This window comes from Arthrobacter sp. TmtSoilC48 (assembly GCF_059739425.1).
In genome coordinates this window covers 1-54,752 of the sequence record NZ_AP046049.1, presented here as the reverse complement: position 1 = coordinate 54,752, position 54,752 = coordinate 1, and the positions used below count along the sequence as shown (strand labels likewise).

Here is a 54,752-nt window from a genome sequence, read left to right as displayed (position 1 = left end):
TTGAGGAGTTCCGGTTCAAACAAGTCCGGAGCGAAGCGGTCAGGATTGAATTTTGCCTCGAACAATTCAAGCAGGGCATGCGTGGCCAGGGCGTTCCCGCGGAGTGTGTCAGCGATGAAGCCATAGGAGTTGGTGCTCCCGAGTTGGCGGAGGTACTTGGCATACGCGCGCAGGATGGCAACCCGCCGCCAGTCGATACCCTCCTTGATGACCAACGCGTCCAAAGCGTCTGACTCGGCGTCACCGCGCATTGCGGCACAGAACGCACCGGCCAGCAGATCGCCCGTACCCACAGGGTCAAGCCCGCGCGGATACTTCAGGCCGAGGTCGTAAAGGAAGAACTGCCGCCCGTCGGCACGATGAACGTCGAAAGGCCGCTGGTCCAGGACCTTCAAGCCCAGGTTATGGAAGAAAGGAAGGATCTCGGTCAGGCTCTGCGGGCGCGTTAAGTAGAGCCGGATCCGGGCATCCTCACTGAGGACTGCCGTGCCAGGACGTTGGTAAACGGTGAGGAGGGGATCTGCTTCGTCCACAGAACCCGGCTCTGCCGGAAAACTTTCGAACCTGGCAATGTCCTCAACTGCGTCCTCCACCTCATAATCGGCCTTGTAGCTGGCCGGAAACGCGGCTGCCCACTGCCTGGACAACCTGGCCGCCTCTTCCCGCGGATACCTCGTTTGGAGGGCCTCGTCCAGGCCTTGCGGCCAGGACCTCGTAGCGGCGATGATCCTCTGCTCGAGGGCTGCCGCGTCCACCACCGCAGGAGCGCCGCCGTGCGATGAGTCGTGCCGTGAGGGGTCCTGTGGCAAAAGGATCCGGAAGAACACGCGAGCCATGGCGGATTCGCCCAACCGAAGCTCGAACTCTATGGCATCCGAGCCAAATGCCTCGCGCAACTCGCGCTCGATGTTGAGCCTGACGGCCGTGCTGTACCTGTACCTGGGGAGGAAAACCAGTGCTGTCATGAACCGGCCGAAGGAGTCCGGACGAAGAAAGAGCCGGGTGCTATGGCGTTCCTGGAGCCGGAGGATCTCGCGCGCACGGATGGCCAGCTGCCCGGCATCAACATGGAACAGTTCGTCCCGCGGATACGCCTCCAACACCGCAAGGAGCTCCTTGGCGTGATGTGACGACGCCGGGTAGCCGAAGGCCCGCAGCACTTCCTGCACTGTGTCCCGGATGACCGGGATCTGCTGGGCCGGGCGGGCCGTTGAGCTAGGGGAGAAGAGGCCAACAAAAGTACACGCGCTGGTGTTGGTGCCGTTCCCGTCCGCTGTGGCAATGCTGATCTCGTCGAGGTAGGCACGGCGAAGAACCGTTGAGCGAAGCGTGGATTTGGTGAGTGTAAGCACCTGGCCGGAAACCTCGCCTGGCGCCGCAGGACCGGCCGCATCACGGAGGAGTCCGAGCCCGCGGCGCCCGCGGAATCCCAGGAACACAAAGTTCCCGTCGTCCAGCCACCGCAGCAGCTCCTGCGCTTCACCCGCCGTCCGGTCTTTTGCCCCAGACCCCTCCAGTGCACCGATTTCGTGCAGCAGTTCCTCGTGGATGGCATCGGCGTCCTCGGCCGCTGCCCGGACATCACCCAGGACCTTGTTCAACCTGCCCACCAGCAGCTCCGCGCTCGCGTTGTCCGGAATCCGGGGGATCTCGATCGCTATCCACGCCTCCGTGAGCCGTCCGCCGTCGTTCCCGTCCGTCGAAGGTGCCGGCGTCGCCCGCGCATGATCTTCGGAACGTTCGACGCCGGTGGGCAGCCCCGCGCGGTGGGGTCCCCTGTGGATATCGATCAGGCGGTGGGTGGCGGGGTCCCGCGTGACGCTGAAAGTCGGGTGGACCAGAAGCCGGATGGAAGCGGTGTCGCGAGAGATCTCGGCCGTGACGGAGGGAAGGAGATAGGGCATGTCGTCCGTGACAATTGCCACCAGGCTGGTATCTGTTTCGTTCAGGACCCCGATGACTGCTTGTCCAGTCTCACGGCGTTCTGCCAACGAGCGGTGATAGCGGGCCCGTTCCAACAACGTTTCAGGTGTGTAGCTGCGGACGTCGTCGTCCGTGACGTGCTCGTAGTAGTCGGTCAGGAATCCGTCCGCCGGCTCCGTAATTGGTGCCATGTCGCTGCGCCTCCGCTGCGCAAAGGAGCGGCCGTGCTGCTGCGGTCGGCAAAGTCCATGCGCCTCATTTCATGATCGCTTAAATCCCGCGAGATGACAGTTGATGACAGTGTTTGGGCAAGACATTGGCATTAACTGCCATCTCGCGGAGGCCCGGCTACCGAAAAGCTGCGGAACGTTGCCCTTGGTCTGGCCAGCCTCGAAACGCCCGCGGCCACCACGAGGGTGAGAATGGCGGCAGCTGCGTGGGTGTAGAGCATCAGGTCAGCAGCATGCAGTTCCCCTGAAGCCGGCTGACTATCGGCAGGAACCGCCACGGGCTGCTGGGGCTGCCCGTGCAGATGGTCAAGGAACCCGACCCCGGAAAATGAACCCCCCAAAGCCTCGAAACCGAAGAACAGCAACTGCTGTGCCACGCCGGACAGCAGCAGCAACAAGATGGGCCCATGGATCCAGCGGGCAACCAGCTGCGCGGCCAAGGCAGAGAGGGCAACGAAGCCCAGAAGAACGGGCATCGCCGGGGCGCCCCCACCGGAAACGACGTGTGCGGCAAGGCCCAAAGCGACCGCAACGGGTCCTGCCACCCAGGCCCACTTGTCCTGCACAGGAGTTGCGCCCATCGCCGTCCTTCCCTTCCCCTCAGGCTAAACGCAGGACAGGGACCGGGAACAGGCCTCTATGCCAACAGCGTGTTTACCAGCCTTGCTGCCACTTTCGCGGTTCGTCCATCAATATCGAACTCCGGGTTCAATTCGGCAACGTCCAGGTGCAACAGCGTCCCGCTTGCCGCTACCTGACGGCAAACGGCACTGATCACGGACAGCGGCACCCCAAACGCGGCGGGGGCACTGACGCCGGGCGCCACCGAAGCAGGCAGGACGTCCAGGTCGATCGTCAAGTACAGCACATCGATTCCAGCCACGAAATCGGCTACGAACGTCTCGACGCGCTCCGCGGAACAGTCCTCGTCCAGCAAGTACTTCACGCCCAGGCGGTCAGCGGTGTCAAAGAGCGTGCGCGTGTTGTTGGGCTCCGAGATTCCGACGACGGCGTACCTCAGTTCGCGTCCAGCGGCGGTTTCCTCCTGCGCCATCTGCAGGAATGGAGTCCCGGAGCTCGGGGTCGGCTCGTCGCGCAGGTCAAAGTGGGCATCCAGGTTCAAGACACCCAAGCGCTTTCCGCTGCGCACCGCATTGGATCCGGCAACGCCAAGGTAGCTGGCAAATGCCGTCTCGTGGCCGCCGCCCAGCATCACGGTGAGGTTTCCGGCGTCGAGCAGTTCCGAGACGGCGCGTCCGGCGCGCTGCTGGCCTTCTTCCAGTGAGTCGTCCTCCACAACCACGTCGCCGGCGTCGAACACGTCACGGTCCAGGTGGAAAGCCAGGGGAGCCAGCGCCGAGCGGATGGCGGCCGGAGCCGCGGAGGCACCCGCACGGCCCTTGTTGCGCCGCACTCCGGCGTCGCTGCAGAAACCCAGCACGACGGCGGGACGCGAGGCGCCGGGAATGGCCGGGGAAGTAAGGGGTTGGATGGCCTGCCACCAGCGGCGATGTTCGTCGCCGTCGCCGTCAAAGCGGCCGGTCCATGGTGCGGGAAGGACGTCTACGGAAGGGTTGGTGCTGGTGTTTGGAGCCATGCTTTAAGCACACCCCACCAGCGGGCCAAAAAACAGCTATAGCGTGCTGCAGTGTCCGGGATGCCGGACATCGCTACTTGACGCCCAACAACTCCTCCACAGTTCCAATGCCAAAGAACAGCAGGAACGCAGCCGCCACTGCCCACATCAGGGGGTGGACTTCGCGGGCACGGCCCTGGAAAGTGCGGATCAGGACGTAGGAGATGAAGCCTGCGCCCAGGCCGTTGGCAATGGAGTACGTGAATGGCATCAGGGCGATAGTCAGGAAGGCGGGAATGCCAACGCCCCAGTCCTGCCAGTCGATCTTGCCAACCTGGGACACCATCATGAAGCCCACCACCACAAGCGCAGGAGCCACGGCTTCGAACGGGACCAGGTTGATGAGCGGCGTGAAGAACATGGCCACCAGGAAGAGCAGGCCCGTGACAATGGAGGCGAGACCGGTCCGGGCGCCCTCGCCAATGCCCGCGCCCGATTCAACGAAGATCTGGTTGGACGAAACGGAGGCACCGCCACCGACGATTGCGCCCAGGGCATCAACCTGCAGGACGCGGTCCACATTGGGAATGTTTCCGTGTTCGTCCACGGTTCCTGCCTCGTTGGCCAGGCCGACCATGGTGCCCATGGCGTCGAAGAAGATGCTGAGGAGGATCACGAAAGCCAACAGCGCAGCAGCCACGAAACCGAGGTGTTCAAAAGCTCCGAAGGGGTTGGCTTTGCCGATCAGGGAGAGGTCAGGGGCGCCCCATTCGGAAAGCGTCGGCGCAACCAGCGACCAGCCGCGGGGGTTGACGTTCTTACCGTCGAAGCTGGGACCAATGTGAAGCGTGAATTCGAGGATGGCGGCCAGGGCGGTGGACACCACGATGCCGATCAGGATTGCCCCGCGGACCTTTCGCACCACCAACGCAATGGTCAGGACCAGGCCGACAGCGAACACCAACGTCGGCCAGCCCATCAGCTTCCCATCCACGCCAAGGCCCAGCGGGACCGTGGTGCCGGCGGCATCCGGAATGCGGCGGACAAAACCAGCGTTGACCAGCCCGATCAAGGCGATGAACAGGCCAATGCCCACCACGATTGCCGTCTTGAGCGCTTCCGGGACGGCCCTGAAAACGGCGGTGCGGAATCCGGTGAGTACCAGGATGAGCATGGTGACACCCGAAAGCACCACCAGCCCCATCATGTCCGGCCAGGTCAGTTCCGGGTGGGAGGCAACCGTCACGGCGACGAATGCGTTCACTCCCAGGCCCGTTGCCACCGCGAAGGGGTGCTTCGCCCAGGCGCCCATGAGGATCGTGAGGATGCCCGCAACGAAGGCAGTGGTTGCCGCTACGGCCGTGAAGCCGAGCGATGCTCCCCTCGAGTCTGCCCCGGAGAGGATCAGCGGGTTCAGGACCACGATGTAGCTCATGGCGAAGAAGGTCGCGAAGCCGCCGCGGATTTCCCGCGAGTATGTGGACCCGCGCTCGGAGATCTTGAAGTAGCGGTCGATTGCAGAACCTTGTTTAAGCATGAAGGTCTCCGGGGATCGGGGGAGTTTGCTCTCAAATCCTATGCCCGCCAATGTGGGGTGCTGGAACGATTCGCCTAGTCTGTAAGGAAGCCAACACTAGGAGAAACCGCCCCATGCGTACCATCCGCCCGCTTCTGGCCGCCGTCGTAGCCGCTCTTGCTTTCGCTTGCGCGTTGCTGCTTGGAGCTGCTCCGGCCTCCGCGCACGACGTCGCCGAATCAACAACCCCGGCCAACGGTGCCAGGGTGGCTGAAGTGCCGGCGTCGGTATCCATCACGTTCAACAACCAGCCACTGGCCATCGGTTCCGGCGTGACCGTCACCGCCGGGGGCGAAAACTGGGCAGATGGCGCAGTGGAAATCATCGACAACAGGGCTGTCCAGAAGCTGCGTCAGGGCGCTCCAGCCGGCGAATACACCGTGGTGTGGCGCGTGGTCAGTTCAGACTCCCACCCGATCGAGGGAACCTTCAAGTTCACAGTTTCCGGGACAAGCACGACGACGGCGAGCGGCTCGGCAGGTGCCTCCGCCCCGGCTTCGGCGGCTGTTCCGACGGCGGGCACAGCGGCCCCCGGTACGGAAAATACTGAGCCGGCTCCGGCAGCTTCCCAGCCCTTCCCCTGGAGCATCGTTGGCCTCGCTGTGGTGGCGATCGGTCTCGTGATCTTCCTCGCTGTTACAGCCCGGAAGAAGCTAGCGGCCCCCAACGACCCGGATGGCGAAAATTCCCCGGAATAGCGGGGTTTTCTACATACTTGCGAAGATCTCGAAACGGTTACTGCGACACGCCAAAAACGAACTGCTCGTTACGTAAATGTGACTTTGCGGTGATCTTCCCGTAGGGTTGTACCTGTGCCTGTTCCACGTAACGGGCATTCCGGTCTGATTGCCTAGCTCTGCCGCAGTCCGGAATCCGTTCGCAGACAAACCTACGGCAGAGACGGGGAACCCATTTTGGCCCGCTTTCAGAGCGCGCCTTGGGGTGAAGTCACGAAGCTTCCGCTGCACAGCGGGGGATAGTGGCCGGGTGACTCCCATCCGAATCCGACAGCTAACCTCGCAGGCATCGGGAGAGGCTCTTTCATGTCTTCACGCATTCTTCGCGGCCGTCGTAAGGCGGACAGCGTACGTCCTAATCCGTTCATCTCCATCTCCAAGGCTGTTGCCAGCAACGCCTCCGGCGCAGGTCGCCAAGCCGCTGTCATCGCAGCAGCTTCAGGCCTGGTCCTCACGGGCTCCATCGCTGCCCACGCAGCAGAGACCCCTGTTCAGCGCGACTCCAGCCCCGCTACTGTCGCCGAGACCGTTACCGAGGGTCCCACCAAGGTTGTTACGGCCGCATCGACGGCCACCATCAACTTCGAGCGCCCCGCGGTTGCTTCCGTAGCGGCTCCCGTCATTGAAAAGCCGGCTCCTGTTGCTCCGGCTCCGGCGGCCAAGAAGGCGCCCGCAGCGGCTACCGTCCAGGCCGCTGCAACTACTACGGCTACCGCCCCAGTGGCATCCGCGCCTGCTGCAGCTCCGGCTGTTGGTGGCATCAACGCTGCCATGGTCGCCTCGGCTTACGCCCAGATCGGCATCATGCAGGATTGCACCGCGATGGTGGAACGGGCCCTCGGCTCTGCCGGCATCCCGGTTGGCGACCTCGCACCCATGCAGTTCCTGAACTACGGCAAGGTTGTCAGCGACCCCCAGCCCGGTGACATGATCGTCCAGTCCGGCCACGTAGCCATCTACATCGGCAACGGCCAGGCCATCAGCGGTGGCATCAACGGCAACCAGACGGGCATCCACCCGATCAGCTGGCTCACCGCAACCGGCCCCATCACGTACGTACGCGCTGGCGCCTAAGCTTCACGCTCCAACTCAAAGGCCGGTGCTTTCGAGGACAAATGTCTTCGGAGGCGCCGGCCTTTTGGGTTAATTTTTGTTCTTTTTAGGAACATGCTTTGGTTGGCTCGATCGTTTCAAGGCCAGGGTTCTCCGCCAGGTTTCTACGCGCAGGGTTCCAGGTAAAGGCTCCAGGCCAGGTTCTAGGCGAGGGCGATGCCCGGCCCGGCGGGGAGGGCCACCTTGGATGAGATCGCTTGCCCCACTGCCTTGGCTTGCCGTAGTACTTCCTTGGGCGTGGGTGTAATAAGTTCCCCAACGCCCACCAAGTGCATCCCGACTGCACGCATGGCTGCCACGAAGTTCTGGCCTATGGCGATTCCCAGATCGGCAAGCATTCGGCGCAGCTGGCTCTGGGCGCAGCGCGTCACCACGATGTGGTCTGCCAGGAGAACCCCGCTGGCTGTATGCACGGCCCATTGACGTGGGGTGGATTCGAGGGGGCCATAGACGCTCATCCCAGCCCTCAGGCTGCCCGTGGTCAGGCTTGCAACGGGTCCGTATCCAAGCTGCAACGACGAGTCGCCGCCCAGGAAGTCCAGCCGAACAGCGCGTGTGGTGGTGCGGACATCCAAGTGATGGCTGGCGGCGTAATTGCGCAAATGGCGCAGGATCTCGTTGCGCTCCTGCATTGCCGCGGGATCTGCTGCGTCGCAGCGCTGGAGCATTCCCGTGTGGACCGCTGGTCCGGTGGTCGATAAAGAACCAAAGCCATCCAGCACGATGGAACCGACGCCGTAGCGGCTGAGCTCGCTGGCAACAGCCAGGCCGGAGAGGCCGGTGCCGATCACCACGGTGGTAGTCCGTTCCGTGACGGAATCAGGAGTGAGTGACACTGCTTGGGTTCCTCCTTGACGTGTGTGCCTTTCGGCAGCGCGCTGGATCGCGTCCGAGTTCCCCAAGCGGCCGCAAATAAATGGCCGGGTTGTGTCCTGGGACACCTTTGCCGGCCATTCGGTGACTCGAACACTACCGAACTTTTTCTGCCATGGATAGCCTCGGCGACAGCGTGTTTTGGATGTTCATCCGCAGCGCAACCCGGCGCGTGGTGAGCGTGCCGGAAACCGAGCCCGGACCGTTATCCACATAGCCCAAAGTCGCCTTGATTCGGCATTGCCAACCGAGAATAGTGGGCATTGGAAGGAGAACCCCGAGGGTTTCTTCGGCCCCGGCTATTGGTTGCGCGCCAGCAAAGGATCACCGGTATGGAGAACCTCTGGCAGAATGGCCGGAACATCAAGCAGTAGGTGGAGAGGCGGGCCCCATGGACCAGCACGGCAGACACATTGAAGAACCACTGGACGGCGGGGACCAGGCTGTGGCGCCTGGTGGAATCGTCGTCGGAGTGGACGGTTCCGAGCATGGTCAATGCGCCCTTGTATGGGCTGCGCGTGAGGCGGAACGGCGCCAACTTCCCCTGCATATAGTCACGGCTTATTCGGTGCCCATCTTCGCAGCGTCCGGCCTCGACGGCGGATACGCCACCGTGGACGATTCCGTGATCCGCGAGGGCGCGGAAGCAATCGTCAAGCAAGCCATGGATAAGGTCTCAAGCTACAACATTGACGTCGATGCGTCAGTGGAGAATGGGGATGCCGCGGGAGTCCTCCTTGACCTCTCTGCGAACGCTGCACTCCTCGTGTTTGGCAGCCGTGGCCGTGGTGGCTTTGTCGGGCGTCTCCTGGGCTCGGTCAGCAGCGCCTTGCCGGCCCACGCAAAATGCCCCACCGTAACGGTCCCGCTGTATTGCGCCGATCGTTTGGGCGAGAACACCGAGGACAAGCACATCAAGGCTGAGCACGCCAAGGCCGGGCCGCGAACGGTGGAAAACGTCGTCGCCGTGGGTGTGGACGGTTCGGAGCAGGCCCGCGTCGCCGTTCTCGAGGCAGCCGAACAAGCCCAGCGGATGGGGGCCAAACTCCGCGTCATCTGCGCAGTCCCGCAGTACAGCGGCTCCTTGGCCTGGGTGCCGGCACCGTTGGATCGCGATGCCCTGTTCGCGGATATCAAAGTCCAATTGGATGCAGGCGTCGCCTGGCTCCGCAGCCACTTCCCGCAGCTGCCCGTGGAAACGGACCTTAGGGACGGCTCACCAGTGGACGTGTTGGTTGAGGCCAGCCGGGGAGTGGAGTTGGTTGTCCTGGGTACGCGGGGCCGGGGTGGTTTTGCAGGCATGCTCCTTGGTTCCACCTCTGATGGCGTGCTCCATCACGCCAAGGGGCCGGTCCTCGTTGTTCCGGACCGCGAGGATCCGCGGCTGGCAGACCGGCCCAAATTCGGACCCATGCTCGGCGCGGCTTAGGGCCATGGCGCGAACCGTCCATGGATAACCAGCAGCCCGGGAAGCATAGGCAGGAAGACAGCGCGGGCCCGGATGTAAACGGGCAAGTCTTCATTCGGGATATTGCCGACATCCGGGCGGACATGCTCCCCGAGGTAGGCGGCAAGGCCGCCAATCTCGGCGAGCTGAATGCCGCCCGCCTTCCTGTGCCGCCGGGCTTTTGCCTTACAACGTCGGCCTACCGGTACGCCCTTTCCGCGATTGGAATGGAGGAGATCTTTGCACTTCTACAGGACGCCGGAGCTTCTGACCTTGACGAACTGAATAGGCTCGCCGCCCGGGCAAGATCCTTGGTGCTCGACGCCGGAGTTCCCACCGACGTCGCTGAGTCGGTACGGACGGCGTATCGGAGGTTGGGAGACGCAGCCCCCGTCGCAGTGAGGTCCTCAGCCACGGCCGAGGACTTGCCCTTCGCGAGTTTCGCCGGGCAGCAGGACACTTTCCTGAACGTAGTGGGAGCAGACGCAGTTCTGGACGCCGTAAGCCGCTGTTGGGCATCGCTCTGGACGGACCGGGCAGTGAGCTACCGGACAACCAACGGTATTGACCATGCCACGGTGACGCTGGCCGTCGTTGTCCAGGAGATGGTGGATTCCGCGACGGCCGGTGTGATGTTCACGGCCAACCCCGTGACAGGGCGGCGCCGTGAAGCTGTGATCGATGCCAGCCCTGGTCTGGGAGAAGCCGTAGTGTCAGGCGCCGTTAATCCCGATCAGTACGTAGTTGATATGCAGACCAACTCCATCCTGAAGCGGTCGCTGGGTGACCGGCAGGTAGAGATCAGATCGCTTGCCGGCGGTGGCACCGAACGAATTGAGCGGGCCGGTCAGGCCGCGGCAACCAAGAATCACGCCGTGCAGCCGTGCCTCAGCGATGACCAGATCCACGCGCTGGCCGAGTTGGGAAGGCGCGTCGAGGCCCACTATGGAGCCCCGCAGGATACAGAATGGGCGATCGATTCGTCCGGGAAACTCTGGCTCACGCAGGCAAGGCCCATTACTACCCTCTATCCGCTGACCTCGCGGGTGCCGGCGACTCCCGGTGAGCACGCGTTCCTGAACTTCAGCCTCGCCCAAGGACTCACCAGGCCTCTGACGCCCATGGGCCTGGCGGGTATCCGCCTGATAGCTTCCAGCGTTGCCCGCAGGGCGGCTTTCGATGTCCCCGATCCACGCTCGGGACCATCGCCCTATTATGAGGCCGGGCAGAGGATCTTCTTCGACTTCACATCCGTGCTGCGCAGCAAGGTGGGCCGGGCCATTGTGCCGCGCATCTTTGACATCATGGAGGCCCGTTCCGCGGCGGTGATTCGCGGCCTCTTCGATGACCCGCGGTTCGCCGTCACCATCAAAACTCCGATAAGACTCATCAGGCACGTTGCGCCTGTTGCTGCTAAATACCGTGTCCCTGAGTCGGTAGTCCGGGCTCTTTTCCGTCCCGACGCCGCAATGAAGCGCCAAGAGCAGCTTGAGGCAGAGCTCCATCAGGCCCTCCGGGTGCCGGAGGGCGTCACCGCCCACCAGCGAATTGCCCACGTGCAGCGAATCCTGGGGGAGGAAGTATTCGCAACGGTTCCCCAAGTGCTGCCCCTTCCCGTTCTGGGCTTTGCGATGCTTGGACTCGTCCGGAAGGTGTTGGGCGGGCAAGCCTCCTGGGACCAGCTCCAAACAGTCATCCGCGGGCTACCCAACAATGTCACCACCGAGATGGACCTTGCGCTGTGGCAGCTTGCCAAGGAGATCAGGGAAGATCCGGAGGCCTTGGCCTTCCTGAGTTACCCCACACTCGACGAACTCGTTCAGCAGTACAAGGACAGAGCACTACCAGCAGTTGCGCAATCCGGGCTTGAAGCTTTCCTCCGCACCTACGGGCACAGGGCTGTGGCTGAGATCGACCTCGGCATGCCCCGATGGTCGGACGACCCAACCCACATACTCGGCGTCGTGGTCAACTATCTGCGGCTCGAGCACACGGCGGACGCACCCGACCAGCAGTTCGGGAAAGCTGCCCGGGAGGCAGATGAACAGGTTGCCAGATTGGTTGCGCGGGCAAGGGCCAAGAGTCCTCTCCATGCCAAGCTGGTCCGTGCGGCGTTGGACCGTACCCGCAGGTTTGCCGGGATGAGGGAGCTGCCCAAATACAACCTCGTCCTCGGGTTGGCTTCGGCAAGGGAACAACTGTCGCTGGTCGGAGCAGAACTGGCGGAGGCAGGGCGGATTGAAAGCGCTGAGGATATCTTCTTCCTGGACCTCAACGAAGTAGAGACTGCCCTGGCTGGCAGCAAGCTCCACCAACTCGTGGCAGATCGCCGCGCAGAATACGCGCAGGAACTAAGGCGTCGGCATATTCCGCGGGTACTGCTCTCAGACGGGACAGAACCTGAAGCCACTGCCGCAGCTGGCAGAACCCCGGCTTCTCCCGGAGCGCTCTCCGGCAGTCCGGCGTCGGCGGGCGTCATCACAGCCCCGGCGAGGGTCATCCTGGACCCCGTTGGCGCTCATCTGGAACCTGGGGAAATCCTCGTGGCGCCCTCCACCGACCCCGGCTGGACACCCTTGTTCCTCACCGCCGGCGGCCTTGTCATGGAAATGGGCGGTCCCAACTCCCACGGCGCCGTGGTGGCCCGCGAATACGGCATACCTGCGGTGGTGGGCGTGCCCGACGCAACCCTGCGGATCAGCTCAGGCCAGATCATCACGGTGGATGGAGCAGCAGGAACGGTAACTGCGACACCAGGTGACGCGCCCGGCTAGGCGTGCTGGTGTGATTCGTGCTCGGAGTGGCTGACAGGTTCCAGCTGGAAGGTACAGTGCTCGGTGTCGAAATGGCGCCCCAAGCAGGATCCGAGCTGGTCCAGGATGCTGTCTGCCCCGCTGGCGTTAAGGACCTCGTCTTCCACAACAACATGGGCGGAGAACACGGGCACCCCGGATGTGATGGTCCAGATGTGGATGTCGTGGGCCTCCACTACGCCGTCCACGGCAAGGATGTGCTCGCGGATCATGTTCACGTCCACGCCCTTGGGGGTAGCTTCCAGAAGTACGTCCACAACATCGCGGAGCAGGTGCCAGGCGCGGGGGATGATCATGAGGGCGATCAGGACAGAAGCAATGGGGTCAGCGGCAGTGAAGCCCGTGGTCATGATGACGATGGCCGCCGCGATAACGGCAATCGATCCGAGAAGATCGCCAAGGACCTCAAGATAGGCCCCCCGGACGTTGAGGCTTTCCTTTTGGGCCCCCTGCAGGATCATCAGGGAAATGAGGTTGGCCAGGGCGCCCAGGATCGCCGCCCACAGCATGACGTCCGTGTGGATTTCCGGCGACTCCCCAAAGCGGCGGATGGCCTCGATCATGATGACGACTGCGATGACGATGAGTACAAGGGCGTTGGCCAAGGCCGCCAGCACCTCGGCCCGTTGATATCCGTAAGTCCGTTGATCGCTCGCCGGGCGGGTAGCGATCCACGCTGCCATCAATGCGATGAACACGCCTGCGGCGTCGGACAGCATGTGGCCTGCATCGGCCAGCAGCGCAAGCGAGCCAGAGATGAGCGCGCCAACCACCTGGATGCCCACCACACCCAAGGTGATGGCCAGGACTGCAATAAGCCGTTTGCGGTGCTTGCCGGTTGCGGTTACTCCGTGGGAGTGGTTGTGATCGTGCCCCATGCTTACAAGGCTAGCCCCAGCCGAGCTCATGGAGGCGGTCGTCGTCGATTCCGAAGTGGTGAGCGATCTCGTGGATCACCGTCACGGCCACTTCGTCGATGACTTCCTCGCGGGTGGAGCAGATGTCCAGGATGGGCTGGCGAAAAATAGTGATCCGATCCGGCAGGGAGCCCGCTTCCCACCAGGAGTCGCGTTCGGTCAACGGCACGCCCTCGTACAAACCAAGTAGTACGGTGTCCGGATCTTCATCCTTGCGTGGTGTGTAGTCGTCCTCGATGAAGATTGCCACGTTGTCCATGGCGCTTGCAGCTTTGGGTGGGATCAGCTGCAAGGCGTCGCTCACGGCTTCTTCGAACTCCTCCGGCGACATTTCGAACGGCGCGGCAGGGAAATCCGCGTCAACTCCGCCTAATCCAGCGCCCTCGATGGGGGCATGCTCGATCGGGCTATGCACTGCTTTCCGCTCCGGAAGCGGCGAGGAGGGGAGATCGCCGTCGGGAACGATGGGCAGGCCGGGAGGGAGATTCGCGGACATGATCCGACTCTAGTCCCAACAAGGAACATTGACGCCCTGGAGCTGGTACGCGCTGGTGCACCGTCCCCAGGTCATGCTGAACTGTTCGAATGCGAGCTCGTCGAACGGCAATCCGTAGGCCAGCCCCGCATCTCACCAACGAACGAACAGGAACCGCATGACCGCCACGCCTACCTCCGCACCTGAGCCCCTCGACGTCGTCGTGGTAGGTGAGGCGCTCATCGACATCGTGGAGTCGCCCGAGGGGCAGATCGAGTATCCCGGAGGCTCGCCGGCCAACGTTGCTTATGGGCTCGGCCGCCTGGATGTAAAGGCTGGCCTGCTGACCGCCATCGGACGGGACCAGCGGGGCGACGCCATTGCCTCGCACCTTCAGGGCGCGGGCGTGGTACTGCTGCCCGGATCAAAGTCCTTGGGCAAGACGGCGACGGCGACCGCCCGGATCGATGCCGACGGTTCGGCCGAGTACACGTTCGAAATTGATTGGGCACTTGCTCCGCTCGCGCTGCCGTATGCACCAAGAATCCTGCACACGGGTTCGATCGCCACGTTCCTTGAACCTGGGGCCAGCGTTGTCCGGAGCCTTCTGGAGCAGGCGCAGGGCGGCTGCATGATCACCTACGATCCCAACATCCGTGCTGACCTCCTTGGCAGCCACCACGAAGCACTTTCCTTGTTCGAAGAATTGGTGCCATTGACGGACGTCGTGAAAATGAGCGCCCACGACGCCCGTTGGCTGTACCCGGGCAAGGATTTGGAGGACACCGCGAGTCACCTCCTGGACCTTGGCACTGTACTTGCGGTAGTGACCCGGGGCTCCAGCGGTTCGCTCATGGCCACCCGGCACATGCAACTCACAGTTCCCGCCATTCCATCGAACGTGGCCGACACCATCGGCGCCGGGGATTCATATATGTCGGCGCTGATTATGGGCCTGCTCCTGCGTGGCAGCGACGGTCTGGCGCCTACGGTCCTGGAGCGGATCGGAACCACGGCATCCATGGCAGCGTCTATTACCGTTGGCCGTCCGGGCGCCAATCCGCCCACGCACCGGGAGCTCCTTGCGGGTATGGCCCGCTAGTCACTTTGCCGTTCGCCGGGCAGCCATTGCCGTTCGTCGGGTCAGGCCCACGCCGATCAAGCACACCACGCCACCGATCAGTCCCCAGATGGTTGGGACTTCCTGAAGCACAGCCCAAGAGATGAGGATGGTGGTGCCGGGGACCAGGTACGTCGTGGCGGCGAGTTTTCCGGCCGAGATCAAGGACAGCGCGTACGCCCATGTGGTGAAGGCGATGGCCGTCGGGAAGATGCCCAGGTAGACCAAGCCGAGTGTGGCCGGCAGCGGCGCCGACTGGACCTCGCTGATCAGTTGGCCCGTCCACGGCAGGCAGCACACGGTGCCTACCATGATGCCGAACCAGGTGGCCTGGCCGGCTGTGAATTTCCGGAGCACCGGCTTCTGCAGGATCGCGCTGACGGAGGCGAGTACGGCGGCAAGCAAGCACAACAACACCCCGGCGACATCCGCCGTCGAACGCTGTCCCGAACCGAGGGCGATCATCGCCACGCCACCGAACGCAACGGCGCTCCCGATCAGAAGCCACCGTGGGAAGCCTTCCTTGAGGACTACTCCGGCGAGGATTGCAATGAGGATCGGCGAGACGTTGATCAGCATGGCGCTGGTACCGGCGTCGAGCATGTGCTCCGCAGCGTTCAGCGCCACGTTGTAACCGCCGAACCACATCACCCCGTACGCCATGATGGGCAACCATTCCTTGCCCCGTGGCCAGACTTTCAGGGTGGGCAGCACCACGATTCCAAGAACGACGGCGGCAACCGCCAACCGTCCGAGCGTCAAGGAACCGGGGGAGAAGCTTGGGCCCACAGCGCGGATGCCGACGAACGCTGAAGCCCAAAGGACTACGGTGACGACGACGGCGGCGATGCCAAGTTTGCTGATGGGAGCTGCAGGCACGGGGGTGTTGCGCGGTTGCATGCCCGGGGACGGCTGGCCAGGTTCGGCCGGGGTGGTGGTTGTCATAGAGCCAATCTAGTGCCGGGGAGGTTGGCGGGGCTGGCGGTTTTCGGACGCGTCACGGCAAGAAACTGCCAATGTTTGACGCCGCGTGGGTTGCGGGGTTAGTTTATCGATGTTCGATATTAACGAATTTCGATAACCACTGGGGGGAAACTGTGGGTTCAAAAAGAAGGATCGTGGATTCGCTGGCGCGCGTGAGTGTGCTGTCAAGAGTGGATTCGGTCGTACTCATTGTCGTCTCGGTGGCGGTCGCCATTGCCGCTTCGCTTTCAACAGTCTCGACGATCATCAGTAATGGCGACGGAGAGGTGGTCCTGCGGCTGCCCCTTGACCCTTCCACCCGGGAGTCGGAAGCGCTGGATCTCGGTGCCGTAGCCCGCGTCTCGGAAGTGCAGGCAACCGTCCCCGTCCTCCCTGTCTATGAGGCTTCACTCCTGGGTTGGTCGGCAGCCATGAATCTGGTGGCCGTCCTCTGCGTCGTTTCGCTCCTGGTCCTGCTGGCCTATCGGCTTACGAGCAGGGTGCTGTTCGGCCCGCACACTGCCGTCATCGTTGGGTCCGTCGGTATGCTCCTGGCAATCTCGGGAAGCGCCGCCCAGATTCTGGATTCCACCGCTAAGAGTCGGCTGGCCGAACAGCTTGGAGCCATGCCGGCGAGGGTCGGGGAAACGTTGGTCTACATTTCCGGGTTCGACCCGGCATCTTTGGTGGCTGGCGGGGTGCTCGTGTTGCTGGGGGGCGTGTTCCAATTCGGGCGACGCCTACAGAGCGACACCGAAGGCCTTGTCTGATGCCAGCCGAAGAGACGATCGCCATCCACTGCAGGCTGGATGAGTTGCTGGAGCTCCGCGGCATGACGCTGACGGAGCTCAGCCGTCGAGTTGGGGTGAGCCTCGTCAACCTGTCCGTCCTCAAAAATGACCGGGCGAAGGCCATCCGATTCTCCACGCTGACAGCCATCTGCGATGCGCTTGATTGCCAGGTCGGTGACCTCCTTGAGCACGTCCCGTAGTCGCTATTGCATAGTCGCGCAGACCTCGATTTGGGAATATCGCCATCTATGCTCTAAAGTTTTAGAGTCCAGTTCGGACGGGTGAGAACCGAAAAGAACGCATAAAGTGTTGTTTTTCCTCGCATAATCCGAATTGAGTTCAGGCCCCCATCGTCTAGCGGCCTAGGACACCGCCCTTTCACGGCGGCGGCACGGGTTCGAATCCCGTTGGGGGTACGCAAGGCAAGTGGTAAATCGGATGAAAAAAGTCTGGTAAGCTAGAAGCCTTGAAAAAAACGCGGTAGAGATACTGCAAACGCAAGGCCCTGTAGCGCAGTTGGTTAGCGCGCCGCCCTGTCACGGCGGAGGTCGCGGGTTCAAGTCCCGTCAGGGTCGCTCTGAGCGCCGGAAGTAATTTCGGCTCTCAAGGTGACTTGTCACCTAGGCTCTGTAGCTCAGTTGGTAGAGCGTTCGACTGAAAATCGAAAGGTCACCGGATCGACGCCGGTCGGAGCCACCACTGGGAAGCATCAGTTCTTCGGAACTGGTGCTTTTCTTCTTTAACGCATCGCCGCTTCCGGGGGTTGTTGCTTTGTGATCTTCACGACACCCAAATTGATCCAAGGAATTTGGGTGTCCGCAGCCAGGTCGGGTGCGTAAGCGTAGGCACCCCCAACGATGCCTACGCTTACGCCGCCGGGGCTTACGACTTCAGCTTCGGTTTCACATCCTTGTTGTAAATGCCTTCCAACGTTCCCTTCAGCTCGGTCAGCGTTGCTTGCACATCGGCCTTTTCATTCATGATCCTGGTGGCTGCCTTGGCCAGCTCCTGGTCTCCGCCGGGAAGGAACGTTCGGGCAAAGTCCTGGGTGCGGGTCTCTTTGAGCTGGTCTACGACAGTTTGGAATTCCGGTGTCTGGGCAACAATCGCCGAGATATCTGCCGCCTCGGCCACAGGTAGGTAGCCGGTTGCGGCAGACAGAGTGGACGTGCTCTGCGCGTTCGTCATGAACGTGACGAACTTGGCTGCTGCAAGCTGCCGTTCGGGCGACGTTTTGCTGGCGATCACCAAGCCGGAACCGCCCGTGGGACAAACCTGCGACGCCGCGGCCGAACCGCCCGGCAAGAATCCGACGTCGATCCTCATGTTTGCTTCTTTCGCAGCCTTTAGGGTGGCGGCGAGGTCGGCGGACGAGCTGATCGTGGCGCTGATTGCACCGGCTTGAAGGTCGGTAATGGCGTTCTTGGAGGAGACCCCGGCCCAGCCATTCTTCACAATGGAGTCCTGCACCCACTGCATCGCGGCAACAGATTGGCTTGAATTTGCCGTAATCTCCCACTCCTTGGACCAGCCGCCGCCTTGGCCCCACAGGACGTTTTGCAGGGTCCAGCCGGCATAACCTGCGATCGCCGGGTACTGGTAGGCGTTTTGGTATCCGGAAGCTGAAGCATTCGCCGACTTGATCCTGGGTGCCCACTCGGCGAACTCTTCCCAGGTTTTTGGCGCCCGCTCGGGAACTCCGGCCGCCTTGAAGTGGTCCTTATTGAAGTAGAACAACGGGGTTGAACGGGCGTAGGGGACTGCCCACAGCTGATCAGAATATTCGTAATCGGCGATCAAACCGGACTTGTAGTCGGAGGAGCTGACATTGACGGCTTTGAGAAGCGCATTAATCGGAAGGATGGCACCTGAAACCGCGTAGCGGAACCACCACACGTCCGACGCCACGACCACGTCCGGTACTTCGCTCCCGGCCTGGGAGGTTTGGAACTTTTGCGCCACTTCCTCGTAGTTTGAGCCTCCGGTGATGAGGTTGACTTTGATATCCGGATTGGCCGCTTGGAAGGCCTCTATCAGCTTCTGCTCCGTATCCCGGGACTTGCCGGGATGGCTGGACATGAAACTGATGCTTGGGGCAGGTTTGATCTTGGACCAATCCTCCGGGGAGAGCGCCTTTGCGGATGTGCTTCCGGCATCAGTCGAGGGACCGCCACAGGCTGCAAGCGCGACGGCGGTGACTGAAGCACCAGCCAAGCCGAGGAAATGCTTCCGGGAAAGTGTTTTTGACATAGGGGAAGTGCCTTTCTAGTGATCGAGGTGCCCAAGCAACCTCGAAGGGTGGAGTTTTAGCCTGTAACCGAGCCCTGAGTGAGCCCGGAGACGATGTATCGCTGCAGTGCGGCAAAGATGAGCAAGATCGGTAGAAGGACGATCACCGCGCCGGCCATGAGCATGCCCCAGTTCTGGGTGCTGCCATCGCTGTTAACCAGCTGCGTCAGACCCACAGGAAGGGTCATCATGTCTGGATGGTCGGTGACGATCAGTGGCCAGATGTACTCGTTCCATTCAGAAACGATCGTCACCAAAGCCACGGTCGCGATGCTCGGCACGGACACAGGGACAACGATCTTCCAGAGCTTGCGCCAGTGGCCCGCTCCGTCGATTTCCGCCGACTCCAGGATTGCCGGCGGCAGTGTGAGGAAATGCTGCCGGAGGAGGAAAGTGCCAAACGCCGTTCCCAGACCTGGAAGGATAATTCCCCAATACGTGTTGAGCCCTCCCATGCCTGCGATCAAAACGTAGTTGGGAAGCACCGAAACCTGCGGCGGGACCATCAGCGCAACCAGAATCAGGAGGAAGATCACCCTCTTGAAGGGGAAACGGACAAACACGAGTGCGTAGGCCGTGAAGACTGCAAGTACGCACTTAATGGTGGATCCGATGACCGTGACGATCACGCTGTTGAGGAAGAATCGCGCGAAGGGCACGGTGGATGCTGCGTCTGCGTAGTTCTGAAAGCTGGGGCTCTTCGGCAGCCAGGTCAGGTTTGTTGTCACGATCTCGCCGGGCGCTTTGAGGGAAGACAACATCATCCATAGGAGGGGCACGAAGACAACCATGGTTGCCAGCAGAAGGGGGACGTAACCCCCGGCAATCGTCTTGCCAAGGTTTTGCCAGGAGAACGGGCGGTCACGACGTGGTGTGGCTTCAACGGTGTTGGTGCTCATGAGTAGTGAACCTTTCGCTCCACGAAGCGCAACTGCACGGCCGTCATGACGAGCAAGCCGGCGAACAGCACAACCGAGATGGCCGCGGAGTATCCGGCCCGGTTGTAGGAGCCGAATGCCTGAAGGTAGGAGTCAAAGATCAGCGTGCTGGTTCCGTTGCCGGATGGAGTCATGATGCGGATGATGTCGAACGCCTGCAGGGAGCTCAGCAGTGAGGTGATCAGGAGGAAGAAGGTGGTGGGGGAAAGAAGGGGAAGCACCACCGACGTGAAGCGCCGCAGGCTACTGGCACCATCCAACGAAGCAGCCTCCAGGAGCTGGGTGGGAATGGATTGCAGACCTGCCAGATACACCACTGCGCAATAGCCAAGGTTCTTCCACACGTACACGATGATGACCATGAGCAGCGCGAGCTTAGGATCGTTGACCCACTGGGGACTCGCCTGGCCAACTGTGCGGAGCATCCATGAAAGGACGCCGTACGTCGGATCGAAAATGAACAACCACACCAAGCCGACGCCGACGCCGGAAAGGACATAGGGCGCGAAAACCACTGCCCGGGCGAATGTTGTGCCCTTCAGCCTCTGGTTAAGAGCCAACGCCACCAGCAGGCCCAGCATCATCGCACCGCCAACGGTGGTGATCGTAAATAGGGCTGTTACGCCCAGCACGCTTGAAGCGTCGGGGGAGGTAAAGAACTCCACATAGTTACCCAGTCCCACACTCGTTGCTGTGGCCGCCCCGAGCGTCCAGTCGAGGGTGGAATAGTAGAAGTTGGTAACCAGCGGACGGTATGTAAAGAGGAGGATGAGCAGGACATTGGGTGCCGCAAAAGCGGCAAAAACCCATGCGTCCCTGCGTGTTCTCCGGTTCCACCGTCGGTTCTTCGGGGCGCTTATTGGCGGTCTGTGGACCGGTGCCCTGCTGGTTTGCGCATCACTTGTACCTAATCTGCCCATGGAAAACCCTCACGTTGACCCCCTCGTCATCGCTGTCCGGGCGACTTAGCACTTGCAAAAAAGCATTTGTTCAAATTTGACCTGACAACCTAACTTCAGGTCATGGTCAACCTACACACAAAGATGGCTGATCACAAGACCCGTTTCCGCGACGGTGGAAATAGGGTTCCGTGGCGTGTTACTGGGTATTTTCAGCCACAAATACTGGCCGAAAATACCATGCTAATACGTCCTTACAAAGTTCGTCGGCCAATTTGCACGAATGTGCAGAAGCGTTGACTGGTACGTTCCGTGGCTTGAAGAATTAGCTGGAGGACCGGCTCGCGTCGTGCCTACCTTGGGCTGCTTTTGCATGGAACATCCGTATCGGACTGGATCTTCCACAAAGAGGACAGAAGAAGGGGGTTGATAACCGAATCGGAGCAGTAAGTGATCTTCAGCGCGGATACACAGTGGTGGCAGATGTGTCTGGCCTTGGCCGCAGCACTCGTCCTATCCACAGCCATAGGTTTTGAACGCCAGAGCAAGAACAAGTCTGCGGGCATGAGAACTCACGCCATGGTTGGACTTGGAGCCGCACTGTTCATGGTGGTAAGCAAATATGGCTTTAGCGACGTCCTGACAGTGGACCTGGTGAGGCTGGATCCCTCCCGCCTGGCGGCTCAAGTGGTTTCCGGCATTGGCTTCATAGGGGCGGGGCTGGTGTTCGTGCGGCGGAACCAAGTCCGCGGATTGACGACAGCAGCCTCCATCTGGGTTACAGCAGCAGTCGGAACGTCCGCCGGGGCAGGCCTCCTGCTTCCCGCGGTATTCGTCACCGCAGCCCACTTCGTCATCGTCTACGTCTATCCCGTGGTGACTGCGAAGCTCCGCTTTGGTTTGCCAAGCCAGTGGATGTTGAAAGTTACCTATATGGACGGTGTCGGAGCCCTGAGGGACGTGCTTCGAACGTGCACCGAGCAAGGTTTCCGTGTTCAAGGTTTCGCTACGACGCGGGGTTCGGCCGAGTCCAAGGGCGTGATGGACCGGTTGATGACAGCTACCGAAACCGCTGCCACAGCTGACCTCATTGAGATAGAGCTGGAGATTGAAGGCACCATGGCAGCGTCGGACATCGTGGCCCAACTGTCCCAGCTCACCACCGTTATTGAAGTTTCCGTCGTGGACGAATCGGAATAGGAAGATCAATGATCGAAATTCAGGGCCACCGAGGCGTTCTTGCCACACGGCACGGGAATACGTTGGCGAGCTTCGTCGAGGCACTTCGCCTTGGCGTTGATGCCATAGAAGTCGATGTCTGGCTCACGTCTGACATGCAACTGGTATTGAGGCACGACGCCGTCATCGGAACCGCCGACATCAGGTTGGAAAGCATGCTTCAGGCTGTAGTTGAGAAGCACCCGGCGACGATTACCGACGTCGATCCTGAAACGCGTGCGCCCTCGCTGTCCGAGACCCTTGCGTTGTTGCGGTTCGCCAATGCCGCCGACGTCGTTCTGGACATTGAGGTCAAAACTGACGGTGCGGCCTGGGACCAGTATGGCCACGGAATAGTGACTGCATTGTCCAGGCTGCTCAAGGCTCACCAGGGTGAACAGGCCTTGCGCGTCCGCAGCTTCGATCCCCAAATCATTCGGGCACTGTCAGCAATGTTGCCTGGAGTTCCGCTGGTGGCGCTGAGCAGGGAGAGCCCCGTCCGGTCGGTAGGCCTCTATCCTTCTGCCGTTAAAGAATTTGTGATGGCTGCTTTGGCAACCGGCGCTTCCGCCATTGCGCCCGCCTTTGAAATTCTCGACGCCGGATTGGTCGCCAAGGCTCGTGGCGCCGGCCTCAAGGTGTTCCCTTGGACTCTGGCGACAAGTGATGAAATCAGCGCAGCCGTCCAACTCGGAGTCGATGGGATCTGCGTCAACGATGTAGCCCTGGCCCGGCAAGTCCTGGGCGAATTGGGCCAGCCTCTTGCCCCGCCCCGCGCCATCGCGTTGCCATTGCTGCACACGGCTTCTCCGCCGGACAAGTGGTTCTCCTGATCCCCTTGCCTGTGTTCCTCTTGGGTGCTGTGGCTTCCTGACCTTCTTTGCGGGCCAAGGCTGCTGTTTTCGGGCGATCTGGGTCCCTTTTCTCTCAAGGGGGTCGGGAAGCTGCGGGCTCCGTCATTTTCCGGTGTTGGGGCAGCCCCAGGATGTGGGGTTTTCCTGGCAGGTGTCGGCGACGAGTGCTTTTTCTGTTTTCCAGACCTGGATGGTTTTCGGTGGGGTGGTCAGGTCCAGGGTTCCGTTGACGGGCAGGGGCGGGCCGTTGTTTACGGAGTAGGTGCCGGTGAAGCTGGTGGTGATGGTGGCGGGGTAGTTCCCTGTTGCCGTGTAGCTGTGGCTGGTGCGGGTGTCGTTGAGGAGCCAGACGGCTTCGGGGATCGAATAGCCGGCTGCGGGGGTGGGGCCCAGGCTGGTGCCGTCGCCGAAGGTGTAGGTGAAGCTTGCCGGGGTTGCTCTCAGGTGGACGGTTTGGCCGAGGATGGCGACGTTGAAGGCTTGTTCGGTGGCGGTGGTGTAGAAGTTTGTGGGTCCGCCTTTGAGGGTGTGGGGGAAGGGTTGGGCCTCGAGGGTTCCCGGGTTGACGGGGAGTTGGCGGAAGTCGTTCAGGATCCGGGCTGCGATGTTCGCCAGGACGTTCTCGGGTTGGGCGTCGTACAGGCAGGTGGGTCCGCTGACGGGGATCCAGTTGGTCCAGCCGGGGTTGGTGATGGACTTGGGGGCTTGTTTCCAGATCACCGGTGTTCCTTCATCACCGCCCGGTGTTGTGGCAGGGCAGCTTAAGGCCAGGCAACCGGGATCGACGGTGTCGGGGCCGTCCGCCCGGCAGTGGGTGTCGGCCATGTACTGGTTGGGGTCGTCTGGTGCGGACGGGGCACCCTCAAGACTTGCATTAGCTTTCCCAGTACTTGGGTCTAGTTTGAACCGTGCTTCAACATCAACACCTCCATTGCGGGTGTTGTTTGACGCCCATAAGTCCTCGGCCTCGGCTGCCGCTGCCAGTACCAATGCCCCGATCAGAGCAAAAAAGATGGCCATCGAAGTGATGAGGTGTGCCTGATACAGCTCACTACGAAAGCAGGCCAAGGTCCACCACAGTCCATTTGTCATCTGCGAATTTGGCGAAGAATGCAAAAGCGTCGTTGCTCTGTTCGTCACTAGCTCGTCCCGCAGTTCCATCAGCGTTGTAATAGTTGATTGCTTCTTGCACTACTTGCACCTTCGCCCACGGGCCGCCGTTCTCTGCACCCCATTGCACTTCCACGACTGGCACGGAAATCTTGCCGCCAGCCAACCAACGCCCCTTGGTATATCCGTCTTCTCCCGATTCCTGAAGTCGAATGCAAAGCCTGCAGTCGCGGGAGATCAATGGAAGCCACGAGGACATGTCGCCCGTTTCATCCACATAAGAGAGTTGTGCGTACCAATACCGGATAAACGCCTCCAGCCCCTCCTTCGTGTTCTCCGTAGCCAGCTCGGGCATAACGGGCACTGGCACATTCTGCGCTTTGCCCTTCGCATCCGCGGGCTTGTAGACGCCGGAGGGAGCGGTGGTCGCGGAAGGACCATCGGCAGAAGGTGGGCCGGACGCGCCAGAGGTGGGGGACGCCGTCGTCGGGCCTGTTTCTGTGGGTGGTTTGCCCGGCGGGCTGCCGCCCTGGCAACCGGTGAGCAGCAGCGAAACCACGAGCGCAGCAGCTGCCACGCGGACGATGAGAACAGTAAGAGAGGCAAACGAAAGGCGTGGCATGACAGGCTCCCCAGCGGCTGTTTGGTGATGTGTCGGCCAGTCTAGGTGGCGCGGGCTTCAAGGACCCCCTCGAAGAGAACTTCCTGTGGATAACTCAGCCTCTGTTCACTGCCTCCCGCCGGGCGTATTCTTGCCCTCGCCGGTTCGTGATCGCACGCAATCCAACGGGGGACACCATGATCGAAACCACAGGCTCCAGCACGTCCAGGCTTCCTGGAAGGAATCGCAGGAAAGGTGCCGGCCGGCGAGGTACAAGCCCGCTGCTGATCGGGTGTCTTCTGATCGGAACGCTGGCGCTTAGTGCCTGCTCTTTCCCGCTGCCGGTTGCACAGCCCACGCCCATTGCGTCGTCGAACACCCCAACAGCCAGCGCCCCACCATCCAGTGCCGAGCCGTCCGCGGAGATCAGTGCAAGCCCGGACGCGACCACAGGCACAGGCGGCGTCTATGGCGAGTTCGCTTCCTTGTCTGAAGCGTGCATCTCCGTCAGTGCCGCCATGCTGAGCGTGACCATCCTTCCGTTGGCGGCCTTGGTGGGCGGCGACCCGGAAGATATCAAGAAGGCCAAGGAAGAACTGTCGCAAATGCAGGGCAAGGTGCCTGACGAACTGAAGCCGAGCTTTGAGAAGCTGAGGGCGTATACGGAGTCCGCCGGAACGGATTTCCGCAAGTACGGGGAGCCTGAATTCGAGGAACTTATGAAGCCGATCCAGGACTGGATGGATAAGAACTGCAAGTAGCCGCCGCGCACACTCGCTTCTCTCACAAAGCGTCGGAGCTAGACGCTAGGGTGGTACTCAAGAGAAGGGGAGTGCTTCGATGTCAGATCAGAACTTGCAGATCGACCCTGCGCCTGAGGGCGAGGTCCTCGGTACCGGACGCACCATCATCTCCGAGGCGGCAGTGGCAAAAGTAGCCGGCATCGCTGCACGCGCGGTTCCAGGTGTCTACTCCCTGGGCTCAGGTCCATCCCGCGCGCTTGGCGCAATCCGTGACGCTGTTGGCAGTTCGGACCATGCCGCGGGTGTTCGCGCCGAAGTGGGCGAGACCCAGGTGGCGGTGGATATCAACCTTGTGGCCGTCTATGGGCATCCCTTGCACAGCGTCGCCAACCAGGTCCGCGCTGCTGTTTACCGGGCTGTTGAGGAACTCGTCGGGCTGCAGGTCATCGAGGTCAACATCGAGATCAACGATGTCTATGTGGCCCCGCCGCCCAAGCCCAAAACCGTCGTGGTCGAAAGGGAGGCACTGCAATGAGCATGACCGTTGTGGGAATTGCGATTGGCGCCTTCGTGGCGTTCATGTCGTTCCAATTCGGGCTGTGGGGCTTCCTTATCTCACTGCTCTTCATGGGCATAGGCGCCCTCCTGGGCCGTGCAGCTGAAGGCAAGCTTGATCTTCGCAGCGTCTTGGACGCCATTACGGGCCGGCGCTCTTCGTCATGAGCGTGGCTGGGGCTGTGGAACCTACCACCAGCCTGGCCGGACATAACCGGATCAGTACCCAGGCTTTGACATCGCTGGCACAGGCCGCTGCCGCCGAGGCTCTCGGCGTGGAACCCAGCGACATCCGCGCAGATTGGTCGGACGACGACGGCCTGCTGGCTTTGTCTATCGTGGCACCTATCAGCATCCCCGCGTTGAGTGAGGTACTGCGCAATCCGGCGCGTGTCCAGGGCTTCGGCGGCTCCATCTGGGACCGTGCTGTGGCCGCAAAGGCAACAGTCTTGGAGCGTGTGACCCGGCTCAGTGGTTTCCGCATAAGCAGAGTGGATATCAGGATTAGTGGAGCCCACGTTTCAGAGGGAGGCCGCGTCCGGTGACACAGGACCAGCAAACAGTCATTGAACCTTCTGACGCTGGCTCCGGAGCCAGCCCCATCGCCGGCGAGGACCCGGCAATGAGCCGTGTCTTGCGCAGGGAAACGCACTCGTCCCGGGCTGGAGCAGCCACCATCGCCGCCGTGCTGGTGATCATTCTCTGCGTCCTCGCGCTTCTGGAATCTGCGCTCCGCGCCATCGGCCAACCGCCATGGCTTATTGACCCAAGCACGGCAGCGGAGCGCATCATCGCACTTCCGGCGGGCATGCCGCCTCTTCTGCTTGGCGCCAGCGGTGCTGTCATTGCCATGGTCGGACTCTTTTTCCTCCTTCACGCTGTTTTACCAGGCAGACGTGCCCGGCATTTGCTGCGGGACCCACGCACCGCCGTCGTCGTTGACGATGAAGTGCTGGCCTCGGCACTTGCGCGGCGCGCGCGGACTGCCGCCAACGTGACACCGGAACAGGTCATGGTGATTGTGTCCAGGCAGTCAGTGGTGGTCAACGTCCGGCCCACCTCCGGCAGCAGGGTCAGCGAAGAAGCCGTCCTACAAGCAGTGCAGTCCGAACTCGATGAAATGTCCCCCTTTCCCATGCCCACTGTTCGGGTGAACCTCTCTACGTCGGGGGTGGTCGGCGCATGAACGAAACACCACGTGCCCTTAACCGGGTGCTTCTCTTCATCATTGGCGTGAAACTCCTGGCCGTTGGGCTGCTTCTTCTCCTGCTGGCGACTGTCCCGGCCGTAGCAACGTGGTGGCACGGCTGGGCCGCGGACATGTGGGCCCGTGCGGAGGATGCATTCCAGCGAACCCGGTTCCCCGGCCGTGAGGAAAGTTGGCTGTGGATTGTGGCCGGTGTGGTTTTGGTGGCCATCATTATTGCGATGGTCGCCTGGGTGTCGCAACAGGGTAAAGGCAGGGCCAACCTTCTGGTGGCCAGCGACGACGAGAGTCATGTGGAGGGTGAGGTCCAGATCGGCGGCGGCGTCGCGGAACAGGCGCTCCGGGCAGCTTTGGCAGATCGGCCGGACCTCGCCGGCGCGTCTGTGGCCACGTATGAGGTCAAAGGCCAGCCCGGATTAAGGGTGCGCATCCAGCCCCGGCAGGGCGTGGCACCGCACCTCCTTGCTGCCGAAATTTCACGGCTGGTCGAAGCCCTGGACCTGGTGATCGGCAAGAAGACGCCCGTATTGGTCCATATGGCATCAGGGGCCCGTGCGAAATTTACAAAAGCTGAACGGGTTCGCTGACTGTCCTGGCTAATTTTGCCGAATATTTCACTCCGGGTGTTTTGCGTTGCTTAACCCGCGTGGATGCCAATAGTTTGAAAGTAGAGGGGAAAACTCCCTGATGCGATTGATTGCTTTGCGGGATAAATCCCGGGAGTGATCAGCGTTAAACCGTCACGAAGGAGAGCACCATGAGTGAAGAAACCACGGGATCGGAAGCAGTAGAAGGCGCTGCGGGCAAGGCCAAGGATGTAGCTGGCGAGGCACTTGAAAATGCTAAGGAATTTGCCGGCGAGGCCGCTGAAAATGTCAAGGAGTTCGCTGGAGCGGCTGCAGAAAACGTAAAGGAATTCGCAGGCGATGCAGCTGAAAACGTCAAGGAATTCTTCTCTGGTGACGTGGGGGAGAATGCTAAGGAACTTGCTGGTGACGTTGCCGGGAAATCCAGGGAAATCGCCGGAGATGTTACCGAAAACGTGAAGGGTCTCGGCTCCAAGATCGCAGGCCTGTTCAAGGGCGGGAAGTAGCCATAACCGCATGGCGCGGGGATGGCAGTTCAGGAACGTGCTGGACCGCACCCTATGAGCTGTCATCCCGCCTGCGGCTAATCGGCGACCCCGCACATCCACGCCTAGTAGGCTGAGTTTCACACGCGATGGACGGGAGGCTCCAGTGGTCGGGAAAACTGCGACTGGTACGGCTGCAACTGGGACGACGCTGGCCGGCGTGATGGCCGAGCTGGCCGCGCTGGAAGACCCGAGGTCGCGCGAGGTGAACGAAAAACACGGTGACGATCACGGTGTGAACCTCAGTAAATTGCGCGCGATTGCGAAGCGGTTGAAGATCCAGCCGGAGCTTTCGCGCGAGCTTTGGGAGACCGATGACACCGCGGCGAAGCTGCTGGCACTGCTGATTTGTCGGCCTAAGTCGTACGGATCCGAAGATCTGGACACCATGCTGCGCGAGGCCCGAACCCCCAAAGTCCATGACTGGCTCGTGAATTACGTGGTCAAGAAGAATCCGCACGCCGAAGAGCTGCGGGTGGCCTGGTTTGCGGACAAGGATCCCTTGGTGGCGAGTGCCGGTTGGGCGCTGACCTCGGAGCGCGTCGTCAAGGATCCGGCCGGCCTGGACCTTACCGGGCTGCTGGATGCCATCGAGGAGGGGATGAAGGACGCCCCGGACCGCCTGCAGTGGGCGATGAACACCTGTCTGGCCCAGATCGGCATCGAACACCCGGAGTATCGCGCCCGCGCCTTGAGTATTGGTGAGCGCTTGGAGGTGCTGAAGGATTACCCAACTCCGCCCAACTGCACCTCTCCGTTCGCGCCTGCCTGGATCAACGAGATGGTGCGCCGGCAGCAACTGTCAGCAACCAGCTAGCCCCTGTTGCGGTGCATCATCCGGTACGTCAGTTCTGCGAGGAGTTCCTCGTCTGAAAGATGCGAGGCCCGGGCTATAGGCGCTGCCGGTACCATGACGCGAGGCCCCGGGGACTGCCGTGGCTCGTCGCTGCTGCGCATGTCGTCCGGAGTGATTTGGTCCGGAGCGAAGCTGGATTTTCCCTTGAGGACTTCAGACATGGATCCAGCGCGCCACCCCAGGGCGTGCTCGAGCTTGCGCTGATTGATTTCCTGGGTGCGGCGCGTACCGGATTCCAGCGTCCGTACAGTCTTGATTGCCGTTCCAGCCTGCTTGGCCAACTGCACCTGGCTCAGCCCTTGGGCCAGCCGTTCTTCTTTGATCAGGCGGCCGATAGTCTGGAGTGCTTCAAGTTCATCCACACTTCCCACTGTTGCATAGGCAATACTGGGCAAACAAATCTCATGACGTGCATGTTGGACCCGCGCCTTCCTCTTGCCCGTGCGGTGGCGGCCGCTGTAGGCGGCGGGTTCAAGACGTCGACGACGGCGCCCGGCAATCGCTGCGGTGCAGTTCCGGCGCGATGCAAAGGTTACTTTGTATCGTTGTGGTTACGGTCGGTGTAAGCGCTTGCATTTCTATGGACAACCTCGCTAGTGTGAGGGCCACCACATCAATCGCGCCACGATTTTCTTGTACTCAGCGAGGAGTCTTCAGCATGAAAAAAACCAAGTACCTGCTCCCGGTCGCAGCGGCCGGCGTTCTGGCACTTACCATGTCCGCATGTAGCGGAAACAGCGGCGGCGGCGGCGGAAGCACCGCGTCGGACGACTGTTCCGCATACGAAACCTACGGCAAGCACGACGGCAAGACAGTCTCCGTGTACTCCACGATCGTCGACGTCGAAGCGACAAACCTAGAGGAATCCTGGGCACAGTTCGAAAAGTGCACGGGCATTACGGTCAAGTACGAGGGCAGCAAGGAGTTCGAGACCCAGATCGGTGTCCGGGCCCAGTCCGGTACGGCCCCTGACGTAGCGATCTTCCCCCAGCCCGGTCTTCTGGCCACGCAGGCCAAGGCCGGTTACCTGAAGCCCGCTCCCAAGACTGTGTCCGATCTTGTGGACAAGAACTGGTCCGCAGACTGGAAGAAGTACGGCACGGTGGACGGCACGTTCTACGCCGCCCCGATGCTTGCGAACGTCAAGGGATACGTCTGGTACTCGCCCAAGACCTTCAAGGACAAGGGTTGGCAGGTCCCCAAGACGTGGGACGAAATGATGGACCTGACCAAGAAGATCGCCGACGACAAGACCATGAAGCCGTGGTGTGCCGGATTTGAATCGGGCGAAGCCACGGGTTGGCCGGGTACCGACTGGATCGAGGACGTTGTCCTGCGTGCCGAAGGCCCTGAAGTCTATGACAAGTGGATCACGCACCAGATTCCGTTCAATGACCCCAAGATCGTCAACTCCTTCAACAAGGTTGGCGACATCCTCCTCAACCCGGATTACGTCAACGGCGGCTTCGGTGACCCGCGCTCGATCTTGAGCACCGCGTTTGCCCAGGCTGGCCAGCCGGTTCTGGACGGACAGTGCGCCATGCACCACCAGGCATCGTTCCAGGCAGCCAACTGGCCTGCCGGTACCAACGTGGCCGAAGACGGCGACGTCTGGGCATTCATGACGCCTCCGGTGGATGAATCCAAGGGCACTGCCATCACCGGTGGTGGCGAGTCGGTCGCCGCTTACAAGGACACCCCTGAGGTCCAGGCATACCTGGCATTCATGGCTAGTGCGGACTTCGCCAACAACCGTGTGAAGCTCGGCGGCGCCATCAGCGCAAACAAGGGCCTTGACCCGAACAACGCACAGTCGGCCCTGGACAAGCAGTCCATCAAGCTCCTTCAGGATCCCAAGACCGTCTTCCGTTTTGACGGTTCGGACCTGATGCCGAGCGCCGTGGGTTCCAACTCGTTCTGGAAGGGCATCGTTGCCTGGATCAATGGCAGCTCCGCCCAGCAGGTAACTGACAGCATCGAGTCCAGCTGGCCCAAGGGCTAACTCCGAAAGCGCTGCCTCCCCTGGCTGGTTTGCCCAGTCGGGGAGGCAGCGTTTTTCCCGGAACCTAGTGATTCACTCACGCCCCGGAGGTTGGGTATGGAATTTATCGGAGGAAAACTCCTTCAAGTAGTGATCGCCCTGGCGATCTTTGCCGCTATTATCGGCATCCTCATGCTGGTGGTGGACAGAGCACCGAAATCAGTCAAGGACAAAGTTACGGTGGCAGGATTCCTGGCTCCCGCCGGAATCCTGATGCTGGTGGGCCTCGTGTACCCAGCGGTGCGCACGTCAATGTTGGCCTTCACGGACGCCAGTGGCCAAGGCAACGGCTTCGACAACTTTGTTTGGATGTTTACCCAGCCTGAAGCTTTGACCACGCTGCGTAACACCATTATCTGGACCGTCCTGGTCCCCCTGTTGTCAACCTCTTTCGGCTTGGCCTACGCCGTCTTTATCGATAAGGCCCGCGGAGAGCGGGTTCTGAAGTCCCTGGTCTTCATGCCGATGGCCATCTCCTTTGTAGGCGCCGGTATCATCTGGAAGCTCGTGTATGACTACCGCGGCCCCGGCATCGAACAGACTGGTGTGATCAACTTCATCCGTGACGCGTTGGGAATGAACCCCAAGCAGTTCCTCCTCGACGCCCCGGAAAACACGGTGTTCCTGATCATCGTGATGGTCTGGATCCAAACCGGCTTCGCCATGGTGATTCTCTCCGCGGCCATCAAGGGTGTCCCCGTGGAACTCATCGAGGCGGCCCGGTTGGATGGGGCCAACGCCTGGCAGCAGTTCCGCAACGTGACGGTCCCGGGTATCCGTGGGGCGCTGGTGGTGGTCCTGACTACTATTACGATCGCCACGTTGAAGGTATTCGACATTGTTCGAACCATGACGGCCGGTAACTACGACACGTCGGTTGTGGCCAACGAAATGTACACGCAGGCCTTCCGTGCCGGTGAGCCGGGACGAGGTGCCGCATTGGCCCTGATCCTGTTCCTCATGGTGCTGCCCATCGTCGTGTACAACGCTCGAGTCCTTCGCAAGCAAAGGGAGATCCATTGACAGCCACGCCAGCCCCGAAAGAGGCGTCCAAGGCCGCCACCCGGCAGCGTCCTGGATCGGACCCCACGGAGGACGCCCAGCCGATGATGCGCAGGGTCAAGACCAAGCTCACTTCCAAGTGGGCCACAGCGGCAGCGATCATCATCGCCGTCGTATGGTCTGTCCCGACTTTTGGCCTCTTTGTCACCTCATTCAGGCCTGCAGCCAAGCAAGTAGGCCCCCGCTCAAACGGCTGGTGGAATGCCTTCCTTGACTGGGACTTCACCTTCAAGAACTATGTGGATGTCCTTACCCCGGCGGGCTCGCAGTCTGCCAACCTTTCCCAGTACTTCATCAACTCCGTGGCGATCGTCATTCCAGTCACCATCTTTGTGCTGGTATTGGCGTCCATGGCCGCCTATGTTTTCGCATGGGGGAAGTTCAAGGGCCGCGACGCACTCTTCATTTTCGTTTTTGCCCTGCAGATCATCCCGCTCCAGATGGCACTGATTCCGCTCCTGCAACTCTTCACGCAAACCCTGCATTTGCCTGCGGGTTCGTATGCGCAGCTGTGGATCGCCCACACCATGTTCGGCCTTCCCTTGGGTATTTTCCTCCTCCACAACTTCATCTCCGAGATCCCGGGTGAGGTTATCGAGGCGGCAAGGGTGGACGGTGCGGGACACAGCACCATTTTCTGGCGGATCATCCTGCCGCTTTCCGTTCCGGCACTGGCGTCGCTGGCGATCTTCCAGTTCCTGTGGGTCTGGAACGACCTCCTGGTTGCGCTGGTGTTCTCCGGCGGAACGGCCGACGTAGCACCTATCACCCAGCGTCTGGCCGAGATTTCCGGCACGCGCGGTGCCAGGGACTACTTGAACCCGGCCGCGGCCTTCGTGTCGATCATCATCCCGCTTCTGGTGTTCTTCGGCCTGCAGCGGTACTTCGTCCGGGGCCTGCTGTCCGGCGGTCTCAAGGGCTAGACAATTGCAGCGTTGGTTACGCAGCGGAACGACTCCGCTGCGTAACCAAGGCCTGCACAAAATAGACTGATTCTTCGCCATGAGACAGAGAACGGCGAAGTGAAGGCAGCCGGAGAGGGGGGCCTGTGACACGAACAACGGGTAGGTCCCAGCGCGGTGGTCATACAGGCGTCAGCATCGAGGACGTCGCAGCAGCAGCGGGAGTGTCCACGGCTACCGTATCCAGGGCCGTCCGGGGACTGCCACGGGTTTCGCCGGCAACCCGTGAAAAGATCCTGGAAGTGGCGGCGTCGCTGGGTTATGTGGCGTCGTCGTCGGCGTCGGGTCTGGCCACCGGACGCACGCGCACCATCGGAGTCCTGGCGCCCTTCGTCAGCCGTTGGTTCTTCTCCAAGGCAATCGAAGGCGCGGACAGGGAACTGCACTCACGCAAGTACAACCTCTCCCTGTTCAACCTTGGCGGCCATGGCAGCAATCGCGAGCGGCTCTTCAGCTCCACCATGGTGTACAAACAGATCGACGCCCTGCTGGTGCTGTGTATGGCGCTCAGCGAGGACGAACTGGAACACCTCCACAAGATCGACATCCCGTTGGTAGTGGTTGGCGGACACGTTGAGGATTGTGCCTACATCGGTATCAACGATTACGACGCCGCAACCACCGCCGTGCGGCACCTGCTGGACCTCGGACACAAGGACATTGCCCTGCTCCATGGCGATGACGAGACAGACCTGAACTTCGACGTTCCACGCGTCCGGATCCGCGCCTTCCAGGACGTCATGACCGACGCCGGCTTGGAAGTCCGTCCCGAGTGGGACGAATGGGGTGACTTCACGGTGGCCAGCGGGCAGCAGGCATTCAACCGCCTCTGGAGCCAGCCTGGCCGCAAGCCTACGGCCATTTTCTGTTCCTCCGATGAGATGGCCATGGGGGTCATCTTCGAAGCCACGCGACACGGCGTTCGAGTGCCCGCGGACCTCTCAGTCATCGGAATCGACGACCACGACTTCTCCGAAGCCCTGGGCCTGACAACGGTGGGTCAACGGCCGGACGACCAAGCCGAACTGGGCACCAAGATGCTTTTGGACGAACTCGATGGCATCGCCGGTGCCGTGCATTCAGAGGTAGCGCCGCATCAATTGATTGTGCGGGAGACAACAGCACCGCCGTGCCGGTGATGACAGCCTACGAGGCCCGCGCCAACTGCCGGATGGGGATCCAGCGCGAGGCTAGCCGGCGATAGGCTGCCGCTGCGCCCGTCATATCTCCCTCAGCGAGGCACTCGATCCCGAGGCGAACATCCATGGGGGATTCGTCCGGGTACACCTTGTCCGCCACAGCTCCGTAATCCAACTCCACCATGGACTGGACATGGAACAACTCCAGCCACTCGGTGAGCTGCGTGAGATCGTCCAGCATGTCCAGGTCCGGGGCTGCCAAAGCCAGATGGGCTACGGCAAAGCGTGCCCTGTCCAGGGCCTCCGTCAACGGCGTCCACACCCGGACAGTGAGGATGTGCCCGTCCGATTCCACCACATCCTTGCGGTCAGACTCAGCGAAAAGCGAGAACCAACTAAAAGGGATACCCCAGGTGGAGGCCCGGGTGTGGACCCGCTTGGCTTCCTCCCCGGCGTTGATGCGATCGATCCGCGCTTGGTGCTTGTCCCGCTGCGAAACCGGAATCAGCAGATCGGCCAGCGGGCTGTGCACACCATCCATGAGGGCATTCGCTGCCAACCCGGCGCGAATCACCAGTTGGCTGGGGCAGTAAAGCAGCCGTCCGGCGTCGTGGGCGTCCTTATCCTGGGCCGACGCGCCGGTGGCGGCATCTGTGGAACTGTCCGCTGCAGTGTGCCGCCCGCCCGGCACGCGCGTCATTCGCACCAGATCAGTCCGGCCGGTGGGGAAGGGGTCCCCGCCCGTCCGGGTGATGCGGCCCAGCGAGGCTTGGAGCTCAGCGTTTTCGACGGCGGCCCGGGACCGGATCTTGCTGCTGTCCGCCACGAGCTGGCGCTGCTGCTCCGGCGGAAACGCCTCAAGGGGCTCGTAGATGCGCAGGGACGAAGAGAACGGCAGTCCTGCCTGGCCCCTATACAGGTTTCCAGTCATCTCCAGCCGGCCCCTTTCGTCCATTAGCGGTGATTAGTCTGCAAGCTCCACGATCACGGGAGCATGGTCGGAAGCGCCCTTGCCCTTACGTTCCTCACGGTCGATGGAGGCACCGGTGACCCGGGCAGCAAGCGCCGGGGAAGCCAGGCAGAAGTCGATGCGCATGCCTTCCTTCTTGGGGAAGCGCAGCTGCGTGTAGTCCCAGTACGTGTAGACGCCAGGGCCGGGTGTGTAGGGGCGAACGACATCGGTGTAACCGGCAGCTTCGAAGGCGTGGAAAGCGGCGCGCTCCGGCTCGCTGACGTGCGTGAAGTTGTTGTTGCGGAACAGTTCGATGTCCCAGACGTCGTCATCGAACGGTGCAATGTTCCAGTCGCCCATGAGCGCCACCTGGGCGGTGGGCTCGGTCTTGAGCCACTCCGCGGCGTTGCCTTGAAGGACGTCAAGCCACTTGAGCTTATACGGCATGTGTTCGTCGTCCAGAGAGCGGCCATTGGGAACATACAGGCTCCAAACGCGGATTCCGCCGCAGGTGGCGGCAATAGCGCGGGCTTCCTGCGCGGGATCCTTGCCGGCCTTGCCGAACATCGGCTGGTCCAGGAAAGTGCGTTCTACATCCTCCAGCCCAACGCGGGACGCAATGGCGACGCCGTTCCACTGGTTCACGCCGAAGTGCGCAACCTCGTAGCCCATGCGCTCAAAGAGCTCCCACGGGAAGTTATCGTCCTTGCACTTGGTCTCCTGGATGGCCAGGACATCACAGTCACTGCGCTCAAGCCACGCTTCCACGCGGTCGGCACGGGCACGGAGGGAGTTCACATTCCAGGTAGCTATCTTCACAGCCACTAACTTACCGAACTTAGCGCCGAGCGCATCCCCTCATGAAGGATTGAGCGTGACAGGCCGATTAGTGGGCGTACATGAAGGAAGACGAGGCGCCCCTGCGCATCTTGATGCCGCAAACGATCAACAACAGCCCCGCAACAGCGGAGAATGCTGCCAGCAAACCCACCACGCCCAGGAAGCCGAGACCGGGGTTGATCAGGACGAAGAGTCCAAAAAGTGCAGTCACAAGACCCGTCAGCAGCCAGACCCCCCAGCCATTAACGGAGTTCCTTGCAGCAAAGGCGAAAACGATCTCGGAAAGCCCCAGGACCAAGGCCCAGAGCCCAATCAGGATGCCAAGTGCTGCAGCTGTGATTCCCGGCCATGCAACCGCCACCAAACCCGCGGCGATGGAGATGAAGCCGCCCACCATCGTCCAGCCGGAATGGCGTGAAGGGTCATAAAAGTAGTGGGCTACGTTGGTGAGGCCGTCCACGATTGCGAAGATACCGAACACGATAACCAGCCCGAAGACCGTGGCTACCGGCAAAGATGCCACGAGGAAGGCAAAGAGTACGGCCAGAATTCCGCGGACCAGCAGGGCGGTTCCGGAATGTTTGAACATCTTGCGTGCCGAAGCGTCGGACATAGTGCCAGCTTAATCGAAGGCGGGCTGTGGATATATAGCAATGAGCCTTGAATCGCCAGGCGCGGCCTGCCTACCGCATGCCCTCACGACGGATGGCCGTTGCGATTGCCGCCGCCCGCGTCTCCACGCCGAGCTTGGCGTAGATGTGGGCCAGATGGGTTTTGACGGTTGCTTCCGAAATGAAGAGGCGTTTGCCCAGATCGCGGTTGCTGAGGCCCTCCGTCAGGAGGCTCAGGAGCTCTGCCTCCCGGGGTGTGAGGATTTCGTCCGGGTTCCGCAGCTGTTGGAAAAGCCGGGACGCAACGGGCGCGCTCATCACGCTTTTGCCCTGCACGGCGCCTCTCACAGCTGCAAAGATCTCTTCCGGTGCAGCGTCCTTGAGCAGGTACCCCATTGCGCCGGCGTCGACGGCACGGACGATGTCGGCGTCGGAATCGTAGGTGGTGAACACGATCACCGCCTGGCCGGGGTTGCGCTGCCGCAACTGTTTGATGGCCTCGATGCCGTCCATTCCCGCGCCCATCGCAAGGTCCATGAGAACCACTGCCGGTGAGTGCTGTTGTGCCGCCTCCAACGCTTCCTCACCGGATGCCGCTTCGCCGACGACGACGATATCCGCCTGGGTGCCCAACAGCGCCTTCAGCCCGCTTCGGACCACCGTATGGTCGTCCACAAGGAGTACGGAAATGGTAGTCACAGGGACTCCTTCGATGGATCTTCGGGCCAGGTATCTTCGGCCGGGGTATCTTCGGGCAGAGCCGGCAATGGCAGCTGGGCCGCGATGATCGTACCTTCACCCGGGGCGCTCTCCACGGACAATTCTCCGCCCAGTTGCTCAATGCGTTGCCGCATGGCGCGCAGGCCGTATCCTCCCGATTCCGACGGCGGAGGTACCGCTCCCGGATCAAAGCCGCGGCCGTCGTCGAACACGTCCAGGGTGACTGCGTCCGGCAGGTACCCAAGAGTCACGCTGGCGTTGTCCGCGTGGGCATGAAGTTTGATGTTGGCCACGGCGCTCTGGGCCACGCGGAGCAGGGCGTGCCGGACCTCGGCCGGGATGGGACGGGTCTCGCCGGTGACCTGCACGCGGACATGGTCCAGATACGTCCGGGCGGCGCGTTCCAAGGCCTCGTGAAGGGGCGCAGTCTCCAGGCCAGGTGCCGAGAGCTCGTGCACCAGGCTCCGGGTGTCGGCAAGATTTCCGCGGAGGAGGCTGGTTGCTTTGCTGACCTCGTGGTGCGCCGCAGGGTCGGGCCAGGAACGTTGGGCTGCCTCAAGGTGGAGCAGGCCGCTCGCGAGGCCCTGGGTGATGGTGTCGTGGATTTCACGTGAAACACGCTCGCGCTCCGCCGCGATTCCTGCTGTCCGTTCACTCGCCGCCAGCCGTTCCTGGGCTTGGGTTACGTCTTCGAAGAGCTTCCGCTGGAGGGCGCCGTCGCGCTCGATCTTGTCGTAAACCAGCGTCAACAGCGCGCCGGCAGCGAGCGGTCCCAGCAGCATGGCGACGTCCGTCCATCCGCTCATACGGAAAAGCCCGACGGCGGTGGCCGCCGCCGTCGCGCCGCCAGCCAGATACGCGGCCGACCCTCGGAACGCGGTGCGGCTGAGGAAGAAAATGGCGAAGGAACACCACGCGAAGCTGGGTGCCGCGATCACCAGAGCCGACCAAACCGCCACTAAGGCAAACATCCACAGCTTGCGGTTCAGGGTTTGTTGGCTCTGGGCAGGATGCCGGTGATCGGTGAGGTGGCTGCGTTGGGTGGGCTGGCGGTGTTGGGCCAGCAACGCTGTCACGACGTACAGAGCACACACGGCGACCGCCAACGCCACGGTCCACAGGTTGTCCGCGGGGGAGTGGCGCATGACGTAACGGACAGCAGAGGCGACCATCAGCACGGCAAAGCCCAGATGCACCACCGCATCGATGCGGGTATCGATCCGGCTTGGCTCGGGCCGGCTTGGCTCTAGCCGGGTGCTTGGATCCGGCCGCTGAAGGGCTTCTGGCATTGGGTGGTTCCCGTTTCCGTTCCGGTCGGTAGTAGGCGCTCTTTCCATGCTAGATCCCGTCTCATTGCTGGTCTCTCCACCTTTTGGCTGATACGGCTGGCGGAAAGGCTGACCTTGGAACCGGCTCACGGCCGATGCCTGCCCGGAGCTGCCCCGGAAGCATGGGTATGTACCCGAAATTGCCGATGCGTGCCACGAGGAGAACTCCATGAAGAAGTCCAACAAGATGATTGCTGCCGCTGCTGCTGGAGCGCTGTTGCTCACAGGCGGGGTTACCGCAGTAGCCAATGCCGTGGCCCCCGCGGCCGCGCCTGTTACCGCACCTGCCGCGCCGGTAGCTGCCGAAGTCCAGCCTGCTCCGGAGAATGTGGTTGCCCAGAACCGAATCACAGTGGGTGCTTCGAGTGCGGCCGTAAATGCGGCGCTTTCCAAGTGCCAGACGGACAAGCTTCCGTTCGTGACGGTCGCCCTGGTGGATCGCTTCGGTACGGTCCAGGCCCTTCTCCGCGGCGACAACGCCGCCGAGCACACCATCGAAGCCGCCAAGCAGAAGGCTTACACGGCGGCTGCCTTTGGTGCCCCCACCAGCGAACTGGCCAAGCGCATCAACGGCACCGGACCGTCCATCGCGGACCTTCCCGGCACGCTTTTCCTGGCTGGCGGTGTCCCGTTGAAGGTCAACGGCGTATCCGTGGCTGGCATCGGCGTCGGCGGTGCTCCCGACGGCGCCTTGGACGAGGCGTGCGCGACTGCTGGTGCCGAGGCCTTGGCCACAGCTGCGAAGTAGCCTCGAGGGTATGGGTTCCCTCAAGGCGCGCCGGCTGGCTGTGGGCTCGGCAATCGGCGCAGGTTTGGTGGTCGCCGGGCTTCTGGCTGGCTGCGTGCCGTCCTCGCCTGTTGACTCACAGACGTCCGGTTCGCAAACAGCGAGTACGACGGCGGCCGCCTCACCTGACAGCCCGGCACCTACCCAAGCGACACCGTCGAGTGTCAGTCCTGTCCCGGCGTCGTCCGTTGCCTTGCCGCCCAAGCTGTCACCGGAGGCTCAAATGGAAACCGACAGGCTCCTGATCCTCGCCGCGAAAGCCAACGATCCCGTCCGGGTGCGGGAACTGATCGCGGCAGGTGGCAACGTCAATGCCAAGGACGACATCCAGGACTCGGCGTTCTTGTACGCAGGGGCCGAAGGCTTCAACGAGGTGCTGCAGCTGACCCTGGCTGCCGGGGCCGATGTCCGTAGCATCAACCGATACGGCGGCACAGCCCTGATTCCCGCGAGCGAGCATGGGCACACCGAAACTGTACGGATCCTCATCGCCGCGGGCGTGCCTGTGAACCACGTGAACAACCTGGGCTGGACGGCCATGCAGGAAGCCATCCTGCTCAACAACGGCGGGCCGAACCAGCAGGACGTGGTCCGGCAACTGCTGGCCGCGGGAGCTGATCCGGATATCCGTGATCCCCAAGGCCGAACCGCCCTGCAGAACGCAGAGCGGCTCGGGTTCACGGAGATCGCGGCTCTGATCCGGAACCGCTGACCCGCCCCCGCCCGTGCCCGCCAGCCCAACTAGGTCGCATTAGTGCGCGTTTTGACGACTCTAAACGCGCACTACTGCGACTCAGATGGGCTAAAGGGACTCGAGGATGCTGACGTAGTTGGCGATGCCCACTCCGCCCATGTTCTGGACGGCACCCCGCCGGGCATTGGGAAGCTGCATGTCGCCGGCGGTCCCCGTGAGCTGCATGGCCGCAATGACATGCTGCGACACGCCAGTTGCGCCCACAGGATGCCCCTTCGCCTTAAGGCCTCCAGATACGTTTACGGGAAGTTTGCCGTCCCTGTATACCCAGCCCTCCTGAACAGCGCGCGAGCCCTCGCCGCGGGGAGTCAGGCCCATGGCCTCGTACATGATGAGCTCCGCGATGGTGAAGCAGTCGTGGACTTCGGCGAAGTCCAGTCCATCGATGCCCACCCCCGCCATTCCCAGCGCGCGCTCCCACGATGCTCGGGTGGCGGCGAATTCGGTGGGATCGCGCTTCTCCGCGGGGAAGAAATCGTTCGCATGACCGAAGCCAGCCAAGCGCACCGGGGCGGTTGCGCCGCCGGTAGCCGTCGCTGAAATCACGACGGCGGCCGCACCGTCCGAGACCGGCGAACAGTCCGTGCGGCGCAAGGGGTCCGCGACCATCGGGTTCTTGTCCGAGATGGTGCGGCAGAATTCCTCCCCAAAGTCCCGGTGCATCTGGGCGTAGGGATTGTCCATTCCGTTGTGGTGGTTCTTGGCTGCAATGGAACCGAGGACATCGCCCAGGCCCCCGGGGTAGTTGGCGGCGTCAATGCCCGTGCCGTACCGCTTCCCGTAGTGCTTCGCCACCTCGGCGAACAACCCCGTGAACCCTGTAGTGGAGGCCTTGCCCGCCATCTCGTACGACGCACCAAGCAAAGCCGCCCCCACAACGTCCGCTCCGGCGTCGGTCATCTTTTCCGCGCCGATCACCAAGACATTGCGGGCAGTTCCAGCGAGCACAGCCTTCACGCCTTGCTGGAACGCCGCGGAACCGGAGGCGCAAGCGTTCTCCGTACGCGTTGCAGGGACATTGGCCAGGTCTGCGGAGAGCTGGAGGGCCAAGGACGACGTGAAACCCAGCGGTTGCATGCCCGAGTTGAACTGGCCGAGATAGACCTCGTCGATGTCCTTCGGCTCCAGCCCTGAATTGCGGATTGCTTCACCGGCTACTTGGACGATCAGGGACTCCAAAGTCTCGTCCGTGAGTTTGCCAAACTTGCTATGGCCCCACCCGGTGAGCAGGATGTCCTTGCCGAACTGGTCTTTCAGGCTCATGCGTTTACTCCTTCGAGGGTGCTTTCTTCTTCAGACTCGAGCGCAACAGCGAACTCGGCTTCGGTCTTACTGCGTATCTCTTCCACGGTGACGCCCGGGGCGAGGCGGGTCAGCAGAAGTCGCGTGCCGACGTCGTGGTTTTCCGGGTCCGGCGCTATGTCGAAGACGGCGAGGTCCGTGATGATCCGGTCAACGCACTTGAGCCCCGTGAGCGGCAGTGTGCATTCTGTGACGATCTTGGCCGAGCCGTCCTTGGCGTTGTGCTCGGTGAGGACCACCACCCGTGGCGTCCCGGCCACCAGGTCCATCGCGCCGCCCATGCCCTTGACCATCTTGCCGGGGATGGTCCAGTTGGCGAGGTCGCCGCCGCCGGACACCTGCATCGCGCCCAGGATGGCCACCTTTACATGCCCGCCACGGATCATGCCGAACGAGGTAGCGGAATCGAAGATGCTGCCTCCCGGGGTGATGGTCACGGTCTGCTTGCCTGCGTTGATGAGGTCGGCGTCTTCCTCGCCCTCGTACGGAAACGGGCCCATGCCGAGCAGGCCGTTCTCGCTCTGGAGGACAACCCGCACGCCATCGGGCAGGTTATTGGCAACCAGCGTGGGGATGCCGATGCCGAGGTTGACGTAGTCGCCGTCGTTCAATTCTTCAGCCGCGATGGCGGCCATCTGGTCTCGTGTCCAAGCCATGATTGTGCTCCTTGTTCCTTAAACCGTTAGCGCTTCTTTAGACCGTTACCGCTTCGCGCCGGGGGCGGACTGTGCGCTGTTCGATGTCCTTAACCCGTGCGCTGGCCTGCACCAGTCGCTGGACGTAGACGCCTGGAGTGACGATGTGATTGGGGTCGAGCACGCCGGGCTGCACAATGACCTCCGCCTCAGCGATGGTGACGGCGCCGGCCGTTGCCACCACCGGGTTGAAGTTCCTCGCCGTGTAGCGGTAGATCAGGTTTCCATCAGTGTCCGCGGTGTGCGCATGAACCAGCGCGACGTCGGCGGTGATGGCGCGCTCGCGGACGTAAGTCACGCCGTCGAACTCCTCCAACGGCTTGCCCTCGGCAACAAGCGTGCCCACGCCGGTCCGCGTGTAGAAGGCAGGGATGCCGGCGCCGCCCGCACGGAGGCGTTCGGCAAGGGTGCCTTGGGGAGTGAACTCGACGTCGAGCTTGCCGGCGAGGTACTGCTCGGCGAAAAGCTTGTTCTCGCCGACGTAGGAAGCGATGACCTTCCGGACCTGGCCTGCCTCGATCAGCACACCGAGCCCCTTGCCATCCACCCCCATGTTGTTGGAGACGATGGTGAGGTCCTTGGCGCCCGACTCACGGACGGCATCGATCAGGTCGGCGGGGATGCCACTCAGGCCAAAACCCCCGACGGCGATCGTCAGGCCGTCTGCCATCAAGTCCTGGAGCGCTTGGGTTGCGCTGGCGTGCATCTTCGACATGGGAGCTCCTCTTTGAGTGTTCGTGGTGGACGTATCCACTTTGTGGACTTGTGACCTGTAGAGGAGCCTAGGTTTCATCCCACCCAGGGTCAACGACCAGATTGCTTGGCTACTCACGGTGTGGACTGTAGGCTCAATGGTGTCCATATTGTGGATGAAATCTTCAAAGGAGCACCTGTGCCGGAACAGAAATCCACGCAAAACCCAGTCCAGGGCGCCCAGGTCGTAGGCCGGGTTGCCCTGCTGCTGAGGCTTGTTGGGCGCAAACCCGAGGGGACATCGTTGGCCGGATTGGTTCGGGAATCAGGGCTGACGCGGCCAACAGTGCACCGGCTGCTGACGTCCCTTGCCGCGGAGGGTTTGCTGGAGCACGATTCAGCCGCGGGGAAGTGGGTTCTGGGGCCGGAGATCTTCCTCCTTGGATCGGTAGCGGCGGCACGCTTCCCCATGGAGGATATTGCCCGGCCCAGCCTGCGCCGGCTCGCCGCGGAGACTGGCGAGAGCGCGTTCTTCTCCATCCGTCGCGGCAACGAAACCGTCTGCGTGTTGCGCGAGGAAGGCTCGTTCCCGGTGAGATCCTTCGTGCTGCATGAAGGCGTACGTTTTCCGTTGGGAGTTGCGTCGGCAGGGACTGCGATCATGGCTTTCCTGCCCGCCGATGAGCAGGAAACCCTGCTGAACGACTGGCCGGCGCACGCTGGCGACTTTGCCGTGGGACACCCGGTCGACGTGGTTCGGGGGAACCTTGAGCGCACCCGGCTCACGGGCTACTCGGTAAATCCGGGGCTGATCCTTGAAGGAAGCTGGGGGATGGGCGCAGCCGTCTTTGACCAACAGGGACGCCCCGCATGGGCCCTTTCCTTGACGGGGATCGAACCCCGGTTCCGTCCTGATCGACAAGAATTCCTCGGCAAATTGCTGCTTGAGGAAGCTCACCGAATGACCGCGAAACTGCAAGGCTGACCCAACTGTGAGTCTTATCAGCAGCTGGTCTGGGACTGGCTGGCAGGATAGTATCGGCCGTCCGCCTCGGTGGTTGTGACTCAAAGAAACTATGACCATTAGTGTTTTGCGTCCGACTTGTCCTTCCGTCGGGGTGGTCGGCCGGTACCTGTCCGGCCCACTTCGGTGACTTGATCAGAAGATTGTCCGCGTTGTTGAGCGCGTGACTCGTCACAGTGCTGTTCCGATGTGATTCCTACCCGGACCGGTACCGGCCTTTAGCGGCCGGACCTTGTCCATCGCTGAGGAAAGGTGCTGCACCGCCATGTCTATCGTTGCGCATTCCCACCCGTTTGTCGTGGGGGTTGATACCCACGCCCGGAATCATGTTTACGCCGTCCTCGCCGCTGGGACCGGCGAGCTGCTGGATACCCGGGAGTTTCCCACGACGCCTGCCGGCATCAGCAGGGCCATCGCCTGGGTCGCCCGCCGTACCGGGGCGGACGCTGACACGCTCTGGGTCATCGAAGGCGCCGCATCCTACGGGGCTGTCCTGGCCGGCACTGTTGCCGCCGAGGGCTTCCCGATCGCCGAGGCACCACGCATGGATGCCAGGAAGCGCCGCGGCGTTGGGAAGTCCGATGCCCTGGACGCCCACCGGATCGGCGCGGCCGTGCTGCCGCTGCCGCTGGAGAAGCTGCGCCGGCCCAGGGTGAACGACGGGGTCCGTCAAGCCCTGCGGATCCTGATCACGGCACGCGATGCGATGAGCACCGAGCGGACCCGCTCGGTCAACGCGCTCACCGCGCTGCTGCGCACACACGTTTTGGGAATGGACGCCCGGAAGCCTCTTTCAGTCGGGCAGATCACTGACGTCTCACGGTGGCGTGCACGCGAGGAGGAGCTCTCCCTGTCCATTGCCCGCGCCGAAGCGGTTCGCCTGGCCAGGCGTGTCCTCGAACTCGATGAACAGCTCAAATCCAACGAGAACCAACTGACCGAGCTGGTGCAGATCAGCGAGGCCGCGCCCCTGCTTCAGGAACCGGGCTTTGGGCCCGTCGCTGCAGCGACCTGCCTCGCCACCTGGTCCCACCACGGGCGGGTTCGAAACGAGGCCGCCTACGCCTCCCTGGCGGGCGTCAACCCGATCCCTGCGTCTTCAGGAAACACCGTCCGCCACCGCCTGAACCGCGGGGGCGACAGAAGCCTGAACCGAGCCTTACACATGGTCGCGCTCACCAAAATGGCCCACGATCCCGAGACCCGGAAATACGTCGAGAAGCGGCGGGCAGAAGGCCACACAAACAGGGAAATCCGTCGATGCATCAAGCGCTACCTGGCCCGGCGCATCTATAGGACGCTCAATGCCTCCTGCACTAATGCCGCTTGACAGACATAGAAGAGTCTGAGTCGCATTTGTGCGCGTTTTGACGGCTCTAAACGCGCACAAATGCGACTCAGCGTGTGGGCGCCGCTGGCGCGCCGTGCAGTAGGAAAGTATGCGTTCGACGCGCCGTGGCTGTGGTCAGGGCGGGTGTAGTGGGCGGATCATAGATGGTGTCCGTCTCGGTCGATGCCGGGCCAACTTGGTGCCTTGAGCCCGTGACTCAGCTTGGTGTGGAGGGCGTCCACGGGAACCGTGGATTGTTGCCGTCGAGCACGAGTATTAGATTCCTGAATATTCCCCAGTCCTCCCCGAGACAGACACATCCATGACCGAATGCGCTGTGTTGGAGGGAAGAAGATGGACATTGTTCACGAACGCACCGCGGGGATGGATATCTCCAAACGCGACGCGAAGGTCTGCCTGCGCGTGCCCGGGTCCCGGGTCGGGACCTATACGTCGAAGATAACCACTTGGGGTGCGACCACGAACGCGATCTTGGAACTGCGGGAGTTCCTCGAACGCGAACATGTCACCGTTGTCGTGATGGAAGCGACTAGCGATTACTGGAAACCGTTCTTCTACCTACTCGAAGAAACCCTGCCGGTGATGCTCGTCAACGCCAAAGCCGCCCGGAACATCCCGGGACGCAAAACCGATGTCTCCGACGCTGCGTGGCTCGCCCAGCTGGCCGCGCACGGGCTCTTACGGGCCTCGTTCGTGCCACCGGAACCAATCCGCGATCTGCGGGACCTGACCCGGGCCAGGGCCATCGCCACCAGGGACCGGGCCCGGGAAATCCAACGGCTGGAGAAGTTCCTGGAAAGTTCCGGGATCAAACTCTCCTCCGTCGTCTCGGACCTGACCGGGGTCTCCTCCCGGGACATGCTCGAAGCCCTCATCAACGGCGAACGGAACCCCAACGTTCTGGCAGGAATGGCCCGCGGGGCGATGCGTTCGAAAATCCCGGCCCTAGTCGATGCCCTCACCGGCAGGTTCAAACCCCACCACGCGTTCATGGCACGGCTGCACCTGGACCAGATCGATGCCCACACCCGCACCATCGAAGCGCTCACTGGCCGGATCGAGGAGGCGATGGAACCCTTTCGTGGCGCCAGGGAAGCCCTGGCCACCATCCACGGAGTCTCCCACCGGATCGCCGAAGTGATCATCGCCGAAACCGGCGCGAACATGACCGTCTTCGAAACCCCGGGCAGGCTCGCATCCTGGGCCGGGGTCTGCCCCAGCGCCAACGAATCCGCCGGACACCTCAAATCCACACACATCCTGCCCGGCAACAAATACCTCAAAGCAGCACTCGGCACCGCGGCCATGTCCGCCACACGGTCCAAGAACACCTACCTCGCCGCGAAATACCGGCGCATCACAGCCCGTGCTGGAGGCAATAAAGCCCTTGTCGCCGTCGAACATTCCATCCTCACCGCAGCCTGGCACATGCTCAGCACCGGCGAAATCTACAACGACCCCGGCGCCGACCACTTCAACAGGATCAACCCGACCAAAGCCATGAACCGCGCCATCAAACAACTCAACAACCTCGGCTACAACGTCACCATCACCCCGGTCACCGCAGCCTAATCCACCCCTACTTTCGTATTAGTTGGGTCAGCGCAGGTCCAGGCGCATGAGTACCCTGGGGAAACCGTTGAGGACGGACGTTGTCTCTGCGACCTTTGTGAAGCCGGCTTTCTCGAACAGTCTGCGGGTCCCCACGTACGCCATGGTCAAGTCCACCTTGCTGCCCTTGTTGTCCACTGGATAGCCCTCAATGGCTGGCGCGCCGTACTCGCGGGCCATCTCGATGGCACCCTCCAGCAGATGATGGGAGATGCCCTTGCCTCGATGCCCGGGCCGCACCCTGATGCACCAGACAGACCAGACGGCGGCGTCGTCCACGTGTGGAATCTTCCGGTTGGTTGCGAAGCTGGTGTCGGCCCGGGGGTGCACGGCAGCCCACCCAACTACTTCGCCGCCGTCGTAAGCGAGAACGCCTGGTGGCGGATCCTCCGCCACCAGCTTTTCCACGAACTTTCCCCGTTCCTCCCGCTGGAGCGCAAGATTTTGTTTCGAGGGAATCCGGTAGCTCAGGCACCAGCACACGTTGGCGTCCGGACGTTTGGGGCCGACGATGGTTTTCACGTCCTCGAACACCGTTGCCGGGCGAACCTCGATTGCCATGCCGCCCATCCTGTCACCGCCGCCCGACTCTTCGCTAGACTGGCGGACGTGATGACCGGATCGGGCACCTGCCCTGCACGGATTGGCTACCCGGCCGACCTCTGACGCGCTCTGTCAGCCAGAGCGGTGGCGTCCCGCGCGCTCCTCCCTGTGGATCGATGAATTTCAGCCCATCGATTTCAAACCCACATCCAAGGAGTCATGCATGCCCGCACATTTCAACCACACCATCATTGCGTCCATCGATCGCGCCGTCTCGGCCGGGTTCTACAGGGACATCCTCGAAGCGGACGAAGCACCCGGTTGGGGACCCTTCACCAACCTGACCTTGGCTGGCGGCGTAATGCTCCAATTCGCTGAGCCCCCGGTCGAGATCCAGATGCAGCATTATGCCTTCCTCGTTGACGACCAGCATTTTGACCGTGCCTACCAGCGGCTGGTGAGTGCCGGCGTCGAGCATTGGGCGGATCCTCAGATGACCCGTCCAGGCGAGACCAATACGGAGCACGGTGGCCGCGGTGTCTATTTCAAGGACCCCTCTGGCCACGCGCTGGAGCTGATCACGAAGCCGTATTTCTAACGACGAAGCGGAAGCTGGATAGGGGGCCGCGGCGTGGAGGGCATCGCGAAGCGGCAAGGCCCCTATCCAGCTTCCAGCGCGCACCCTATCCGAACGTGAAGGAGTACGCCTGGATGCCCTGCGGGACCTTGACCTCGAGCTTGCCCCCGCGGATTTCGGGGTCGTCCACGATCTGATGTAGCGTGGGCGTCCCTGAGACCGCCACGGACGTGGTCTTGCCATCGCGGACAACATCGATCATGCCTTCACCACTGACCACGATGTACACCTGCTTGGCGTGGTAGTTCAGGGCAATAGAGGAGCCGTCGCCGGCAGGAGTTATGGATTGTGTCCCGAGATCCCACGAACCTTTCAAGGAAAAGCTGTCACCGGGCTGGTCTGCCGGCACTGTATACAGCCCAACCCCGGCTTTATAGGGTTCCGTGCCCGCATAGTTGACCTTCTTGGTGGTGCCCAAGTACGTCTCCGGAGTGGTGGCACCTGCTACCGGCCCGTCGTCGGACGATTCAGTGGGCGCGGGGAGCGCCGCTGAAGGGTTGGCCTCTTGCAGTAGTTTGCGGATCAGTTTCTCAGTGGTCTGGTAGCCGCCCTCGCCGAATTTGATGTGCCGGACTGTTCCTTCGGAGTCGATCAGGTAGTGGGCAGGCCAGTAACGGTTGCGGTAGTTGGTCCACGTGGACAGGGTGTTGTCGATGGCTACGGGGTACGTGATGCCCAGGTCCATCGCACCGGACATGACGTTGCGGGTCTCTTTCTCGAACGCGTACTCGGGGGAGTGGATCCCGATGATTTCCAGGCCGGAGTCCTTGTACTTGCTGTACCAATCCGTGAGGTGCGGAACGGAGCGCTGGCAGTTGATGCAGGAGTAGGCCCAGAAATCCACCAGGACTACCTTGCCCTTAAGGTCCTTCAAGTTCACGGCCTGGCCGCCAGGGGTGTTGAACCATTCCTGGATGCCCTTGATATCCGGCGCTATGCCACACGATTCGAGCTCGGTGGCACCGTTGCTGCACTTGTCCAGATCACGGTTTTGGTCATTTACCAGTCCACCAAGATCGAGGGCCTTCTTCACGGCCTCGTTGTCCTGAACCTGTTCCTGGAGTGTGGACGTGTAGTCGGGCACCAGTTTCTGCAGTAGCTGGGGAAGGTTGAACACCAACCCGATTGCCAGGGCGATCATCATGATGCCACCGGCTATGCGGATCTTGCGCTGGTTCTTGCGAAACGCCTTGACCCGCTCTGCGACGCGACGCCCAGCCAGCGCGAACACCAACAGCGGAACGGCCGCCCCCACGGCAAATGTCAACGTGAGGACGATAGTTTCGGGGCCCACTTGTCCCGTGGCACCGGCCACGGCAATGGCGGCAAGCACTGGTCCTGCACAGGGGACATAGACGACGCCGAGCGCCAGTCCCAGCACCAACCCACCGTTCCCAGTACCAACCTTTCGCTGCGGGATCCAGGAGAACGGCTTCTCCAGGATGTGCTGGAAGCGATCGAAAATCAGGCCGCAACCAATCAGCACCAGCACCACCAGCCCGATCCATCGAAGCAGGTCCTGCGGCAGGTTCACCAGGGTCAGCAGGAACGAACCAACCAGCGTAAAGGTGCTGAAGCTGATGACCAGGCCCAGGATCACCAGGTACGGGCGCAGGCCCGCCCGCCGTCGCTGCCTGGACCGGGTCTTAAGTTCGACGGCGGATGGCGGCACCTCTGTTACCGCGGAGCTGGTTGGAGAGCCTTTGCGTGCACCCTGAACACCTCCGGAAAGAAAGATGACGGGCAGGACGGGCAGGATGCAGGGCGAGATACCTGTAATCAACCCGCCCAACAGGCCGATAAGTGCTAGTTGCAGCATTGCGTCTCCCAACGTTCGCCGGACCGGCCCTTAAGGGTGCCGGCTCCGGATATCTGTAGGCAGTTCGGAGCCGCAGCCGCGATGGCTTGGTTTAAAAACTTTTTCAATCCGCACCCATCCACGCCGGTGCGACCTCCGAATAGCTGGTGAGGCACAAACCGCTGGCAACGCAGATGCAGCGCCGGGGAGCCAGTGCCCACACCCAATGGACCCAATGCCCTGGTTCCACGAACAAGGAGAATGACATGTTGTCCACAAAGCGCCCCGCCCTCGCCTTCGTTGGCCTCACTGCCGCCGCCCTTCTCGGACTCACCGCTTGTGGTGGTTCAAGCAGTTCCAGCACACCTTCGTCGTCGTCCGCCGCCCCGGAGATGACGTCCGCGGCACCGTCGCCGTCGGCTTCATCCATGACCAGTGCAGCCATGGATCCCGCGCGTGATCTTGTTGGCCCCGGCTGTGCCGGTTACGCCGCGCAGGTTCCGGATGGTGCCGGTTCGGTAGTGGGAATGGCCCAGGACCCGGTGGCCGTTGCTGCTTCGAACAACCCGCTGCTTAAGACCCTCACTGCCGCTGTTTCCGGCAAGCTCAACCCGAAAGTGGACCTGGTCTCCACCCTGAACGGCAGTGAATTCACAGTCTTTGCACCTGTTGACGATGCTTTCGCAAAGATCGACCCCGCCACGATTGAAACGCTCAAGACGGACGATGCCCTGCTGAGCAAGATCCTCACCTACCACGTAGTCCCAGGCCAGCTGACTCCGGACCAGGTGGTCGGAACCCACAAGACGGTCCAGGGTGGCGAAGTGACGGTTGGCGGTAGCAAAGATGCCCTCACAGTTGACGGAGCCAACGTGATCTGTGGCGGCGTCCACACGGCCAACGCAACGGTTTACCTGATCGACTCCGTGCTGATGCCCAAGTAACCCGATGCCCAAGTAACCCGCCAGTCCGCAAACAAAAAGCAGGCGCCGGAATCTGTACTGCTCAGATTCCGGCGCCTGCTGTTTTGGGTCTGGAAATGAATGGTCAGCGCTTGCCCAGGTCGCTATCGACGTAGGAGCCCTGGACCGTGGCGGTGGTTCCACAAGTGCAACCACCGTCAACCTGGAGCTTGACCGTTACGGGTTTCGTTGCATCCAGGGTGAAGCTCACGGTGTCCCCGGAATCGCTGGAGACACGCAGGGTGCTTTGGTGTTCATGGGTTTGCGACATGGCGGGATACCTTACTTGTCGGTCGGCTGGGTGCGGGGAGGCTGAACCGTGGGGATGGTTCCGGTCGGAGTTCCCCCGGGACAGTCGGAATCCGGGCAGTCTTCCGCACACTCGTGCCTCGTGACCAGATCGAATTGAACGCCCCGATGTTGTTCCACGCCCGTACGAATCGCACGTTCAACTACGGATGTCGCCAAGCGCTTCCGCAGTGACAGAGGATCACGGCGCAGATCCTTCGTCAGGGCGAAACAGAGCAGCAGCATGACAATGACGAACGGCAGGGCGGCAACAATCGTGACTCTTTGGAGCCCGGCCAATGCCTCGGATGGTTCGTCGCCGCCGGCCAGGAGCATAACCGCTGCTACTGCACCGGTAAGGCTTCCCCAGAAGATCACTACTCCGCGGCGGGGATGTTCGGCTCCGTTGGAGCTGAGCGACCCCATGACGATGGAGGCTGCGTCGGCACCAGTGATGAAGAAGATTGCCACCAGCACCATGGCCAGCACGATCACTGCTGCGGTGGCCCAGCCGGGCATGCCCAGGTTCTTGACGAGATCGAAGAGTGCGCCGTCGAAATTGACGGAAGGCACGCCGTTGGTCATGGTCACCAGGCCGGGTGTGCCGGCCTTGTCAGCTTCCTGCTGGACATGGAAGGCAGCTCCACCGAAGATACCGAACCAGATAACGCTGACGATGCTTGGCACCAGCAGGACGCCGGTGACGAACTGGCGGATGGTCCGGCCGCGGCTGATGCGCGCAATGAACATGCCGACGAAGGGCGTCCAGGAGATCCACCAGGCCCAGTAGAAAATGGTCCAACTGGTCATCCAGCTACGCAATGCTTCGTCCCCGACCGCTTCGGTCCGGGACGACATTTCTGCCAGGTCCCTGGCGTAGTCGCCGATTGCGGAAGGGATCAGGTTGAGGATGAACAGGGTAGGGCCGGCAACAAAGACGATGATTGCCAGGACGACTGCCAGCACCATGTTGATGTTGGAAAGCCACTGGATGCCACGGCTGATTCCGGAGACTGCTGATGCGACGAAGCAGAAGGTGAGGATGGCCACGATGACCACGAGTACCGGGGTGCCGATCTCGCCCACCCAGCCGTTGGAGGTCATGCCGCTGCCGATCTGAAGGGCGCCAAGGCCCAGGGAAGCGGCGGTACCGAACAGCGTGGCAAAGATGGCCAGGATGTTGATGAATTTCCCGAGGGGGCCTTCCACCATCCTGATGCCGAACAGCGATGTGAACGCTGCGGAGACCAGCTGCCTGCGGCCCAGGCGGTAGGTGCCGTATGCCATGGCAATGCCCACCACTGCGTACATGGCCCATGGGTGCAGGGTCCAGTGGAAGATCGAGGTGGCCATGGCAGTCTGAATGGCAGCAGGGGTGCGGCCGTCCACAGTGCCTGGTGGTGGCGAGATGTAGTGGTAGAGGGGTTCAGCCACGCCATAGAACATGAGCCCGATGCCCATGCCGGCGGCGAACATCATCGCTACCCAGGAGACAGTACGGAATTCCGGCTTCTCGCCGTCCTTGCCCAGTGGGATGTTGCCGAACTTGCCCAGCGCGAGCCAGAGGACGAAGACGACGAACAAAGAGGCAAGAACCATGAAGAGCCAGCCGGTGTATTCCATGACCCAGTTCAGGGCGCCTTTGGAAGATTCGGAAAGGCTGTCCCGGCCGACGAAGCCCCAGACCACGAAGGCGACGGCGATGGCGCCCGTGATTCCGAAGGTGACTTTGTCCAGCGTAAGTTTGCGGTTCCGGCGGGCGCTGACTGCCTGCTCGGTCCTGGCATGGCGCAGTTCTTCCAGGATCTGTGCGTATTCCTCAGTATCCGGGAGTGCTTCTGCGCCTTCGCCCTCATCGTCGAGGACTGCGGGGTTGGTTTCATCTGGGGAGACGCTGATGACGTCTCCAGGGTTCTCCAGACGGTTTGTCTTACGTGATGAGGGAGTGTCAGCCAGGTTATCGTTGGCGGGCAATTCCTCGGGAGTTAAAGGCTTTAAATCGCTATTTATAGCCATGAGCGGGTCCTTTGCTCGGCGAGTCATGGGCTTGGGTTTATACATGGCCCTGGAGGGTGGGGCCGGATGGAAGGTTGGGGGCTTCCTCCGGTTGGATGACCATGATGGTTGGAGCAGTATCGAGCCGCAGCGCCTCCCCGGGAGCGGGTTCACCAGTGGGGCAGGCCTTGCGCATGTGCACCTCTTTTAGTCGGGGAACGGGTTTCTGGTCGCTTTGGCTGAATCGCCTTCGTGCGTTTCGCAAGAATCAACAGTTCTCGCGCTAAGCAACAGAGTGCGCCCCGTCACAGGGCAATGTCAAGGTGTTTCTGTTCCATTTCGCGGCACCTTGACAGCGCCGCCGACATGCGCAGTCTGTTGCATATCGTGCCTACTGTTGCGTAACAAGCGATTTTCCCACCCAAAAATGGGCATGCTGATGCCAGCGGTTTGAAGCGTCGAGAAGCGGCCTGGCAGCGCCTAGCGGCGTCGGTAGCCCATTTTGGCGCTGATGGTGAAGCCAGCCTCACGGAGGGCGTCTATGAGCCCTGGGTGCTCCTCCGGGGCAAAGCGGAAGGCGGGGCCGGAGATACTCACCGCAGCGATGACATTGCCCATGTGGTTAAAGATGGGCACGGCTACCGCCGTCAGGCCGATCTCGAACTCTTCATGCACGACTGCGTAGCCGTTCCGTGCGACGTCGAGCAGCTGCTTCTCCAGCTCCGCGCGATTGGTGATGGTGCGGGGTGTGCGGGCAGGCAGGCCGACTGTCTTGAGGACCTGGTTCCGCTCATCGGCCGTCAGCGCGGCCAAAAGCACTTTGCCGCTGGATGTCGCATGCAGCGGGGTCAGGCTGCCCACCCAGTCGTAGGTGGCAAGCGTTGAGGGGCCCATGGCCTGATCCACGTTGACTGCGTAGTTGGACCGAAGCACGGCAAGGTTGACCGTTTCCTTGTACTCACCCGCAAGTGCTTCCAGTACTTCCCTGGCCTCGTGCACGACGCTCAGCCTGCCGGGGATGGAGGTCGCCAGCCGAAGGATTCCGAAGCCCAGCTGGTACTTGCCCCTCTCGCTGTTCTGCCGGACAAGCTCGCGGTTTACCAGCGAGCCCACAAGCCTGGACACCGTGGATTTATGGACGCCCATTTCGTCAGCGATTTCACTGACGCCGGCATCCCCTTCGCGTGCAAGGATTTCCAGGATTTGCAGCGCGCGGTCCACTGATTGGACGCCGCCGCCTTGGGCGTCTGCGTCCTTCTCGATGTCTGGATTGTTGCGTGGGGCCATGATGCCTCGTGTCGTTGTCCCAAGCAGGCGGCCGGGGCTGTAAAGCCCTGCCCGGCATGCTCCTCGTCTTTCCTCATCCTAGTCCGACACGGACACGGGCCTTGAAACACGCGGGGAGTTTGTGCACAGCAAACGCACCCTATCGGCATCAACAGGGCTTTAGCTGCGTGCAAACGCGGAAAACGGGCGGTCAGAGCCCGGCGTAGACCTCCTCACGTGCTGCTTTGCGGGGGCGGATCAATCTGTCGCGTCCGGCGTAGACGTTGAGGCTGTGACCACGGCTGAAGCCAACCAGGGTCACGCCGGTCTCAGTAGCGAGGTCCGCGGCAAGGCTGGAGGGTGCGCTCACGGCTGACAGGACGGGGATGCCGGCGAGGGCAGCCTTCTGGACCAGCTCGAACGATGCACGTCCTG

57 protein-coding genes, 3 tRNA genes and 1 riboswitch (1 of these 61 running past the window's edge) are annotated in these 54,752 nt (G+C 61.9%); of the genes, 31 read left to right on the top strand and 29 right to left on the bottom strand.

Annotated features, from left to right (window positions below; translation table 11 throughout):
• From AC6I97_RS00300 to AC6I97_RS00285, 4 genes are all read right to left on the bottom strand, one after another.
• Positions 1-2,114: the 5' end (the start) of an NAD-glutamate dehydrogenase gene (locus tag AC6I97_RS00300; protein ID WP_497943747.1), read on the bottom strand. It extends 2,803 nt beyond the left edge of the window; only the first 2,114 of its 4,917 coding nucleotides appear in the window; the start codon lies at positions 2,112-2,114; its stop codon lies off the left edge, out of view.
• A 131-nt stretch (positions 2,115-2,245) separates the two neighbouring features.
• On the bottom strand, positions 2,246-2,734 hold the full coding sequence (locus AC6I97_RS00295) for a hypothetical protein (protein WP_497943746.1): 489 nt from the start codon (positions 2,732-2,734) through the stop codon (positions 2,246-2,248).
• A 56-nt stretch (positions 2,735-2,790) separates the two neighbouring features.
• Positions 2,791-3,750: a formimidoylglutamase gene (hutG, locus tag AC6I97_RS00290; RefSeq protein WP_497943745.1), complete on the bottom strand. Its 960-nt coding sequence runs from the start codon at positions 3,748-3,750 to the stop codon at positions 2,791-2,793.
• A gap of 73 nt (positions 3,751-3,823) precedes the next feature.
• Positions 3,824-5,266 carry an NCS2 family permease gene (locus tag AC6I97_RS00285; protein WP_497943744.1) on the bottom strand — a complete coding sequence of 481 codons (1,443 nt, stop codon included), beginning with the start codon at positions 5,264-5,266 and terminating at the stop codon, positions 3,824-3,826.
• Between the two features lie 113 nt (positions 5,267-5,379).
• Between AC6I97_RS00285 and AC6I97_RS00280 the strand changes: the two genes are divergently transcribed.
• Positions 5,380-6,003, top strand: coding sequence for a copper resistance CopC family protein (locus AC6I97_RS00280; protein ID WP_497943743.1), 624 nt, complete (start codon positions 5,380-5,382; stop codon positions 6,001-6,003).
• Positions 6,004-6,176: 173 nt separating this feature from the next.
• Positions 6,177-6,345: riboswitch (cyclic di-AMP (ydaO/yuaA leader) on the top strand.
• A gap of 3 nt (positions 6,346-6,348) precedes the next feature.
• Entirely contained in the window at positions 6,349-7,116 is a 768-nt protein-coding gene (locus AC6I97_RS00275; protein WP_224094931.1) for an NlpC/P60 family protein, read from the top strand.
• Positions 7,117-7,298: 182 nt separating this feature from the next.
• Here the strand turns inward: AC6I97_RS00275 and AC6I97_RS00270 are convergent, their stop codons facing one another.
• A complete protein-coding gene (locus tag AC6I97_RS00270; RefSeq protein ID WP_224094933.1) occupies positions 7,299-7,991 on the bottom strand; it encodes an NAD(P)/FAD-dependent oxidoreductase in 693 nt (230 codons plus the stop codon).
• A 428-nt stretch (positions 7,992-8,419) separates the two neighbouring features.
• Between AC6I97_RS00270 and AC6I97_RS00265 the strand changes: the two genes are divergently transcribed.
• Positions 8,420-9,457, top strand: a complete 1,038-nt coding sequence (locus AC6I97_RS00265; RefSeq protein ID WP_497943742.1) for a universal stress protein — start codon at positions 8,420-8,422, stop codon at positions 9,455-9,457.
• Between the two features lie 20 nt (positions 9,458-9,477).
• Positions 9,478-12,249, top strand: coding sequence for a PEP/pyruvate-binding domain-containing protein (locus AC6I97_RS00260; protein WP_497943741.1), 2,772 nt, complete (start codon positions 9,478-9,480; stop codon positions 12,247-12,249).
• On the opposite strand, the gene AC6I97_RS00255 is transcribed toward AC6I97_RS00260, so the two are convergent.
• On the bottom strand, positions 12,246-13,166 hold the full coding sequence (locus tag AC6I97_RS00255; protein ID WP_224094936.1) for a cation diffusion facilitator family transporter: 921 nt from the start codon (positions 13,164-13,166) through the stop codon (positions 12,246-12,248). The two genes, AC6I97_RS00260 and AC6I97_RS00255, sit on opposite strands and share 4 nt — an antisense overlap.
• 10 nt (positions 13,167-13,176) lie before the next feature.
• A complete protein-coding gene (locus tag AC6I97_RS00250; RefSeq protein WP_497943740.1) occupies positions 13,177-13,701 on the bottom strand; it encodes a metallopeptidase family protein in 525 nt (174 codons plus the stop codon).
• Positions 13,702-13,858: 157 nt separating this feature from the next.
• On the opposite strand from AC6I97_RS00250, the gene AC6I97_RS00245 reads away from it, so the two are divergent.
• Positions 13,859-14,782, top strand: a complete 924-nt coding sequence (locus tag AC6I97_RS00245) for a carbohydrate kinase family protein (protein WP_497943739.1) — start codon at positions 13,859-13,861, stop codon at positions 14,780-14,782.
• On the opposite strand, the gene AC6I97_RS00240 is transcribed toward AC6I97_RS00245, so the two are convergent.
• Positions 14,783-15,745: a DMT family transporter gene (locus AC6I97_RS00240; RefSeq protein ID WP_497943738.1), complete on the bottom strand. Its 963-nt coding sequence runs from the start codon at positions 15,743-15,745 to the stop codon at positions 14,783-14,785.
• Positions 15,746-15,918: 173 nt separating this feature from the next.
• Between AC6I97_RS00240 and AC6I97_RS00235 the strand changes: the two genes are divergently transcribed.
• From AC6I97_RS00235 to AC6I97_RS00215, 5 genes are all read left to right on the top strand, one after another.
• Positions 15,919-16,533, top strand: a complete 615-nt coding sequence (locus AC6I97_RS00235; RefSeq protein ID WP_497943737.1) for a hypothetical protein — start codon at positions 15,919-15,921, stop codon at positions 16,531-16,533.
• A complete protein-coding gene (locus AC6I97_RS00230; RefSeq protein WP_497943736.1) occupies positions 16,533-16,754 on the top strand; it encodes a helix-turn-helix domain-containing protein in 222 nt (73 codons plus the stop codon). Before AC6I97_RS00235 ends, AC6I97_RS00230 begins: the two co-directional genes overlap by 1 nt.
• A gap of 143 nt (positions 16,755-16,897) precedes the next feature.
• Positions 16,898-16,970 (top strand) — tRNA-Glu (locus tag AC6I97_RS00225).
• An 85-nt stretch (positions 16,971-17,055) separates the two neighbouring features.
• A tRNA-Asp gene (locus tag AC6I97_RS00220) sits at positions 17,056-17,129 on the top strand.
• Positions 17,130-17,177: 48 nt separating this feature from the next.
• Positions 17,178-17,253, top strand: a tRNA-Phe gene (locus tag AC6I97_RS00215).
• Positions 17,254-17,436: 183 nt separating this feature from the next.
• Here the strand turns inward: AC6I97_RS00215 and AC6I97_RS00210 are convergent.
• From AC6I97_RS00210 to AC6I97_RS00200, 3 genes are read right to left on the bottom strand one after another with little or no spacing between them, the layout of a single operon-like run.
• On the bottom strand, positions 17,437-18,804 hold the full coding sequence (locus AC6I97_RS00210) for an ABC transporter substrate-binding protein (RefSeq protein WP_224166160.1): 1,368 nt from the start codon (positions 18,802-18,804) through the stop codon (positions 17,437-17,439).
• A 56-nt stretch (positions 18,805-18,860) separates the two neighbouring features.
• The gene (locus AC6I97_RS00205) at positions 18,861-19,742 is read right to left on the bottom strand and encodes a carbohydrate ABC transporter permease (protein WP_224166161.1); all 882 of its coding nucleotides are present in this window, start codon (positions 19,740-19,742) and stop codon (positions 18,861-18,863) included.
• Positions 19,739-20,701 carry a carbohydrate ABC transporter permease gene (locus AC6I97_RS00200; RefSeq protein WP_497943735.1) on the bottom strand — a complete coding sequence of 321 codons (963 nt, stop codon included), beginning with the start codon at positions 20,699-20,701 and terminating at the stop codon, positions 19,739-19,741. The genes AC6I97_RS00205 and AC6I97_RS00200 overlap by 4 nt, the downstream gene beginning before the upstream one ends.
• 462 nt (positions 20,702-21,163) lie before the next feature.
• Here AC6I97_RS00200 and AC6I97_RS00195 point away from each other — a divergent pair, with 462 nt between their 5' ends.
• A complete protein-coding gene (locus AC6I97_RS00195) occupies positions 21,164-21,880 on the top strand; it encodes an MgtC/SapB family protein (RefSeq protein WP_309929633.1) in 717 nt (238 codons plus the stop codon).
• Positions 21,881-21,888: 8 nt separating this feature from the next.
• Positions 21,889-22,731 carry a glycerophosphodiester phosphodiesterase gene (locus AC6I97_RS00190; RefSeq protein WP_497943734.1) on the top strand — a complete coding sequence of 281 codons (843 nt, stop codon included), beginning with the start codon at positions 21,889-21,891 and terminating at the stop codon, positions 22,729-22,731.
• A gap of 123 nt (positions 22,732-22,854) precedes the next feature.
• Here the strand turns inward: AC6I97_RS00190 and AC6I97_RS00185 are convergent, their stop codons facing one another.
• Positions 22,855-23,472, bottom strand: coding sequence for a hypothetical protein (locus tag AC6I97_RS00185; protein WP_497943733.1), 618 nt, complete (start codon positions 23,470-23,472; stop codon positions 22,855-22,857).
• 331 nt (positions 23,473-23,803) lie between these two features.
• Positions 23,804-24,484, bottom strand: a complete 681-nt coding sequence (locus AC6I97_RS00180; RefSeq protein ID WP_497943732.1) for a DUF6318 family protein — start codon at positions 24,482-24,484, stop codon at positions 23,804-23,806.
• Between the two features lie 176 nt (positions 24,485-24,660).
• On the opposite strand from AC6I97_RS00180, the gene AC6I97_RS00175 reads away from it, so the two are divergent.
• The 8 genes from AC6I97_RS00175 to AC6I97_RS00140 all read left to right on the top strand — a co-directional run bounded on the left by AC6I97_RS00175 (position 24,661) and on the right by AC6I97_RS00140 (position 28,917).
• A complete protein-coding gene (locus AC6I97_RS00175; protein ID WP_497943731.1) occupies positions 24,661-25,224 on the top strand; it encodes a hypothetical protein in 564 nt (187 codons plus the stop codon).
• 79 nt (positions 25,225-25,303) lie between these two features.
• Positions 25,304-25,741, top strand: a complete 438-nt coding sequence (locus AC6I97_RS00170) for an Asp23/Gls24 family envelope stress response protein (RefSeq protein ID WP_223947702.1) — start codon at positions 25,304-25,306, stop codon at positions 25,739-25,741.
• Entirely contained in the window at positions 25,738-25,929 is a 192-nt protein-coding gene (locus AC6I97_RS00165; RefSeq protein WP_216922303.1) for a hypothetical protein, read from the top strand. The genes AC6I97_RS00170 and AC6I97_RS00165 overlap by 4 nt, the downstream gene beginning before the upstream one ends.
• Entirely contained in the window at positions 25,926-26,306 is a 381-nt protein-coding gene (locus AC6I97_RS00160) for a hypothetical protein (protein ID WP_497943730.1), read from the top strand. The genes AC6I97_RS00165 and AC6I97_RS00160 overlap by 4 nt, the downstream gene beginning before the upstream one ends.
• On the top strand, positions 26,303-26,947 hold the full coding sequence (locus AC6I97_RS00155) for a DUF6286 domain-containing protein (RefSeq protein WP_497943729.1): 645 nt from the start codon (positions 26,303-26,305) through the stop codon (positions 26,945-26,947). Before AC6I97_RS00160 ends, AC6I97_RS00155 begins: the two co-directional genes overlap by 4 nt.
• On the top strand, positions 26,944-27,555 hold the full coding sequence (locus tag AC6I97_RS00150) for a hypothetical protein (RefSeq protein ID WP_497943728.1): 612 nt from the start codon (positions 26,944-26,946) through the stop codon (positions 27,553-27,555). Before AC6I97_RS00155 ends, AC6I97_RS00150 begins: the two co-directional genes overlap by 4 nt.
• Positions 27,556-27,725: 170 nt before the next feature.
• Positions 27,726-28,061 carry a hypothetical protein gene (locus AC6I97_RS00145; RefSeq protein WP_224095001.1) on the top strand — a complete coding sequence of 112 codons (336 nt, stop codon included), beginning with the start codon at positions 27,726-27,728 and terminating at the stop codon, positions 28,059-28,061.
• Positions 28,062-28,263: 202 nt separating this feature from the next.
• Positions 28,264-28,917, top strand: a complete 654-nt coding sequence (locus AC6I97_RS00140) for a DNA alkylation repair protein (RefSeq protein WP_497946854.1) — start codon at positions 28,264-28,266, stop codon at positions 28,915-28,917.
• Here AC6I97_RS00140 and AC6I97_RS00135 read toward each other — a convergent pair.
• Entirely contained in the window at positions 28,914-29,318 is a 405-nt protein-coding gene (locus tag AC6I97_RS00135; RefSeq protein WP_224095002.1) for a helix-turn-helix domain-containing protein, read from the bottom strand. The two genes, AC6I97_RS00140 and AC6I97_RS00135, sit on opposite strands and share 4 nt — an antisense overlap.
• A gap of 296 nt (positions 29,319-29,614) precedes the next feature.
• Here AC6I97_RS00135 and AC6I97_RS00130 point away from each other — a divergent pair, with 296 nt between their 5' ends.
• The 4 genes from AC6I97_RS00130 to AC6I97_RS00115 all read left to right on the top strand — a co-directional run bounded on the left by AC6I97_RS00130 (position 29,615) and on the right by AC6I97_RS00115 (position 34,160).
• Positions 29,615-30,958: an ABC transporter substrate-binding protein gene (locus tag AC6I97_RS00130; RefSeq protein WP_497943727.1), complete on the top strand. Its 1,344-nt coding sequence runs from the start codon at positions 29,615-29,617 to the stop codon at positions 30,956-30,958.
• 96 nt (positions 30,959-31,054) lie between these two features.
• Positions 31,055-32,020, top strand: a complete 966-nt coding sequence (locus AC6I97_RS00125) for a carbohydrate ABC transporter permease (RefSeq protein WP_224095004.1) — start codon at positions 31,055-31,057, stop codon at positions 32,018-32,020.
• A complete protein-coding gene (locus tag AC6I97_RS00120; protein WP_224095005.1) occupies positions 32,017-32,982 on the top strand; it encodes a carbohydrate ABC transporter permease in 966 nt (321 codons plus the stop codon). The genes AC6I97_RS00125 and AC6I97_RS00120 overlap by 4 nt, the downstream gene beginning before the upstream one ends.
• Positions 32,983-33,107: 125 nt before the next feature.
• A complete protein-coding gene (locus AC6I97_RS00115; RefSeq protein ID WP_224095006.1) occupies positions 33,108-34,160 on the top strand; it encodes a LacI family DNA-binding transcriptional regulator in 1,053 nt (350 codons plus the stop codon).
• A gap of 7 nt (positions 34,161-34,167) precedes the next feature.
• Here AC6I97_RS00115 and AC6I97_RS00110 read toward each other — a convergent pair whose 3' ends face one another.
• The 5 genes from AC6I97_RS00110 to AC6I97_RS00090 form a co-directional block, all read right to left on the bottom strand.
• The gene (locus tag AC6I97_RS00110) at positions 34,168-35,091 is read right to left on the bottom strand and encodes a DUF8083 family protein (protein WP_497943726.1); all 924 of its coding nucleotides are present in this window, start codon (positions 35,089-35,091) and stop codon (positions 34,168-34,170) included.
• A gap of 33 nt (positions 35,092-35,124) precedes the next feature.
• Positions 35,125-35,931: an exodeoxyribonuclease III gene (locus tag AC6I97_RS00105; RefSeq protein WP_497943725.1), complete on the bottom strand. Its 807-nt coding sequence runs from the start codon at positions 35,929-35,931 to the stop codon at positions 35,125-35,127.
• Between the two features lie 67 nt (positions 35,932-35,998).
• Positions 35,999-36,565: an HdeD family acid-resistance protein gene (locus AC6I97_RS00100; RefSeq protein WP_497943724.1), complete on the bottom strand. Its 567-nt coding sequence runs from the start codon at positions 36,563-36,565 to the stop codon at positions 35,999-36,001.
• A 70-nt stretch (positions 36,566-36,635) separates the two neighbouring features.
• Positions 36,636-37,262 carry a response regulator gene (locus AC6I97_RS00095; RefSeq protein WP_497943723.1) on the bottom strand — a complete coding sequence of 209 codons (627 nt, stop codon included), beginning with the start codon at positions 37,260-37,262 and terminating at the stop codon, positions 36,636-36,638.
• On the bottom strand, positions 37,259-38,572 hold the full coding sequence (locus AC6I97_RS00090; protein ID WP_497943722.1) for a sensor histidine kinase: 1,314 nt from the start codon (positions 38,570-38,572) through the stop codon (positions 37,259-37,261). The genes AC6I97_RS00095 and AC6I97_RS00090 overlap by 4 nt, the downstream gene beginning before the upstream one ends.
• A gap of 208 nt (positions 38,573-38,780) precedes the next feature.
• Between AC6I97_RS00090 and AC6I97_RS00085 the strand changes: the two genes are divergently transcribed.
• Together AC6I97_RS00085 and AC6I97_RS00080 are read left to right on the top strand one after the other, a co-directional pair.
• On the top strand, positions 38,781-39,359 hold the full coding sequence (locus AC6I97_RS00085; RefSeq protein WP_497943721.1) for a GlcG/HbpS family heme-binding protein: 579 nt from the start codon (positions 38,781-38,783) through the stop codon (positions 39,357-39,359).
• A 10-nt stretch (positions 39,360-39,369) separates the two neighbouring features.
• The gene (locus AC6I97_RS00080; protein ID WP_497943720.1) at positions 39,370-40,110 is read left to right on the top strand and encodes an ankyrin repeat domain-containing protein; all 741 of its coding nucleotides are present in this window, start codon (positions 39,370-39,372) and stop codon (positions 40,108-40,110) included.
• A gap of 90 nt (positions 40,111-40,200) precedes the next feature.
• On the opposite strand, the gene AC6I97_RS00075 is transcribed toward AC6I97_RS00080, so the two are convergent.
• Genes AC6I97_RS00075 through AC6I97_RS00065 form a run of 3 tightly spaced genes read right to left on the bottom strand, consistent with a single transcriptional unit; the run spans position 40,201 to position 42,864 of the window.
• Positions 40,201-41,415 carry an acetyl-CoA acetyltransferase gene (locus AC6I97_RS00075; RefSeq protein WP_497943719.1) on the bottom strand — a complete coding sequence of 405 codons (1,215 nt, stop codon included), beginning with the start codon at positions 41,413-41,415 and terminating at the stop codon, positions 40,201-40,203.
• Positions 41,412-42,110, bottom strand: coding sequence for a CoA transferase subunit B (locus tag AC6I97_RS00070; protein ID WP_497943718.1), 699 nt, complete (start codon positions 42,108-42,110; stop codon positions 41,412-41,414). Before AC6I97_RS00070 ends, AC6I97_RS00075 begins: the two co-directional genes overlap by 4 nt.
• Before the next feature lie 37 nt (positions 42,111-42,147).
• Positions 42,148-42,864: a CoA transferase subunit A gene (locus AC6I97_RS00065; RefSeq protein WP_224095019.1), complete on the bottom strand. Its 717-nt coding sequence runs from the start codon at positions 42,862-42,864 to the stop codon at positions 42,148-42,150.
• A gap of 177 nt (positions 42,865-43,041) precedes the next feature.
• Between AC6I97_RS00065 and AC6I97_RS00060 the strand changes: the two genes are divergently transcribed.
• The 3 genes from AC6I97_RS00060 (at position 43,042) to AC6I97_RS00050 (ending at position 46,789) form a co-directional block, all read left to right on the top strand.
• The gene (locus tag AC6I97_RS00060; protein WP_497943717.1) at positions 43,042-43,827 is read left to right on the top strand and encodes an IclR family transcriptional regulator; all 786 of its coding nucleotides are present in this window, start codon (positions 43,042-43,044) and stop codon (positions 43,825-43,827) included.
• 304 nt (positions 43,828-44,131) lie between these two features.
• The gene (locus tag AC6I97_RS00055) at positions 44,132-45,196 is read left to right on the top strand and encodes an IS110 family RNA-guided transposase (RefSeq protein ID WP_497943716.1); all 1,065 of its coding nucleotides are present in this window, start codon (positions 44,132-44,134) and stop codon (positions 45,194-45,196) included.
• Positions 45,197-45,550: 354 nt separating this feature from the next.
• The gene (locus AC6I97_RS00050; RefSeq protein ID WP_497943715.1) at positions 45,551-46,789 is read left to right on the top strand and encodes an IS110 family RNA-guided transposase; all 1,239 of its coding nucleotides are present in this window, start codon (positions 45,551-45,553) and stop codon (positions 46,787-46,789) included.
• Positions 46,790-46,816: 27 nt separating this feature from the next.
• Here the strand turns inward: AC6I97_RS00050 and AC6I97_RS00045 are convergent, their stop codons facing one another.
• Positions 46,817-47,389, bottom strand: coding sequence for a GNAT family N-acetyltransferase (locus AC6I97_RS00045; RefSeq protein ID WP_224095021.1), 573 nt, complete (start codon positions 47,387-47,389; stop codon positions 46,817-46,819).
• Between the two features lie 205 nt (positions 47,390-47,594).
• Here AC6I97_RS00045 and AC6I97_RS00040 point away from each other — a divergent pair, with 205 nt between their 5' ends.
• On the top strand, positions 47,595-47,969 hold the full coding sequence (locus tag AC6I97_RS00040) for a VOC family protein (RefSeq protein ID WP_497943714.1): 375 nt from the start codon (positions 47,595-47,597) through the stop codon (positions 47,967-47,969).
• An 85-nt stretch (positions 47,970-48,054) separates the two neighbouring features.
• On the opposite strand, the gene AC6I97_RS00035 is transcribed toward AC6I97_RS00040, so the two are convergent.
• Entirely contained in the window at positions 48,055-49,827 is a 1,773-nt protein-coding gene (locus AC6I97_RS00035; RefSeq protein ID WP_497943713.1) for a cytochrome c biogenesis protein DipZ, read from the bottom strand.
• 245 nt (positions 49,828-50,072) lie between these two features.
• On the opposite strand from AC6I97_RS00035, the gene AC6I97_RS00030 reads away from it, so the two are divergent.
• Entirely contained in the window at positions 50,073-50,750 is a 678-nt protein-coding gene (locus AC6I97_RS00030; RefSeq protein WP_224095024.1) for a fasciclin domain-containing protein, read from the top strand.
• A gap of 103 nt (positions 50,751-50,853) precedes the next feature.
• On the opposite strand, the gene AC6I97_RS00025 is transcribed toward AC6I97_RS00030, so the two are convergent.
• The 5 genes from AC6I97_RS00025 to AC6I97_RS00005 form a co-directional block, all read right to left on the bottom strand.
• A complete protein-coding gene (locus AC6I97_RS00025; protein WP_224166184.1) occupies positions 50,854-51,039 on the bottom strand; it encodes a hypothetical protein in 186 nt (61 codons plus the stop codon).
• 11 nt (positions 51,040-51,050) lie between these two features.
• The gene (locus AC6I97_RS00020) at positions 51,051-53,072 is read right to left on the bottom strand and encodes a BCCT family transporter (RefSeq protein WP_224095027.1); all 2,022 of its coding nucleotides are present in this window, start codon (positions 53,070-53,072) and stop codon (positions 51,051-51,053) included.
• A 37-nt stretch (positions 53,073-53,109) separates the two neighbouring features.
• Positions 53,110-53,247 carry a hypothetical protein gene (locus tag AC6I97_RS00015; RefSeq protein WP_224166185.1) on the bottom strand — a complete coding sequence of 46 codons (138 nt, stop codon included), beginning with the start codon at positions 53,245-53,247 and terminating at the stop codon, positions 53,110-53,112.
• Between the two features lie 284 nt (positions 53,248-53,531).
• Positions 53,532-54,338 carry an IclR family transcriptional regulator gene (locus tag AC6I97_RS00010; RefSeq protein ID WP_224095032.1) on the bottom strand — a complete coding sequence of 269 codons (807 nt, stop codon included), beginning with the start codon at positions 54,336-54,338 and terminating at the stop codon, positions 53,532-53,534.
• 190 nt (positions 54,339-54,528) lie between these two features.
• The coding region (locus AC6I97_RS00005; RefSeq protein ID WP_497943712.1) for a formate dehydrogenase accessory sulfurtransferase FdhD at positions 54,529-54,752 on the bottom strand (224 nt) is incomplete at its 5' end.

Excerpts from the sequence above, each read along its gene's own strand:
- AC6I97_RS00295 (WP_497943746.1), bottom strand. The coding sequence starts at position 2,734 with ATGGGCGCAACTCCTGTGCAGGACAAGTGGGCCTGGGTGGCAGGACCC.
- hutG (WP_497943745.1), bottom strand. The coding sequence starts at position 3,750 with ATGGCTCCAAACACCAGCACCAACCCTTCCGTAGACGTCCTTCCCGCA.
- AC6I97_RS00285 (WP_497943744.1), bottom strand. The coding sequence starts at position 5,266 with ATGCTTAAACAAGGTTCTGCAATCGACCGCTACTTCAAGATCTCCGAG.
- AC6I97_RS00280 (WP_497943743.1), top strand. The coding sequence starts at position 5,380 with ATGCGTACCATCCGCCCGCTTCTGGCCGCCGTCGTAGCCGCTCTTGCT.
- AC6I97_RS00275 (WP_224094931.1), top strand. The coding sequence starts at position 6,349 with ATGTCTTCACGCATTCTTCGCGGCCGTCGTAAGGCGGACAGCGTACGT.
- AC6I97_RS00265 (WP_497943742.1), top strand. The coding sequence starts at position 8,420 with ATGGACCAGCACGGCAGACACATTGAAGAACCACTGGACGGCGGGGAC.
- AC6I97_RS00260 (WP_497943741.1), top strand. The coding sequence starts at position 9,478 with ATGGATAACCAGCAGCCCGGGAAGCATAGGCAGGAAGACAGCGCGGGC.
- AC6I97_RS00255 (WP_224094936.1), bottom strand. The coding sequence starts at position 13,166 with ATGGGGCACGATCACAACCACTCCCACGGAGTAACCGCAACCGGCAAG.
- AC6I97_RS00250 (WP_497943740.1), bottom strand. The coding sequence starts at position 13,701 with ATGTCCGCGAATCTCCCTCCCGGCCTGCCCATCGTTCCCGACGGCGAT.
- AC6I97_RS00245 (WP_497943739.1), top strand. The coding sequence starts at position 13,859 with ATGACCGCCACGCCTACCTCCGCACCTGAGCCCCTCGACGTCGTCGTG.
- AC6I97_RS00240 (WP_497943738.1), bottom strand. The coding sequence starts at position 15,745 with ATGACAACCACCACCCCGGCCGAACCTGGCCAGCCGTCCCCGGGCATG.
- AC6I97_RS00230 (WP_497943736.1), top strand. The coding sequence starts at position 16,533 with ATGCCAGCCGAAGAGACGATCGCCATCCACTGCAGGCTGGATGAGTTG.
- AC6I97_RS00210 (WP_224166160.1), bottom strand. The coding sequence starts at position 18,804 with ATGTCAAAAACACTTTCCCGGAAGCATTTCCTCGGCTTGGCTGGTGCT.
- AC6I97_RS00205 (WP_224166161.1), bottom strand. The coding sequence starts at position 19,742 with ATGAGCACCAACACCGTTGAAGCCACACCACGTCGTGACCGCCCGTTC.
- AC6I97_RS00200 (WP_497943735.1), bottom strand. The coding sequence starts at position 20,701 with ATGGGCAGATTAGGTACAAGTGATGCGCAAACCAGCAGGGCACCGGTC.
- AC6I97_RS00195 (WP_309929633.1), top strand. The coding sequence starts at position 21,164 with ATGTGTCTGGCCTTGGCCGCAGCACTCGTCCTATCCACAGCCATAGGT.
- AC6I97_RS00190 (WP_497943734.1), top strand. The coding sequence starts at position 21,889 with ATGATCGAAATTCAGGGCCACCGAGGCGTTCTTGCCACACGGCACGGG.
- AC6I97_RS00180 (WP_497943732.1), bottom strand. The coding sequence starts at position 24,484 with ATGCCACGCCTTTCGTTTGCCTCTCTTACTGTTCTCATCGTCCGCGTG.
- AC6I97_RS00175 (WP_497943731.1), top strand. The coding sequence starts at position 24,661 with ATGATCGAAACCACAGGCTCCAGCACGTCCAGGCTTCCTGGAAGGAAT.
- AC6I97_RS00170 (WP_223947702.1), top strand. The coding sequence starts at position 25,304 with ATGTCAGATCAGAACTTGCAGATCGACCCTGCGCCTGAGGGCGAGGTC.
- AC6I97_RS00165 (WP_216922303.1), top strand. The coding sequence starts at position 25,738 with ATGAGCATGACCGTTGTGGGAATTGCGATTGGCGCCTTCGTGGCGTTC.
- AC6I97_RS00160 (WP_497943730.1), top strand. The coding sequence starts at position 25,926 with ATGAGCGTGGCTGGGGCTGTGGAACCTACCACCAGCCTGGCCGGACAT.
- AC6I97_RS00150 (WP_497943728.1), top strand. The coding sequence starts at position 26,944 with ATGAACGAAACACCACGTGCCCTTAACCGGGTGCTTCTCTTCATCATT.
- AC6I97_RS00145 (WP_224095001.1), top strand. The coding sequence starts at position 27,726 with ATGAGTGAAGAAACCACGGGATCGGAAGCAGTAGAAGGCGCTGCGGGC.
- AC6I97_RS00140 (WP_497946854.1), top strand. The coding sequence starts at position 28,264 with ATGGCCGAGCTGGCCGCGCTGGAAGACCCGAGGTCGCGCGAGGTGAAC.
- AC6I97_RS00130 (WP_497943727.1), top strand. The coding sequence starts at position 29,615 with ATGAAAAAAACCAAGTACCTGCTCCCGGTCGCAGCGGCCGGCGTTCTG.
- AC6I97_RS00125 (WP_224095004.1), top strand. The coding sequence starts at position 31,055 with ATGGAATTTATCGGAGGAAAACTCCTTCAAGTAGTGATCGCCCTGGCG.
- AC6I97_RS00110 (WP_497943726.1), bottom strand. The coding sequence starts at position 35,091 with ATGACTGGAAACCTGTATAGGGGCCAGGCAGGACTGCCGTTCTCTTCG.
- AC6I97_RS00100 (WP_497943724.1), bottom strand. The coding sequence starts at position 36,565 with ATGTCCGACGCTTCGGCACGCAAGATGTTCAAACATTCCGGAACCGCC.
- AC6I97_RS00090 (WP_497943722.1), bottom strand. The coding sequence starts at position 38,572 with ATGCCAGAAGCCCTTCAGCGGCCGGATCCAAGCACCCGGCTAGAGCCA.
- AC6I97_RS00085 (WP_497943721.1), top strand. The coding sequence starts at position 38,781 with ATGAAGAAGTCCAACAAGATGATTGCTGCCGCTGCTGCTGGAGCGCTG.
- AC6I97_RS00080 (WP_497943720.1), top strand. The coding sequence starts at position 39,370 with ATGGGTTCCCTCAAGGCGCGCCGGCTGGCTGTGGGCTCGGCAATCGGC.
- AC6I97_RS00075 (WP_497943719.1), bottom strand. The coding sequence starts at position 41,415 with ATGAGCCTGAAAGACCAGTTCGGCAAGGACATCCTGCTCACCGGGTGG.
- AC6I97_RS00070 (WP_497943718.1), bottom strand. The coding sequence starts at position 42,110 with ATGGCTTGGACACGAGACCAGATGGCCGCCATCGCGGCTGAAGAATTG.
- AC6I97_RS00065 (WP_224095019.1), bottom strand. The coding sequence starts at position 42,864 with ATGTCGAAGATGCACGCCAGCGCAACCCAAGCGCTCCAGGACTTGATG.
- AC6I97_RS00055 (WP_497943716.1), top strand. The coding sequence starts at position 44,132 with ATGTCTATCGTTGCGCATTCCCACCCGTTTGTCGTGGGGGTTGATACC.
- AC6I97_RS00050 (WP_497943715.1), top strand. The coding sequence starts at position 45,551 with ATGGACATTGTTCACGAACGCACCGCGGGGATGGATATCTCCAAACGC.
- AC6I97_RS00045 (WP_224095021.1), bottom strand. The coding sequence starts at position 47,389 with ATGGCAATCGAGGTTCGCCCGGCAACGGTGTTCGAGGACGTGAAAACC.
- AC6I97_RS00040 (WP_497943714.1), top strand. The coding sequence starts at position 47,595 with ATGCCCGCACATTTCAACCACACCATCATTGCGTCCATCGATCGCGCC.
- AC6I97_RS00035 (WP_497943713.1), bottom strand. The coding sequence starts at position 49,827 with ATGCTGCAACTAGCACTTATCGGCCTGTTGGGCGGGTTGATTACAGGT.
- AC6I97_RS00030 (WP_224095024.1), top strand. The coding sequence starts at position 50,073 with ATGTTGTCCACAAAGCGCCCCGCCCTCGCCTTCGTTGGCCTCACTGCC.
- AC6I97_RS00025 (WP_224166184.1), bottom strand. The coding sequence starts at position 51,039 with ATGTCGCAAACCCATGAACACCAAAGCACCCTGCGTGTCTCCAGCGAT.
- AC6I97_RS00020 (WP_224095027.1), bottom strand. The coding sequence starts at position 53,072 with ATGGCTATAAATAGCGATTTAAAGCCTTTAACTCCCGAGGAATTGCCC.
- AC6I97_RS00015 (WP_224166185.1), bottom strand. The coding sequence starts at position 53,247 with ATGCGCAAGGCCTGCCCCACTGGTGAACCCGCTCCCGGGGAGGCGCTG.
- AC6I97_RS00010 (WP_224095032.1), bottom strand. The coding sequence starts at position 54,338 with ATGGCCCCACGCAACAATCCAGACATCGAGAAGGACGCAGACGCCCAA.